Below are 57,671 nucleotides of genomic sequence, written 5' to 3'. Positions count from 1 at the left end.
GCGCTTGTGCAGTTCCTGCACGCGCCCGACCTTGCTGGCGTAGCTGTCGAAGTTGCGCAAGGTGCCACCGGGTACGCAGCCCTGGTCCAGGTAGTATTCGACGCCTGGCAAGCGTGGGACTTTTGCATATTCGATGCGGGCCGTGAGGCCGCTGCCGTCGGCCATTTCCACCAGATGTCCGAGCAAGCCGAAACCGGTGACATCGGTCATCGCCGTCACCCCGGCCAGCTTGCCGAAGCGGCTACCGGGTTTGTTGAGGGTACACATCCAGTCGCGGGCCAGGCCGATGTCGGCCTCGCGCAACTTGCCCTTCTTTTCGGCGGTAGTAAGGATGCCGATGCCCAAGGGTTTGGTCAGGTACAGCTTGCACCCTGCGGTGGCGGTGTCGTTGCGCTTCATATGGCGTTTTTGCACGATGCCGGTCACGGCCAGGCCGAAGATCGGTTCCGGCGCGTCAATGGAATGCCCACCCGCCAGCGGAATGCCCGCAGCGTCGCACACCGCACGGCCACCGCGGATCACTTCGCGGGCGATCTCCGGCGCCAGCACATTCACCGGCCAGCCAAGAATGGCAATAGCCATCAACGGGTCGCCGCCCATGGCGTAGATGTCGCTGATGGCGTTAGTGGCGGCAATGCGCCCGAAGTCGAAGGGATCGTCGACAATCGGCATGAAAAAGTCCGTGGTGGATACCACGCCGCGTTCGTCGTCGATGGCGTAAACCGCCGCATCATCGCGTGAAGCGTTGCCCACCCAGAGGTTGGGATCGAGGTTTTGTGCGCCACTGCCGGCCAGAATCACCTCCAGCACCTGAGGCGAGATCTTGCAACCGCAACCCGCACCATGGCTGTACTGCGTAAGTCGAATCTGCTCGCTCATGGGAAACCTCTGACTATCGTGTAGGAAAATTCTACCAGATAGCCAAAAGCCAACCGCGCTCTAATGAACGCGGCCGGCTTTTCAGGTCAAGCGTTACTGCCGGGCAGCAAGCAAACGCGCGTGCCGGTTACGTCGGGCAATGTTCAGGCATTCGATCGCCGCCGAGAACGCCATGGCCGCATACACGTAGCCTTTTGGTACATGGGCGCCAAAGCCTTCGGCGATCAGCGTCATGCCGATCATGATCAGGAAACCCAGGGCCAGCATCACCACGGTCGGGTTGTCGTTGATGAACTTGGCCAAGGGTTCGGCCGCCACCAGCATCACGATGACCGAGGTCACCACGGCAATGATCATGATCGGCAAGTGTTCGGTCATGCCCACTGCCGTGATGATGCTGTCGATCGAGAACACCAGGTCGAGCAGCAGGATCTGCCCGATGGCGGCAGCAAAGCCGATGGCAACCGTATTGCCAACGCTGGCTTTCTCTTCAGGCGCCGGGTCCATGCTGTGGTGGATCTCGGTGGTTGCCTTCCACACCAGGAACAGGCCACCGGCGATCAGGATCATGTCCTTCCACGAAAAGGCCTGGCCGAACACTTCGAACACCGGCGCCGTCAGCTGCACGATAAAGGCAATGGTGCTCAGCAAGCCCAGGCGCAATATCAGCGCCATGCTGATGCCAATGCGCCGCGCCTTGGCCCGATGCTGCTCGGGCAGTTTGTTGGTGAGGATCGAGATGAAGATCAGGTTATCGATGCCCAGCACGATTTCCATGACGATCAAGGTGGCCAGCGCGATCCACGCGGTGGGGCTGGCGGCCAGTTGTAAAAGATAATCCATAGGTCAGTCCTGACGTTGTGCTGGGAAATTAGGTTTCTTGGGTGTTCGATTCAGCGTCTTTTTCTGCCGGGTCGTCCTTTTTCTGCGGACTGATCAAGCCTTGGGTCGCTTCACTCAATGCCTGTTCGGCGGCCTTCTGGGTGTCATCGATGGCTTGCTTGGCCGACTCGGTGGCCTTGCCCAGCACCTGCTGCGCGCTTTTCTCGACCTGATCACAACCGCTGATCATCACCAATGAAAGCGCAAGCAGCGACGCCGCGCCCAGGGAATTGAGTTTCATGATGTATTCCTCGTTAGAACCCCTGGGGCCAAATAGTGGCCCCGCGATAGCGAGGCATTTTATGCAGATGAACAGTTCAGAAAAATTCGTATTTTTCTCAGGTATACTTCGGTTTTTACGAAGTGTAGACGGTGATGCTCAATTATCGACAGTTGCATTACTTCTGGGTGGTGGCGAAGACGGGCAGCATCGTGCGCGCCTGCGAACAACTGAACCTTACGCCCCAAACCATCAGCGGGCAGATCAGCCTGTTGGAACAGACCTTTGGCATCGCCCTGTTTCAGCGCGTAGGGCGCCAGCTGGAGCTGACCGAAGCCGGGCGCCAGGCCCTGCCCTACGCCGAGCAGATGTTCCAGACCGGCAATGAATTGGAGGCGATGCTACGCGCGCAGCCCAATGAGCAGCAGATTGTGTTTCGCGTCGGGGTGGCGGACGTGGTGCCCAAGTCCATCGTGTACCGCCTGATCGCGCCCACCATGGAGCTGAGCGAACCGATCCGCATCACGTGCCGTGAAGACAAACTCGAACGGTTATTGGCCGACCTGGCGATCCAGCGCCTGGACCTGGTGATTTCCGACAGCCCGATGCCTACTCACCTGGACATCAAGGGCTACAGCCAGAAGCTGGGGGAATGCGGCATCAGCTTTTTTGCCACCCACGCGTTGGCCGAGCAACATGGCGGCGCGTTCCCGGCGTGTTTGCACGGCGCACCGTTGTTGATCCCCGGCGCGGAGACCGTGGTGCGCAGCCGTTTGCAGCGCTGGTTCGCCGATCAGCAGATTCAGCCCAGGATCATCGGCGAGTTCGACGACAGCGCCTTGATGCAGGCATTCGGGCAATCCGGCAGCGGCATTTTTATCGCCCCCAGCGTGATCGCCGATGAGGTGGTGCGCCAGTACGGCGTGGCACTGATCGGCCAGACCGACGCGGTGACCGAATCGTTTTACGCCATCTCGGTGGAGCGCAAGGTCAAGCACCCGGGCATCGTGGCGATTACCGAAGGCGCCCGACGCGAACTGTTTACCGCCCTGCCCTGACCACACTGTGGGCGCGATTTGGCAAATCCGACGGTGGCGGTGACGCAATGACGCAGCAAACGGGACTCGTCCTACAGCATGCTAGACTTTGCGCCTGCTTCCTACAGTACTTTCTCCCTGCAATGCTGTGCCCACTAAAAAAACTAGAGACAACCGTTTATGACTGCTGCCCCTTCTCTGCTGCAACGTTTAATGCGCGTCAGCCTGGTCACCCAAATCATCATCGGCCTGATCGCCGGCATTCTGCTGGCCCTGTTGCTGCCAGAGGCCGCCAAGGCCACCGGCTTTATCGGCAAAGTGTTCGTCGCGGCCCTGAAGGCCGTCGCGCCGATCCTGGTGTTCGTGCTGGTGATGGCGTCCATCGCCAATCATAAACACGGCCAGGAAACCCATATCCGACCGATCCTGTTTCTGTATTTGCTGGGTACCTTTGCCGCTGCGGTGGTCGCGGTGGTTGCCAGCATGATGTTCCCGTCTTCCCTGGTCCTGGCTACCCATGACGCCACCGTCAGCGCCCCCGGCGGTATCGGCGAGGTGCTGCAAAGCCTGCTGCTCAGCGTGGTGGATAACCCGGTCAGCGCGCTGATGAATGCCAACTTCATTGGCATCCTGGCCTGGGCCATCGGCATGGGCATTGCCATTCGCCATGCAGGCGACACCACCCGCACCGTGCTCGACGACCTGTCCAATGGCGTAACGCTGATCGTACGGATGGTGATCCGCTTCGCCCCGCTGGGGATCTTCGGCCTGGTCGCCTCGACCCTGGCCACCTCCGGCTTCGGCGCCCTGCTCGGCTATGCCCATCTGCTGGTGGTATTGATCGGCTGCATGCTGTTTGTGGCGCTGGTGATCAACCCGGCCATCGTATTCTGGAAACTGCGTCGCAACCCTTACCCCCTGGTGCTGCTGTGCCTGCGCGAAAGCGGTATCACCGCGTTCTTTACCCGCAGCTCGGCGGCGAATATTCCGGTGAACCTGGCGTTGAGCAAACGCCTGGGCCTGCATGAAGACACGTATTCGGTGTCGATCCCCCTGGGTGCCACGATCAACATGGCCGGTGCGGCAATCACCATCACTGTACTGACGCTGGCAGCCGTGCATACGCTGGGCATCGCCGTGGACATGCCCACCGCCGTACTGCTCAGCGTGGTCGCGGCCATCTGTGCCTGCGGGGCTTCGGGCGTGGCCGGCGGCTCGCTGCTGCTGATTCCGCTGGCGTGCAGTCTGTTCGGCATTCCGAGTGAGATTGCCATGCAGGTGGTGGCTGTCGGCTTCATCATCGGCGTATTGCAGGATTCGGCGGAAACCGCGCTCAACTCGTCCACCGATGTGTTGTTCACCGCAGCGGCGTGTTTGGACAAGGATGCACAGCCGGCTTGAACACCAGCCATTGCGCAACGAGCCGGACGCGGAGCGTCCAGGGCGGCATTCCCACGCAGAGCGTGGGAACGATCATGTCACAGGCTTAGAAAGCGCCCATGTAGTCACGCTTGCCCACTTCCACGCCGTTGTGACGCAACAAGGCGTAAGCGGTGGTGACGTGGAAGAAGAACTGCGGCAGGCCGTAGGTCAGCAGGTAGGACTGGCCGCTGAAGCGCTTCTCTTTCGGGGTGCCCGGGCGAGTGACGATCTCGATGCCTTCCTTGCCGTCGATTTGCTCAGGCTTGATGGTGTCGACAAAGGCCAGCACTTTGGCGATCAACGCTTGCAGGTCGGCGAAGGTGACTTCGCTGTCTTCGTACTTGGGCACTTCAATCTCGGCCAGGCGTGCACTGACACCTTTGGCGAAGTCGACAGCAATCTGTACCTGGCGCACCAGTTGGAACATGTCCGGGAACAGGCGCGCCTGCAGCAAGGCGTTCGGCTCGATGTTTTTGGCGCTGGCGTGGGCTTCGGCCTTGTTCAGCACATCGCTCAGGGCGTTGAGCATTTGCTTGAAGACTGGGATGGAAGCGGCATACAGGGAAATAGTCATGTCAGTCTCACGGTAATGGCAGGGTTGGAACCAGCGACGATTATAGCCATGCCTGCCGCTTGTCTTTTATTTTTTCCGGCTTAGGCTAGTGGATTCACTGCATAGGGAACGCGCGATGACCGCCGAGCACGACACCGACACTTCTGAGCCGCGCCTGAACAGCACGGAAATCCGCGTCCTGGGCTGCCTGATCGAGAAGCAGGCGACCAACCCGGAAACCTATCCCCTGACCCTTAACGCCCTGATGCTGGCCTGTAACCAGAAGACCAGCCGCGAACCGGTGACCAACCTCAGCCAGGGCCAGGTTGGCCAAAGCTTGCGCGTACTGGAAGGCCAGGGTTTTACCCGGCTGGTCATGGGCAGCCGCGCCGACCGCTGGGAACACCGCGTCGACAAGGCGCTGGAACTGGTACCGGCGCAGGTCATCCTGATCGGGCTGTTGTTCCTGCGCGGGCCGCAGACCGTCAACGAGTTGCTGACGCGCAGCGGGCGCATGCATGACTTTGAAGACGCCGAGCAAGTGGTGCATCAGCTGGAACGCCTGATTGCCCGCGGCCTGGCTGTGTTGGTGCCGCGCCAGGCGGGGCAGCGCGAAGATCGGTATACCCATGCGCTGGGCGACCCGGCGGATATCGAAGCGATTATTGCCGCACGCGGGAACCCGGTGGAGCGTGGCGGCGGGGCCGTCGGCGCCGACCGCATTGAAGAGCTGGAAGCGCGGATTGCCGCCCTGGAAGAACGCCTGACACAGTTGGAACAGGCCTGACGAGATTCAATCTTGCGCTAATGCCAATTAGTTAAGCGCACACCACCGTCTGTAGGAGCGATGGGGACGCCTAGCTCTTGCTCGCGAAAAACTCACTGGCATCGCGTTCATTCAGAAAACACGCGTTATCGTTGACGTTTTTCGCGAGCAAGCTCGCTCCTACAAGGCGTCAGCTCCGGGCGAAGGCCACCGCCGCCTGGAACTGCTCCTGCGTAGGGCGCACGCCGGTATACAGCACAAACTGCTCCAGCGCCTGGATCGCAATCACTTCAAGCCCGGTAATCACCCGCTTGCCCTTGGCACGCGCACGCACGATCAACGGTGTTTCAGCAGGGATCGCGACGACATCGAACACCGTCTCGGCGTTGTCCACGGCCTCGGCCGCAAATGCCAGCTGATCCGCTTCCGCCCCGCCGCTCATGCCGATCGGTGTCACATTCACCAGCAGTTGCGGGCGTAACTCGCCCAACTCAGCCTGCCATGCGTACCCCAGGTTCTGCGACAGGGCCCTGCCCGCCGCTTCGTTGCGCGCCACGATCACACCCTTGGCGTAACCGCCATCGCGTAAGGCACTGGCTACGGCCTTGGCCATGCCGCCGCTGCCGCGCAGGGCGAAGCTCGAATCTTTGGGCACCTGATGCTTTTTCAGCAGCTGCTCGACGGCGATGTAATCGGTGTTGTAGGCCTTTAGACGGCCGTCGGTGTTGACGATGGTGTTCAACGAATCGATGGCTTGAACCGAATCGTCAAGTTCGTCCACTAAAGCGATGGCAGCTTCCTTGAACGGCATGGACACGCCACAGCCGCGAATGCCCAGCGCTCGTATGCCGCCGATCGCGCCAGGCAAGTCCTGGCTGCTGAAGGCTTTATAGTAGAAATTCAGGCCCAGTTGCTCATACAGATGGTTATGGAAACGCAGGCCGAAATTTCCGGGACGTGCCGACAGTGACATGCACAGCCGGGTGTCCTTGTTGGGGTGCATCTGCATGGGTAACTCCTTGAGGTAAGCAAATCGGTACAGACCTTACACAACCTTTACCTATTGGCTGTGCTGTTTTTTAGAAATACGTTGTCTTAAAAGTATCCCCGCGACAATCCTTGAGTCTATTGATTGCAGACCACAAGCGCAGGGGCTAACCGAGGAAAGATCATGATGCGTAAAGTCCCCAGGATTGCTTTGCTTATTGGCGCACTCGCTATGGCAGGCCAAGCTTCCGCTCACGGTGGTGGGTGGGGCGGCCCGGCCGTGTTGGGTGCGATTGTCGGTGCAGCCGTCGTCGGCTCCGTGGTTGCCAGCCAGCCTCGTGAGGTCTATGTACAGCAACAACCGGTGTACGTGCAGCCGCAGCCGGTGTATGCCGCTCCGCCGCCGGTCTACTACGCGCCGCCACCACCGGTGTACGTGCAGCAACAGGTCTATTACCGCCCGGCGCCCGTCTATTACGGCCCGCCACGGGGTTATGGCTACTATGGCCCGCCCCACGGCTACTATCGCCACGGCTGGTAACCGCCGATCGGTGCACACGCCACAGGCCTCGCCCACACGCGGGGCCTTTTTTTGCGGCAAAGTCTGGATTTATGCTGCCAAGGTCGTTGTGAGGACAATGCTTGAGCGCCGATCCCACATCATCAGGTTGGGATCGCCTCTTGATCGACTCATACAAACGCTGTCATGTTTGTGTCACCAAGCCGTCTCAGTATTGATTCTGTCCACTCAATAACAATTAAGGACGATGGACCATGCCCACGCAAAATCCGCACCGCACCGCTGGCCTCTGCACGTCCAGCAAGGTCTACAGCGCCTTGACCGAACTCAAGCACCTGGAAGGCCACCGCAGCGCAAAGTTCCTGGCATTGCTGGCCGAAAGCCTGGTGCGCAAAGGCTTGCTCAGCGAACAGGAAGTGGTGCACATGCTCGATCAGGTGGTGGACTGACGCCTGGCATTGATGTCGACTATCGAGCCAGGTGATTTTTCCTCGGCGCCGGCGCACCGTAAGGTGACCTCCATAACGTTTGGAGGTACTTATGCCCACTGTTCAGATCATGTCCGTCATCGGCAGCGCCGTTCCCGCCCCTCTTCGCAAGCGCGGCCTGCTCGCCTGCTGGTACGTGGTAAGCGATGGCGAGCCCATCAGCGGCCCGCTCACCTCATTATCCGACGCCAAGATGCAACGCCAGCTGGCAGCCGGCTACAGGCTTGAAGCCTAGGGCAGCGGCAGCTTGACGCGTGGCTTGGTTTCGACAAACAACGCCCAGCAGGATATGAACAGCGCCGCGACCAGCGGCCCGATCACGAAACCATTGAGGCCAAACACCGACAGCCCGCCCAGGGTCGAGATCAGGATCAGGTAATCCGGCATCTTGGTGTCCTTGCCCACCAGGATCGGGCGCAGCACATTGTCCACCAGGCCGATCACGAACACGCCGAACAAGGCCAGCACAACGCCCTGCCAGATCGAACCGCTCAACAGGAAGTACGCGGCCACCGGTCCCCAGACAATCCCGGCGCCCACCGCAGGCAGCAGGGACAGAAACGCCATCAATACCGCCCAGAGCAACGCGCTGGGAATATCCAGAAACCAGAAGATCAAGCCCCCCAGCGCACCCTGGGTGACAGCCACCAGCACGTTGCCCTTGACCGTAGCCCGCACCACCCGATTGAACTTGAGTTGCAGGCGACGCTTTTGCGGCTCGGCCAGCGGCACCGCCGTGCGCACCTTGCGTACCAGCTCCGGGCCGTCGCGCAGCAGGAAAAACAGCAGGTACAGCATGATGAAGAAGCTCACCAGGAAATCGAACGTGCCCTGGCCGAAGCTGAATGCCTGGGAGGCGAAGAACTGGCTGCCCTGCATCGCGCCCTTGACCACCTTCTCGCGCAGGCCTTCCAGGTTGCCCATGCCGAAACGGTCCAGCAGGTGCTGGAAATACGGCGGCAGGAAATGCTTGAACTGCTCGATATAACCGGCCACATCCAACTTGCCGCTTTCGACGTTTTTATAGAGCGTGGCGCCCTCTTGCACCAGCAAGGCGCTGGTAATGATCACCGGCAAAATCGCGATCACCAGGCACACCAGCAAGGTGGTCAGGGACGTCAGGTTGCGGTTCCAGCCAAAGCGCTGCTGCAGGCGGCGCTGCATGGGCGCAAAGATGATGCCGAGGATCACCGCCCAGAACACCGCGCCGTAGAACGGCAGCAATATCCAGATAAAGGCGACCGTGACCAGGGCCAGCAGTAACAACAAGGTTTTGAATTGCAGATTGGTTTGATTCATGTCCGATCCATGTCAGAAAAGCAGAGCGCGCATGTGCGCCCTGCTGCTTAGTCCGCTGCCAGCGCTGCGAGTGCCATCTTTGTTGCAAGGGTAGACGCAGATCAATCGTGCTGATGCGCGACCTCTGACGTCGCACCGGGTAAATAAATCCAGGCCTCCACCCTCTCTCCACACAACCTCCCACAAACATCCATGCGCGTTGTACACACTCAGCCCTTCCCCGCCTTGAACAGCAACGGCACCCCAAGGAGTTGATATGTCTTTCAATACTGGCCTTAGCGGTCTGCACGCCGCCAACAAGCAGATGGACGTGACGGGCAATAACATCGCCAACGTCGCGACCACAGGCTTCAAGTCCTCCCGTGCGGAATTCGCCGACATCTATGCCGCCTCCAAACTGGGTACCGGCCAGAACAGCATCGGCAACGGGGTGAACCTGGCGACCGTGTCTCAGCAGTTCACTCAAGGCGACGTCAACGGCAGCGGCGGCATCCTCGACATGGCGATCCAGGGCAGTGGTTTCTTCGTCCAGAAAGGCAGCGACGGTTCGCTGGCCTACACCCGCAGCGGTGCCTTCCGTGCCGACAAAGACGGCTACATCACCAACAACACGGGCACCTCGCGCCTGCAAGGCTACGCGGCGGATGCCGATGGCAAGATCATCAAGCGTGGCCTGACCGACCTGCAACTGAACCTGTCGAACCTGCCGCCGAAGGCCTCCACCAAGGTGGACTCCACCAGTAACCTGAACGCCTCGGAACGGGTGATCGACCAGGCGGCCAAGCCATTCAACCCGACCGACACCAGCACCTTTACCACTCAATACAGCACGACGTTGTACGACGCCCAGGGCAACGCGCACCCGATGGTGCAGTACCTGGTGAAAACCGACGGCAACAAGTGGAACGCCTACACCTTGATTGACGGTCGCAACCCTGATGGTTCGGCGCCAACCGGCACGCCATCGACCCCACCGGTGCCGTCGACATTGACCTTTGACGGTGCAGGCAGGCTCACCAGCGTGGTAACCGCAGGCGTATCCGATAAAATCCTGACCATTACCGGCTGGGTCCCTGGCACTGTGACGAGAGGTGTGTGGAAAGCAAACGGCGCGACTGCCAATCCGACCGGGATCGCCATCAACATCGCCAACACCACCCAATACAATTCGGCCACTTATCGCAACCCGCCGTTCACCGACGGCTATGCCACTGGCCAGATCACCGGCCTTAAAATCGACGGCAACGGGGTACTGTTCGCCACGTTCAGTAACCAGCAGAGCAAGGCTGTGGGCCAGATATCGCTGGCGAGCTTCAACAACGAACAAGGCCTGCAGCCTGGCGGCAGCACGACCTGGCGAGAGACCTTCGCTTCGGGCCAACCCGGTTACGACGCCCCGCAAACCGGTACGCTGGGTTCGATCAAGGCCAACGCCCTGGAAAACTCCAACGTCAACCTGACCAACGAGTTGGTCGACCTGATCAAGGCCCAGAGCAACTATCAGGCGAACGCAAAAACCATCTCGACCGAAAGCACCATCCTCAAGACATTGATTCAGATGAGCTGATGCCGTACAGCCTGTGAACTTCTCACGCATTGCCGCGTAAAAAAGCGGTGGAGCCAAGCCTGGAGTGATCAGATCCTGAACTGACCGACCAACTGCCCCAGGCGTTGACCCAAATCCGCCAGGCTGCGGGACGTCTGGGCGCCGAGTCGGGTTTCATCGGCCACGCTGTCCACCGCCCCCGCAATCTGGTGCACGCTGCGGTTGATTTCCTCGGCCACGGCGGTTTGCTCTTCGGCGGCGCTGGCGATCTGCGCGTTCATGGCGTTGATGGTGCCGATCAACTGCGCCATGGTGTCCAGCGATGCTCCGGCCTGGTTGGCCTGGGCCGAGGTGCCGTCACCGGCATCGCTGGAGCGGCGCATGGCGTCCACGGCGGCTTCGGTGCCTTTTTGCAGGCGGTCGATCATGCCCTGGATTTCCTGGGTGCTGGTCTGGGTGCGGCTGGCCAGGGCGCGCACTTCATCAGCGACCACGGCAAAGCCGCGCCCGGCCTCCCCGGCACGCGCAGCTTCAATCGCCGCGTTCAGCGCGAGCAGGTTGGTTTGTTCGGCAATCGAGCGGATCACACTGAGTACGCTGACAATCGACGACACATCCTGCTGCAAGCTGTCGAGGGACACCCCGCTGCTGCGGATATCGCTCACCAGCGCATGAATCTGCGCGATGCTGCCGTCCACGACGCGCTTGGCGGCCTGGCCCTCGGCATCGGTCTGCTGCGCGGCAACGGCGGCGCCCTGGGCACTGCGCGCCACTTCATGGGCGGCGGACGACATCTGATTGATCGCGGTGGCGACCTGGTCGGTTTCGTGACGCTGACGCTCCATGGCGGTTTCCGAGCGCTGGGCTTGCTCGGACACCTGGCTCACCAGGCCGGTGAGTTGCGCGGTCATTTCGGTGATCTGGCGGACCAGGCCGTGAATCTTGTCGACAAAGCGGTTGAACGCGCCGGCCAGGTCGCCGAGTTCGTCCTGGCTGGTAATGGCCAGGCGGCGTGTCAAGTCACCTTCGCCGGCGGCGATATCGTCGAGGTTGGCCTTCATCAGGCTCAGTGGGCGCAGAATGGTGTTGGCCACCAGCAGGCCGACAGCGGCGATCACCAGCAACACCACGGCGGCCACACCGAGAATGCTCAACAGCACGCCCTCCATGCGCGCGTGGACCTTGGCCTCGACCACTGCGACCTGGGCTTCGATGCCATCCAGGTTGACCGAGGTGCCGATGACCATGTCCCACTTGGGCAGGTATTCGGTGTAACCGAGCTTGGGCACCAACTCGGTCTGGCCGGGCTGGGTCGAGCTGTATTGCAGGTAGTGGGTGCCATCCTTGCCGACTTTGACCAGGTCGCGGTTGACGTAGACGCCGTTGGGGTCGCGGTTATCCTTGAAGCTCTTGCCCACGCCGTCCGGGCTGTTGCCCTTGAACAGGCGGATGGTCTCGGAATCGTAGCCGAAGAAGTAGCCGTCCTTGCCATAGCCGGTGTTGGACAGCAACTTGACCACCTGCGCCCGCGCCGCCGTATCGCCGGGGGCAGCGGCGTCGTAGAGCGGTTTGATGGTGGTCATGGCCACTTCGACATAACCCTGCAGGGTAGCCTTGGCATCGTTGAGCAGGCGCTGGCGGGTTTCATCCACCTCGTTGCGCGCCTGGCCCTGCAGCATCCACACGGTGGTCAGGCTGATGACCAGGGCGAACAGCAACACCGGCACGACGGCAAGGGACAGGACTTTGGCCTTGAGGCTCAGACGCATGGCTTTTCTCTCTTATTAGGGGCGACTTGAGAGGTTAGCGGCCAAATGCGTCATTTCTGTAGGAGCGAGCTTACTCGCGAAGGTCGTCAACGATAACGCGTGCATTCTGGATGAACGCGTTATCTGGGCGTTTTTCGCGAGCAAGCTCGCTCCTACAGTGAGGTGAGGGAGCTGATGTCAGAGCGTCATCGCCGCCAGCCAGCCAAACGCCAGCAGCGGCAGGTTGTAGTGCAGGAAAGTCGGCACCACGGTGTCCCAGATATGATGGTGCTGGCCGTCGATATTCAGGCCGGAGGTCGGGCCGAGTGTGGAATCGGAGGCCGGTGAACCGGCGTCGCCCAACGCGCCGGCGGTGCCGACGATACACACGATCGCCACCGGGCTGAAGCCCAGTTGCACACACAACGGTACGAAAATCGCGGCCAGGATCGGCACCGTGGAAAACGACGAACCGATGCCCATGGTCACCAACAGCCCCACCAGCAGCATCAACAACGCCCCGACTCCACGGCTATGGCCGATGAACGCCGCCGAGGTTTCCACCAGGGAGCGCACATCACCGGTGGCCTTGAGCACTTCGGCAAAGCCCGACGAGGCGATCATGATGAAGCCGATCATCGCCATCATCTTCATGCCTTCGGTGAACAGGTCATCGGTCTCGCGCCAGCGCACGATGCCCGACACCGAGAAAATCAGGAACCCGGCCAACGCGCCGATGATCATCGAGTCCAGCCACAGTTGAATGATGAACGCCGAGGCAATCGCCAGGCCGGCCACCAGCAGGGTCAATGGGTTGTACTGCACCGCCACCTGCTCGACACGCTCGATTTTTTCCAGGTCGTACACGCGTTTTCGGCGATAGCTGATAAACACCGCCACCAGCAGCCCGACCACCATGCCCAGCGCAGGCAGGCTCATGGCATGGGTCACGTTGACCTGGCTGATGTCCACACCGCTCTTGGCCACGTTGGCCAGCAGGATCTGGTTGAGGAAGATATTGCCGAAGCCCACCGGCAGGAACATGTACGGCGTGATCAAGCCGAACGTCATGACGCAAGCGATCAGGCGGCGATCCAGTTGCAGCTTGGTCAGCACATATAACAACGGCGGCACCAGCAGCGGGATGAACGCGATGTGGATGGGCAGGATGTTCTGTGAAGCGATCGCCACCGCCCCGAGCAGGCCGATCAGCAGCCATTTGACGTGGTTGCCGCCGCTGGCTTCCTGGCGATCGACCAGCAGCAGCGCTTTGTCCGCCAAGGCATGTGCCAGGCCGGACTTGGCAATCGCCACCGCGAAAGCGCCGAGCAAGGCGTAGGACAAAGCCACCGTCGCACCGCCGCCCAAACCGCTGTTAAACGCCTTGAGCGTGGCGTCGATCCCCAGCCCTCCGGTCAAGCCGCCCACCAGGGCGCCCACAATAATGGCGATGACCACATGCACACGGGACAGGCTGAGCACCAGCATGGTGCCGACCGCGGCGATAACAGCGTTAATCATGGTTACCTCAAGACAGAAACATAAAAGACAGGCATGCCCGCGCCGCAGCGGCCATTGAAGGCGCTGCCGGCGTACGGGCTCAAAGAGGTCTTATTAGAGGGCCCGCACTTTGCAGCAGCCGGCCGGCCATGTCAAAAAGCTGTGACCCTGGGCAGGTTTAAATTGACTGTTTGAATAAAGAAAAAACGCGCGCAGCCGATAACGGTGTCTCTATGTGTATTCATGTAAGGATGTCCCGATGTCGCTCAGGCAGCTCTCCATTCAATGGAAAATTACCCTGCTCGCGGGCCTGTGCCTGCTGGGGATCGTGACCCTGCTGGTGGGTCTGTCGCTGTACCGAATGGCGCAGAGTTCCGAGCAGGTCAAGGCGTCCAGCATGCAGATGCTCGATGAAGCCGCCCAGGCGCGTATCGAGGCGCAAGGTGAAGTGCAGGCGCTGGGCATTCGCCAGCAGTTCATGGATGCCTACCAGTACGGCCATGGGTTTTCCCGCCAGGTGCTGTTTTTGCGCGAACAGGCGGAAAAACGCTTCCTGGATGCCTTCGACACCCGCGAAGACCTGACTCGTCAGGTCCGCGCCGCGCTGCAGGCCAACCCCGACCTGCTGGGTTTGTCCCTGGTATTTGAAGCCAATGCGCTGGATGGCAAGGATGAGCTGTTCGCCAACCAGGCGGAGCTGGGCAGTAACGACAAAGGCCGCTTCGCCCTGTACTGGTCGCAGCCGACGCCCGGCAAAATCACCTCCATGGCGCTGCCCGAAAGCGACATGACCGACACGTCCATCGGCCCCAGCGGCGAAAAAGCCAACGCCTGGTTCACCTGCCCGCGCACCACCCTCAAGCCCTGCGTGATCGAACCTTACTTTTATGTGATCGACGGGCAGAACGTGCTGATGACCAGCATCGTCTTCCCGCTGATGGTCAACGGCAAGGTCATTGCCTCGTTGTCGGTGGACATCAATCTCAACAGCTTGCAGGCCGTGAGCCAACAGGCCAGCCAGAAGCTCTACGACGGCCAGGCCCACGTCAGCATTCTGAGCCCCACCGGCTTGCTCGCGGGCTACAGCCCGGACGCCAGCAAACTCAGTCAACGCCTGGACCAGGTCGACCCCGACAGCGGCGCACAGTTGATCAGTGCCCTGGCGAGCGGCACACAGATCCGCAGTCTGCGCACCGACCACCAACTCAAAGTGCTGGCGCCCTTTGCCCCGATCCCGGACGGCAAGCCATGGGGCGTGCTGCTGGACGTACCGAAAAAAGTCCTGGTGGCCCCGGCCGAGGCGCTCAAGGCCCAGTTGGATGCCGACAATACCCAGGGCACCCTGCTCGAACTTGGCCTGGGCCTGCTGGCCGCCGTGGTCGGTTTGATCCTGGTGTGGCTGATGGCGCGCAGCGTGACTCGGCCGATCCTCGGCGTGGCACATATGCTCGAGGACATCGCCAGCGGCGAAGGCGACCTGACCCGCCGCCTGGCCTACGACAAACAGGACGAACTGGGCCAACTGGCCGGCTGGTTCAACCGTTTCCTCGACAAGCTGCAGCCGATCATCGCCGAGGTCAAACAATCGGTGCAGGACGCCCGTGGCACCGCCGACCGATCCGCCGCGATCGCCAGCGAAACCAGCGCCGGCATGGAGCAGCAGTATCGTCAGGTTGACCAGGTGGCCACGGCCTCCCACGAAATGAGCGCCACCGCCCAGGACGTCGCCCGCAGCGCAGCCCAGGCAGCGCAAGCGGCCCGCGATGCCGACCAGTCCACCCGCGACGGCCTGACCGTGATCGATCAGACCACCAACAACATCGGCCTGCTGGCGGCTGACATGAGCACTGCCATGACCCAGGTTGAAGGCCTGGCGAGCAACAGCGAAAAAATCGGCTCGGTGCTGGAAGTGATTCGCGGCATCGCCGAGCAGACCAACCTGCTGGCGCTCAATGCCGCCATCGAGGCCGCCCGCGCCGGTGAGGCCGGCCGGGGTTTTGCCGTGGTGGCCGACGAAGTGCGCAACCTGGCACGACGCACCCAGGAATCGGTGGAAGAAACCCGCGTCGTGATCGAGCAATTGCAAAGCGGCACCCAGGAAGTCGTCGGTGCCATGGGCAACAGCTATCGTCAGGCTCAAGGCAGTGTCGAGCAGGTCGGCCAGGCGGTCACCGCACTGCGCCAGATCGGTGACGCCGTCACCGTGATCAGCGACATGAACCTGCAAATCGCCAGCGCCGCCGAAGAGCAAAGCGCCGTGGCCGAGGAGATCAACAACAACGTGGCGACAATTCGCGACGTGACCGAGTCGCTGTCGGAACAAGCCAATGAATCGGCGCGCGTGAGCCGGGCGTTGAACAACCTGGCGAATCAGCAGCAGGGGTTGATGGATCAGTTCCGGGTGTAACGACGCTGGTCCAATGTAGGAGCGAGCTTGCTCGCGAAAAACGTCAACGATAACGCGTGCTTTCTGAATGAACGCGGTGCCTGTAAGTTTTTCGCGAGCAAGCTCGCTCCTACAGACGGCGATGCCCCCACCCTAACCACGATGCGAAGCGAGCCGCTTTTGATCTTGATCTCAGGCGCCCCGTTAAACCACGCTGGCCGAACGCAGGCTTGAATCCGTGGGTAACCCGGCAGGACGCCGGGTTAGCCGCCCCGCGCCATGGATGGCGCGTGGCGGCGGCCCACGGATTCAAGCCTGCGTTCGGGCACACCGAGCCTAAGCGAGGTGCCGAGTGGTGGGGCAAGAGCGTTTTGCTTACTTTTGCGCTTTTCAAAAGTGAGCCGCCGTCAGGGCGGAACCCTAAGTAGCCGTGACCGCAGAAACGGATATGTACTCGGTCTGATCCAACACCCTGGTCGGCCCAGAGGCCGCCATCGGGGGCAAGCCCCCTCCCACATTGGATTGTGGAGCATCAGTAAGATAGTCATAGGCTGACAAGTAGCAACGGGGGGGCAAGTCGAATCGTCGCACCACCCCTCCCACAGTTTTAGATTGGCACTACCGCCTGGGCAATTCGATCAGCACCTTGAGCCCACCCAGCTCACTTTCCTGCAACTGCAGCACCCCGCCCCACACTTCAACAATATCGCGCACAATGCCCAGCCCCAGGCCGTGGCCATCAATCTGTTCATCCAGGCGTGCGCCACGGCTGAACACCTGCTCACGCTGGATCTCCGGAATGCCCGGGCCATCGTCTTCGACCGCCAGCCGATAGGCGTGCGGCGCCTCACTCACGCTCAGTCGAACTTCGGCATCCGCCCATTTACACGCGTTGTCCAGCAGGTTGCCGAGCAGCTCCAGCAAATCTTCCCGGTCCCAGGGCAGTTGCAGGCCCGGGGCGACGTGGTAGCTGAGGTCCAGGTGTTCGCCGTGGATCATGCGCAGGGTGGCCAATAGCCCCGGCAGTTCCTTTTCACAGTCAAACAACGCCCCCGGCAAGGTTTCACCGGCCAGGCGCGCGCGATTGAGCTCGCGGTTGAGGCGCTGCTGCACCTGTTCAAGCTGATCGCGCAATAACTTGCTCAACTGCGGCTGATCCCTGAGCGCCTCGCTTGACGCGGCACTCAGCATCACCGCCAACGGGGTCTTCAGCGCGTGCCCCAGGTTGCCCAGGGCATTGCGCGAGCGTTTGAGGCTGTCTTCGGTGTGCGCCAGCAAATGGTTGATCTGCGCCACCAGCGGCTCCAGCTCCGCCGGCACCTGGGTGTCCAGTTGCGAACGCTGGCCCTGTTGCAACTGAGCAATCTGATTGCGCGCGGTTTCCAGCGGGCGCAAGGCGCGGCGTACGGTGATGCGCTGCAATACCAACACCACCAGCAAGGCCGCCAGCCCCAGTACCAGGCCGATCTGGCGCATCAGGCGGAAACTTTCCCGCACCGGCGTGTAGTCCTGCGCCACGCTGATGGAGATCGACTGGCCGAAGCGTTTGTAGTCCGAGCGCAATACCAACAGTTTCTGGCCTTCAGGCCCCAGTTGCAGGTTGCCCTTGAGACCGGCCTCGGGAAGCGTCGGCAGTTCCTGGTCCCACAATGAGCGGGAGCGCCAGTGCGTATCGGCAAAATCAATGCGGAAATAGTGCCCCGAGAATGGCCGTTGATAGGCCGGTGACAGGCGCTGCTCGTCCAACTGCACACCGTTGGGTCCACGCACCAGCGCCACCAGCAGGTTCTCGCTGTCATTGCGCAGCCCGGCCTCCAGATAGCGCTGCAATCCGGCCTCGAACAGCCACAGGCTGGTTTGCGCCAGCACCACGCCGACGATCACCATCACGCTGATCAACCCCAGGCTCAAGCGCCGCTGGATCGACTTCATGCAGGGCTGGCGCCAAACCGGTAACCCTGGCCGCGCCGGGTTTCGATCACACTGCGTCCCAGTTTGCGGCGCAGATGGTTGACGTGGACTTCCAGCACGTTGGAATCGCGCTCGGTCTCGCCATCATAGAGATGCTCGGCCAGATGGCTTTTGGACAGGATCTGTTCGGGGTGCAGCATGAAATAGCGCAACAGGCGGAACTCGGCGGCCGTGAGCTGGATCTCGTCACCGTCGCGCAGCACGCACTGGCGGCCTTCGTCCAGGTGCAGACCGGCGGCCTGCAGGGTCGGTTGGTTGGCATGCCCGTGGGCCCGGCGCAACAACGCCTGGATGCGCAGGTGCAGCTCTTCGGGGTGAAAAGGCTTGCTCAGGTAATCATCGGCACCGGCCTTGAGCCCCTCGATGCGTTCCGCCCAGGAATCACGCGCCGTCAGCACCAGCACCGGCGTGGCCAGGCCTGCCGCGCGCCATTGCCCCAGCACCTCGAGCCCCGGCAAGCCCGGCAGGCCAAGGTCGAGGATGATAAGGTCATAGGGCTCGCTGCGGCCCTGGTACGCCGCGTCGCGTCCATCGGCCAGCCAATCGACCGCATAGCCCTGACGCTGCAGGCCGGCCAGCAGCTCATCGGCCAGCGGGACGTTGTCTTCCACCAAAAGCAGGCGCATCAGTCTTCCTTATCCTTGATCAAGGTACCGTTGGTGGCGTCGAGCTTGATTTCGCGCACGACGCCTTCGGTGGTCACCAGTTCCACTTCATAGGCGTATTGGCCATGCTTGAGCTCCAACTCCGCCTCCAGCAGCCGGCCTCCCGGGTAGCGTGACATCGCCTTATGCAACAGGAGCTCCAGCGGCAGGATCACGCCCTGCTGCCGCAGCGCCAAGGCTTCATCCTGATTGAGGTCGCGAGCGGCCAGGCTTGAGCAAAAGGCCAAGAGCGCCAGCAGCACCAGACTACCGGCGCGTCGATATAGCGTCATTACGTGTCCTGATGATTCTTGAGAACGTGCCCGGTGAGCGCGTCCAATTCAACGTCCCATTCAAGGCCGTGGGCATCTTCCAGCTCGATCTGGTAGATGTACTTGCCGTATTCCTCGTCCAGGTCGGTGCCCAGCAAGGTCGACCCCGGATGCAAGCCCAAGGCGGTGGCTTCAAGCTGATCGAAGGCGACAATTGTAACAGTGCCAGGCAATTTCAGTGGTTTGTCGGGGTCCATTGCCCAGGCCGGCGTGACCGAGAACGCAATGATACCGGCGGCGACCAGCGCTGTGAGGCGCTTCATGATAAGTCTCCGTTTCAGGATGTTTTTCCTACGAATGATCACGGTACGCGCGGCAACTTAATTGAAACTGAATTGCCACCATGGCAATTTCCCGCAGAAGTGAGCTTGCTCCTGCAATCGCTCTGACAGAGAACGGTATGACCGCTATTCACATCAAGTTCCCCGCCCTGACGCTCAGGGCCGGCAAACGCGCCTTTGCGCGCATTCGCGAGCAAGGTCTTGCACCTGCCGACGTTGGCATTCTCCCGGGTGCGGCCGGCGGCCCCAAGGCGCTGGGCATCCAGGGCCTGGACCTGGCGCTGTTCGGCGACTGGCTGGCGCGCATGCCTCGGGAGCGCGCGCTGATCGGTGCGTCCATCGGTTCCTGGCGGTTTGCCAGCGCTTGCCTGCCCGACCCGGTGCAAGGCTTGCTCGACCTGGGCCGCCTGTACAACGAACAGCGTTTCGCCAAAGGCGTGACCATGGCCGAAGTCAGCCAGAGCTGCCGGCGCATGCTCGACGACCTGCTGGCCGGCCGTGATGCACAGGTGCTGAACCACCCCGACTACCGCCTGAACATCATGGTGGTGAAAAGCCATGGCCTGCTCGCCGATGACCATCGAGGCCGGCTGGGCCTGGGCCTGTCATCGGTGATTGCCGACAACCTGCGCGGCCGCGCACGACTGTCGCGGCATTTCGAACGCCTGATCATCCACGATCCCCGCCAGGCGCCTCCGGTGCACGCGCTGGAGGATTTCCCGTCGCGCTTCCTTGAACTGCAAATGGGCAACCTGCGCCAGGCGCTGCTGGCATCCGGCTCGATTCCCATGGTGATGCAAGGCGTGCGCGACCTGCCCGGCGCAGGCGTTGGCACCTACCGCGACGGCGGCCTGCTGGACTACCACCTCGACCTGCCCTACTGCGGCGACGATATCGTGCTGTACCCGCATTTCACCGACCGCGTCATTCCGGGCTGGTTCGACAAAGGCCTGCCGTGGCGGCGCAGCAACCCACAGGGGTTGCAGGATGTCCTGCTGCTGGCACCGTCAAGGGACTACCTGGCCCGCCTGCCCCACGGTAAATTGCCGGACCGCAGCGACTTCAAGCGCTTCATGGGCGACGACGCGAGCCGCAACGCCTACTGGCAGACGGCAATGAGCGAGAGTCGACGGCTGGGCGATGAGTTCCTGCAGTTGGCGGACAACGGTGGCCTGGGCGAGCGTTTGCAAGCACTTTGACCCGGCGGTATGCGCGGCGGCGGGTCAAGCTGTTAAACTCGCCGCCTGCCAGATACCTGACCGAGCTGAAAATACCGTGGAAATCTTCAAAGAGTTTACGTTCGAATCCGCCCACCGCCTGCCCCACGTCCCGGACGGCCATAAATGCGGGCGCCTGCATGGGCATTCGTTCAAGGTGGCGATCCACTTGAGCGGCGACCTGGATCCCCATACCGGCTGGATTCGCGACTTCTCGGAAATCAAGGCGATCTTCAAGCCGCTCTACGAGCGTCTGGACCACAACTACCTCAATGACATCCCCGGCCTGGAAAACCCCACCAGCGAAGTGCTGGCCAAGTGGATCTGGGTTGAATTGAAACCCTTGCTGCCGGAACTCAGCGCGATTCGCATCCATGAGACGTGCACCAGCGGCTGCATTTATCGCGGCGAATAAGCGATCCAGCGTTGAAGAACCACCTGCGGGTGGTTTTTTTACGCCTCGCCGCAGCTGATCCAAATTGTTTCACGACTGCACTGCTTTCGCGCTTGATAGGCCACCTGGAACCCTCGCGCCGACGCCCTCCCTGCGCTTGGCTGTCGATACACCGCTGCCGAAAGCTTGGCACGCTCGGTGCAACAGGCCTGCGTCTTCATTCAGGGAGCAAGGCACATGACCCAGCAAGAATCCGGCAACGATTACCCGCTCAGTGAAGTGCCGCTGCATGCGCGCAAGGGCCTGGCATCCACCGCCATGGTGCTGCTGGGGTTCACGTTTTTTACGGCAACGATGTTTGCCGGCGGCAAGCTGGGCGTGGCCTTCAGCTTTACCGGCATGCTCGGCGTCGTGGCCCTGGGTAACCTGCTGCTGGGTATATACGCCGCAGGGCTGGGGTACATCGCCTTCAAGAGCGGTCTGAACTCGGTATTGATGGGGCGGTTCTGCTTTGGTGAAATCGGCAGCAAGCTCAGCGATCTGATCCTCGGTTTCACCCAGATTGGCTGGTACGCCTGGGGCACCGCCACCGCCGCCGTGGTGCTGGGCAAGTATTTCGCGTTGAGCCAGGGCAGCGTGCTGGCCTTGATGGTGGTATTTGGCCTGGTGTTCTGTGCGACCGCGTACGTGGGGTATCGCGGGCTGGAAATCCTATCTTATATCGCGGTGCCCGCCATGGGCCTTTTGCTGTTGCTGTCGATGTGGGTCGCCACCGTCAAGGTCGGCGGGCTGGACGGCCTGCTGGCCGTGGTGCCGACCGCCGAGCTGGACCTGTCCACGGCGATCACCCTGGTATTCGGCACCTTTGTCAGCGGCGCGACCCAGGCCACCAACTGGACGCGGTTCTCCCGCTCGGCCAGGGTTGCGGTGCTGGCCAGCCTGATCGGTTTTTTTATCGGCAACGGCCTGATGGTGCTGATCGGCGCCTACGGCGCCATCGTCTATCAGCAACCGGATGTGGTGGAAGTCCTGCTTTTGCAGGGTTTCGCCATGGCGGCGATGGCCATGTTGCTGCTCAATATCTGGAGCACCCAGGACAACACCATCTACAACTTCGCCGTCGCCGGTTGCAACCTGCTGCGCACCCGCCGGCGCAAAACCGTGACCCTGGCCGGTGCGGTAATCGGCACCCTGCTCGCCTTGCTGGGCATGTACGACATGCTCGTGCCGTACCTGATTCTGTTGGGCACGGTGATCCCGCCGATTGGCGGGGTGATCATGGCGGACTTCTTCTACCGCTATCGCGGCCAGTACCCACGCCTGGCAGATGCCCGCCTGCCCGCGTTCAACTGGCCCGGGTTGATGGCGTACGCGGTGGGTACGCTGCTGGCGTTCAACTCGCCCTGGGTTGCACCGCTGGTGGGGATCGCGGCCGCGTCGCTCACCTACATACTGATCAACGCCGTACTGCGCGTGCGCGCACCGCTGGCTGACGCCCAGGCATGAGCCTGGGCACCGCCAATGGTAATCTGACGGTCGCCTGATTGAATTTAGCCAAGAGGAACTTGACCATGCACATCATCAATGCCCGCCTGCGCGACCGTGAAGGCCTGCATGATCTGCACCTGGAACACGGCCGGATCGCCAGCATCACTGCGCAAACAGGCGTACCGATGTTAATGGCCAGCGACCTGGATGCCGCCGGCAACCTGGTGATCCCGCCCTTCGTTGAACCGCACATCCACCTGGATGCCACGCTCACCGCCGGCGAACCCCGCTGGAACATGAGCGGCACCCTGTTCGAAGGCATCGAATGCTGGGGCGAACGCAAAGCCACCATCACCGAGGAAGACACCAGGACTCGCGCGAAGAAAACCATCCAGGCCCTCGCCGCCCACGGTATCCAGCATGTGCGCACCCACGTCGACGTGACCGACCCGGACCTCACTGCGCTCAAGGCTATGCTGCAAGTGCGTGAAGAAAGCGCGCACCTGATCGACCTGCAAATCGTGGCCTTTCCCCAGGAAGGCATCGAGTCGTTCCGCAATGGCCGTGAACTGATGGAAGAAGCCATTCGCCTGGGCGCCGACGTCATCGGCGGCATCCCCCACTTCGAGTACACCCGCGATCAAGGGGTGAGTTCGGTGAAGTTCCTCATGGACCTGGCCGAACGCACCGGCTGCCTGGTAGACGTGCATTGCGACGAAACCGATGACCCGCATTCACGCTTTCTTGAGGTGCTGGCCGAAGAGGCGCGCAGCCGCGACATGGGCGCCCGCGTCACCGCCAGCCACACCACCGCCATGGGCTCCTACGACAACGCCTACTGCGCCAAACTGTTTCGTCTGCTGGGCCATTCCGGCATCAGCTTCGTCTCCTGTCCCACCGAAAGTATCCACCTGCAAGGCCGCTTTGACAGTTTCCCGAAACGCCGAGGGGTCACCCGCGTCAACGAACTGCTCGAAGCCGGCATGAACGTGTGTTTCGGCCAGGACTCCATCGTCGACCCCTGGTATCCCTTGGGTAACGGCAACATCCTGCGGGTATTGGAAGCCGGTTTGCACATCTGCCATATGCTCGGCTACCGCAACCTGCAGAGCGCCCTGGACCTGGTCACCGACAACAGCGCCAAGGCCATGGCGCTCGGCGACCGCTACGGCCTGGCACCCGGCCGACCGGCCAACCTGTTGGTGCTGTCGGCAGACAGTGACTATGAGGTGATTCGCAGCCAGGGCCTGCCGTTGTATTCGATCCGCAACGGCAAGGTGCTGATGAAGCGTCAGCCGGCCCAAGTGGAGTTTATGTAACGCTGCGCTAGACGATCGAGTCGATGTCCAGCACTTGCGCTTTGCCCAAGTCGCTGTGGATGGGTGAAGGGATACTGGCAACCTGGGACAAGACGCGGTTTTCCCGGTGCGTGAACCAGCGCTTGAGGCCCTGTTGCAGGTGGGCACCCTGGGCGTGGCTGCCATACACATCGCGCCCATCGAGACGGCGCCAGCGCAGGCTGGCCAGGCGCTCGCGACTGGTATGCAAACGGTCGATCTCTGCATTCAGGGCGTCGTTATGCTCATGGCTGCGGTCGTTGGCCGGGCGCATGCGGGCCAGTTCGCGGCGTTTGGCCCTCAGTTGTTCCCGCATGTCTTCGAGCGCGCGATCAAGCCACTCCAGCTCCCTCGCAGTGACCAGGGGACCCTGGCTATCCAGGGTTTGCTGCCAGCGGCGCAATGTCGCCCAGGCCGCAGGAATATAGCTGGCGGTCATGAAGTGCTGGTTGGCCTGGAAGAGCTGCCTCAACAGGTTGTCGCGGTCGGGCATGTCGCCGTGCAACCGCAACGCCCGATTGCAGCCCAGCTCCTGGATCGATTCACAGCCAGGTTTCCATAGCACCGAAGAATGCGTGCCATCCGGGAGCGTGATCGGCATGAAGTGCTGTTGTTCGCCATGGTGCTGGTAGGCATTCCCACCGACGCGCACCAGGCCGGCGGCGAACAGCAAACCGCCGGCGGTGGGCGCACTGAACAAGGTGACCGCCCCCGGCACCCACAGTTTGGCAGTGGTGTTCATCCACGGCGCCGGGACACTGGGAACAGGATCGTTATGGTTGACGATTCGATGGTGAACCAGGGCAGATGCGCCAGAGATAAATTCGGAATCGGCGGCGCGGGGGGCGCCGTAGGTGTAGAGGAGTGGGTTGTAATGGGCGTCCGGGATTCGGCGCAGTCCTTCAGCCAGCAGCAGGGCAATCGCGCCGCCCAGGCTGTGGCCGCAGATGATTATCCGCTGCCCTACATGGAACTGGTCAAGGTATCGCACTATGAAATCACGCATCGCTCGGTATGCCTGATAAAAGCCCTCATGCGCCTTGCCGACGCCATCAGCGAACGCCACTTGATGGGCATTGGCGTCCCGCAGCGCGTCGGCCTTGCTGAATGTGCCTCGCACGGATATCAGGACCACCTCATCGTGGTGAGTGATAAAAGCCTGGGTATCGGTACCGTCTTTTTCGTCATCGAAGAAGTGCAAGCGCGCAGGGTGTTCCTGTTCATCTTTCAGTTCTGGGCGATTTTGCGGGTACAACTCAGGATCGAAGGGCAAAATTTCGAAGCGTTTTGAATAAGCGACTTCTTCATAAAGCGGATAAAAACGCTGCACTTGCTCCGGATCAATTTGCCAGGCTTCGTGGTATCCCGACAGCTGTTCGGCGAACAGATTTCCAACGCTGAGGTGCTGCGGGAAACGGACTTCATCCACAGGATTTTTTGGCGGCACCTGGCCGAAATCGCAGTAGCTCATCGCGGCAAACAATGCCAGTTGATACAAGTTCAGGGCACAAAAGCTGTCCTGCGTCGACAGCATGGGGCGTAGCGCTCGCAGTGGCCGAACTTCGAGCGCGGTGTGGAGGTTGGGGAATAGTACGATGCCCGCCAAGGTTGATTCTGGCGGGCCAAACCCCAGTTCGGCCATCATTTTCAGAGCATGGCGTTTGGGGCGGTGTGCCCGTGATTCTATCGGCGGCAGATGGGCGACATGACGGACCAGGTCTCGGACTTCCACTTGATAGAACCGGTCGGCTTTCTGCTGTACAGGATTACTCTCGGTTCGCTGGCCATTGGCATTGGCGAATCGCGTTTGTTCGGCGCGAAACTGGAGGTCGGTAATAGGAAGTTCATAAGTACGCCGCACCATTAACTGCCGATACCACTGTTCTACGCCTGAATATAGTTCGTCTAATACGAGCACCACGGGACCGCAATAAATACTCTTTAATCTGGCAAACCCTTGACCGTCTAATCTACCTTTGTATCGTTGTCCGACACTGTCATGGACGGTGTACCGCAGGCCGCCATACATTGTTCCCACACCATTTTCATCAACCAGACAAAAACTCAACCAGTGTCCTCGTAGGGCACAGGCCGGTTTGCCGTCACTGAAAAAAGCTCGCGTCCTTGCGTCCTGTTTCATGAGTAGTCTCCTTGTTAATTACATGACGGGTACACATCACAGATGCGACCATCCGGCATCTTTATAGGTTTGAAGTTAGTTTTATCGCCGTTACAGTGACCATACATGTCTTCAAAGCTCGTTCCTCTGCAACGTTTCCATCCACCGGGTACAGCTATCCAATTATCATCAAAAGCAGGCTGTTCCTCCGCCGACACCGTCAACACCACCCTGAGTGTTTTCCCCGGTAACTGGTCGCGTTGCGCAACACCACCTGGTCTCGCGTTTTGCAGTTGTCCGACATCATCCACCGAACGGCACTGCAGAATTTTCCTGATGCCATGAACAGGACCAACCGTGCGAAACCACCACTGACACATCCCTGATATCTGCTGAACCCCCGACTCCGGCATTCCAGGCGTATCCAGACGATCTCTGATGGAAATGCGGGCATAATCTCCTCCGATATCTGCAGTGCGCGTTCCCCACTTCGCCGTGAAGTCGAACTCGACATTGGCCAATACCAACGGACACCCGTCCACCCTTTCACTCAATGCAAGCTCATAACTCACCCGGCTCGCCAAAGGCTTGTAGTCAGAAAAAAATAATTTCCGCTCGGGCCGCTTGCCTCTTCGTTGCGGCAACATACAGGTCTCGCCCGTTGCGGGTCGGTAATTAGCCGCCGTCTTAAGTTTAAACTCCGCCGGCAAATCCACCTCCAACGTAAAGCTATCCGGCGCCCTCCCCGCACATCCCGTTAGCCACACCATCCCAACGCCAAGCAACACTTTTCCCATCCACCTACGCATTCCCAAGCCCTTCTGTGCACCACTGTTCCCGCACCCGCTCAAAATGCTGTGCAGGTGTCTCGCCCTCCAGCGGCTGCCAGCGAATGACACTGCTCCGGGTCGCCTCCTCCAGCCGGCGCACCACCAGAAATTCAAGTTGCTCAGGCGACCGCCATCGCCAGGTACGGGCCTGGTCCAGTACACCGGCCAACCAGATCCTGGGATCGTGAAATTCCACCAGGGCCGCCAGGTCTTCACTGTGTTCAGCCAGCAGGTAGCGCAGGATATTGGCCTGGAGAATGGCCGACGCCCGGGGATTGGGCACCTGCAACCAGGGCGCGGGGTCGGGCACCGGGTACGCACCCGGCGCGGGGTTGTCGTGGCTGCACCAACGTCCCTCATGCCAATAGCACACGCTGGTCAGCGGGCCCAGGTAGACCGGCCATTGCTCTGCCGGCAGATACGCCAGGGCACGGGCCAGGGTGCGGTTGTCGTGAAAACGGTATAGGGCCTTTTCGCCTTCTGGCCCGACCAGCAGGCGCTCACGCCAATGTCGGACCACAATGGCCAAGTCATCGTTGGGCAAACTGCCCAACCATCCTCGATTGGTCTCGGGGCTTTGCAGAAGATCGATCAGCGCAGGCTCGCCTATCTGCTCCACCAGCAGGATAACCGGGCCCTTGCTCGCCAGTTCCGCTGCCGCGGTTTCAGCATAGAGCGGGCAATAGTGCGAGAGGTCGCGAGCCGCCATGAGCGACTGGCAGTGCTCGTTGCTGGCTTCGAGTATCAGGCACAGGTGACGCCCCGCCTGTTGCTGCTGCGCCATCCATTGATAAGACTCGTGCTGCATCACGCGGCCCTCCCGGTGCTGGCGCATTGACCTTCGCGACAGCGCTCGCACAGGGGGCAAAAATCCGCATCCAGTTGGCCGGCCATGTCCGAGATGAGGCCCTGTACCAGCGAAATCTCAGGAGTGCCCGCAGCAGACAAAGGGCTGGCCGACCTTGCAACGGCTGGCGAACCACCGACAGTGATGGGCCGGCTGCTGAAAATCCCGCCGGCCTGAATCTGCAAATGCTCGCCGCCCGCCTTGAAACTCAACTGGGCGCCCGCATCGATGACAAGGCTGGCCCCCGCCTTCAGGTGAATCTGTTGACCAGCTTCGATCACCATGACCTGGGCCACCTGGGTGTGGCTGTCGCCTTGCACGGCGAGGTGGTCGCTTGCCTTGATCACAACGCTGCGCTCGCCTGTGATGTGGCGCTGCTCTCCCCCCTCAAGACGAACCGTGCTCAAGCCTCGGATGACTTCACTGCGCTCACCGAGCACCTGCAAACGGCTGTCATGGCCCACGTGCTGCTCCAGGTCACGCTGGGCGCGCAGGTAGATCAGTTCCTCACCACGGCGGTCTTCCAGGTGCAGCTCGTTACTGCCCGCGCCACCCGGAACACTGCAACTGCGCAACACGCTGCGGGTCTTGTGCTGCGGCAGGGAAAAGGCCGGCATGTGCAGTGCATTGGGCAGGCAACCATTGATCACCGGCTGGTCCGGGTCTCCCTCAAGGAAGGTCACCAGCACCTCCATGCCCACCCGTGGAATCAGCATGGCGCCAAACCCGGAACCGGCCCAACCGGTTGCGACCCTCACCCAGCCGCTGCTTTTATCATCCGACCTGTCCAGCCGATCCCAATGAAACCGCACCTTCACGCGACCATACGCGTCGCAGTGCACCTCCTCGCCCGCAGGCCCCGTAACCGTCGCCGTCTGGCTGCCATTAATGGAGGCCTTGGGATGTTTGAGGGGTGGCCGATGCACCGCACGCCAAGGGGTCGCAGTGAAATGGTTGCTATACCTCACGAAGGTGTCCGTATCCCCTGCCGCTTGCTCCAGAACCTGGGGCTGATAGCCTTCGTGGCGCACCGAGGTGAGCAACCACAGGTCATTGCAGGTCGGGTCCGGATGATCTTGCAACTCAAGGAAATGACCACTGCGCAGCAGGGGCTGATCACTGCTACCCGACGCGCGCTGGCGCTCGGACTGATGCCGCTCCAGACTGCGACGCGTCAATTGCGCCCCCCGTGCACGACGGGTAAAACCTGCCGGGTAATGGTAGTCCTCAAGGGCTGTGTCCGGTGCATCGCCGGAGGCGTCCTGCAGCTGCAGCGACGGGTGTTCGAAGTCGTGATCACGGCGCACCGTTCGCCGAATGCGGGTTTCCAGGCGTGTATCGAAGCGCTGGACCCCGTTGGTTGCGACCATCGGATCAAGCGTCGAGCAGTACCGCTGCATCGGCAGGCGCTGAAACACAGTCTGATCATCACCAAACACCAGGAAATGACCATCGGCACGATGACGGAAGTGGTAATGGATACCCTCTTCCTCGCACAGTCGCTGAATGAAGTGCAGATCAGTCTCCCCATACTGCACGCAAAAGGGCCGCGGCGGATAAATCACCGGGCCGAGCTCGAAGGCATAGGCATCTGCGAGGATGCCGTGTTGTTCAAGCACGCTGGCGATAATCTGCGGCACGCTACGCTGCTGGAAAACCCGCTGGTCAAGGCGATGGGCCAGGCACGCCAGGCGCGGCGCGAGCGTGAGGTGGTAACGGGTGAGCCGGGCCCCCGGGCCATTACGGCCGATGGCGTAGACCAACCCGTGCAGGCCTTGATCCGTTGTGCCCAGATCCAGATAGGCCGGCTGATGCAGCAACGCCTCGAGATCCAGGTCAGGGTTTTCGCTGGTGACTTGCACATCTATGAAATACGGCTGATCAAGACACTCACTGCCTTCGAAAGCGAGTACCTGCAAATTGGCAATAACGCCTGGAATTATTAATTTGAAACGTGACGAAACAAACGCGTCAACCATCCGTTGTTACCCGCCCTCAATAACCCGCTGATTAAAAGCTCTCCTCGTTGATTGCCGGAATGCTGGCCGAGAAAAAGCGCCTGAACGCTCTGAAGCTTAGCGATTTCAGGAAAAAAACGGCCCTTTGAAAATAAAACAGAAGATTCGTACGGCGAGAATGGAAGTGTCCTTTACAAAATAAAAAACACATGCAAATAAACACATAATCAACAACAGAACTTTCTTACATCAGTACTTCTCAAGATAGATATCCGACAGGGAAAAAGCCGACACTTATTACAGTGTCAGTTGCCTATGCCTGTGGGTATGCAGTTCCGAAAAGACTGACGCTCGACAGTGTTCCATCCTCAACCTGCAAACGCACTGGCGCCGTGCCCCCCGGCATCACCACAGCCACTTCGCCGGCGCCAACCCAACCCGCCCGCCAAGCCGCGCAGGCCACTGCACTGGCGCTGGTACCAGAGGAAGCAGTGGGTCCCTCGCCGCGCTCGAATACCCGCGCGAGTACCTGATTGCCCGACGCACGGGCGGCCCATTGCAAATTGATCCCAGCGCTACAGGGACGACCACTGCCCGCAGGCGGCGCAAATGCAATTTGTTGCAAACACTCAAACAATGCCGGTTGATCCATGGCGTCATTGCCTGGCAATGCCGCTGCCTGCTCGATGAGCGTCACGCAATGGGGATTGCCTATTCGCACAAACTGGCTGCGTGTCCATTGCGGATCTATCGCCGACAGCGCGACAACGTGACTGAACCCGTCCTGCTGCGCGACAACGCTCTGAACCTCCTCGGCGCTGACGGCCGACGGGCCGAAAGCCGGCTGTCCCAAGGCCAGCCAGAATCCCCTGACCTGCTTGTAAACCGCAGGCTCCACCTGAGTGACCACCGGTGACGCGGCATCCGCCTTATCGTGATGCACCCTCAACTGGCAACCCTCGGACATAAGGCCCTGATCGGTCAATGCCTGGGCAAAGATGGTTAACCCGTTGCCGCTGCGCTCGGCGAGGCTGCCGTCGGTATTGACGATCAGCACATCAAAGGGCGGCGCTGCCTGAAAGGGTCCCACCAGCAACCCATCGCAGCGATGGGCCTTGGCATCGGCTGCCGGTGAAACCGCACCCCACCCACATTCGGCAGCGATGGCCGACACGGTCCAGGCCTGTCGCGCCTTCGCGGCGAGGTCGGCGCTGTCTGGCAGTTCCACACCCCGGCGACGCAAGTACTCCGGGCTGACAACCCCATAGATATTGCCGCGCGCATCATAGAAACGCGTCACGCTGAAAACGGCCTGAGAAATCTCATCGATCTGCTCGTCGGTTAACTGAAAAGAAGGCAACAGCGTATTACAGAACACTCACCTGCATACAGTCGACAGCCTTTGCGTGGACGTATCTCCACTCAGCGCGCCGATCCCCGGGGAACACGGCTCGCCCGACGAGGCCTGATGTGCAAGGATGTCGCGCCGGACATCGTTCGTTAAACGCAACACCAAGGATTATTCATGACTGCCATCCCCACTTCCGCCCCCGTGGTTCCCGGGCGGCTGGAGCAAATGTCCACCCGTATCGCTTTTTTCATCGCCGGCTTCGGCATCGCGGCCTGGGCGCCGCTGGTGCCGTACGCCAAGGCACGCGCGCAACTCAACGAGGGCACGCTTGGCCTGTTGTTGTTGTGCCTGGGGGTGGGGTCGATTCTCGCGATGCCCGTGGCAGGGGTGCTGGCGTCGCGCTTTGGCTGCCGGCGCGTGTTGACCGCCGGCACGATCATGATCTGCCTGGCGCTGCCGATGCTGGCCACCGTGAGTTCGATTCCGCTGTTGATGGCGGGGTTGTTCCTGTTTGGCGCAGGCCTGGGTACCGTGGATTCGACCGTCAATCTGCAAGCGGTGATTGTTGAACGCGCCAGCGGGAAAACCATGATGTCGGGCTTCCACGGCTTGTTCAGCCTGGGCGGCATCGTGGGCGCGGCGGGGGTCTCCGGCCTGCTGGGGCTGGGCTTGTCGCCGCTGCAGGCAACCCTGGTAGTGATCGTCATCATGGTAGTGGCGCTGCTCAAGGCTGCGCCGCATTTGCTGCCCTACGGCAGTGAAAGCTCTGGGCCGGCGTTTGCCATTCCCCATGGCGTGGTGCTGTTTATCGGCTGCTTGTGTTTCATCGTCTTCCTGGCCGAAGGCGCGGTACTGGACTGGAGCGCGGTGTTCCTGAGTGACGAGCGCGGGCTGGACCCAGCGTATGCCGGCCTGGGCTACGCGGCATTCGCCCTGACCATGACCGCCGGGCGCCTGACCGGTGACATTATTGTGCGGCGCCTGGGCGCTACCCGAGTGATCGTGGGCGGCGGCACGCTGGCAGCGGCGGGTGTGTTCCTGGCAACGCTCTCCCCTGCCTGGGAAATGGCGCTGCTCGGGTACGCGCTGGTGGGCGCCGGCTGCTCCAATATCGTCCCGGTGCTCTATACCGCTGTCGGCAAGCAGAGCGTGATGCCGGAACACATTGCCGTGCCCGCCATTACCACACTGGGGTACGCAGGCATTCTGGCGGGGCCGGCAGTGATCGGGTTCATTGCCCATGGCAGCAGCGTGGCAACCGCCTTCCTGCTGATCGGTGGGTTGCTGGTGGCGGTGGCAATCAGTGGGAGGATACTGCGGGTATAAACTCACAGGTATGAGCGGCTTGCTTCATGCAACCCGCTCATGCCTCTGCGGCGCCTTCAGTTGCCCTTTTCTTTCTTGTCGTTTTCCAACCATCGATCGATGCTGTAGTTCTTCAGCCAGCCATCATTGTTACGGCTTCCCGTGAGTTCGTAGCCATTGGCCTTATAGCTGTCCAGCGAGTCCAGCAAGCCGGGTCTTTCAACGATATTTTTGGCGAGATACACCAACTGTTCGCTGTATTTCTTCTTCGGGAAACCGTTGGCGGGGTCTCGCACAACATTACCTTTACTGTCCTGTTCGTCAGGGTCCTTGCTCATTTCAACAAGCGTGTCTGTTTTTACAAATCGGTGCTTATCGAAGGGCCAGACGAAATCTTCCGATTTATCCCGCAGCTGGTCGAACATCCCCCTGAATGCGGTAACGACCTGGGCATTGGACTTACTATGGAACGGGTCCGCACTTTGAGTATTGGGGCTGGTGTTACCGGTGAGCCGTTCGGAAGCGTTGGCCAAGCTTTCAGGCGTGATTTTACCGCCATCCACCAGAATCGCTTCGTTGAGCCTGGGGCGATTGAGTATCTCCCTGGCCAACATGATGGTGCGTTCGGAGACGCTGCTTTTGTGCACATCCTCACCGGCAATTTTTTGCAGCCCACTCTGGGTCAGATGGCCATCTGTCTTGAACTTATCAAGCATGGGAAAGTTACTATTGAGGTCTGTCGCCAGCAGGTGGTCATCCGAGCTGGTATAGGGGTTTCCCACATTCGACATACCGCCATACAAGCCTTGCCCGTCGAAATGCCGACTGGCGCCATTGACCATCAAGCTGTTCGAGAAAAAACCTGAGTCCGTTGCCAGCGGCTGCTGAGTACCGATCGCCTTGTCGACGACGCTGAGTCGCGTGTAACCACCGCTGGCCGACGCAGGCTCCTGATTCGGTATAAAAGGTATTCCAGAGCCTGGATTAATCCCGTTCGTCATGTTCATTCCCACCCTATTAGATTCCATCAACTGAACCTGGAGTGCTCAGCCTTCGAACGCGCGTCGACTGTCAGCACCAGACAAGCATCGGATGTGTGGCAACCTAAAAATAATGGTTCCTATCAGCCCAGGGCATGCGCCGGGTAAAACTTGAGCGTTTGTAACCGACCAGGCTGGCCCGTCACGGCCGACGTGAAAATTTGCTCCACAGCGTTTCAAGCAATGACCACGCGGACCGGGGCGCCGGCCCGTCCTCCGCGGCTCGCGAGCCCCTGTCGAAGTCTTCGGTCGTAGGCGCCTTGAAACTGAACTTCGGCGAAGACGTAAGGTTGAGCCCCTTTGCCTGAGATTTGCCTGGGCTTGGTGCCGAAGTTGCCGGAGCAGGCAGGCTTGCAACAGCGTACTGGGAGTGAGACTGGCGAGGTTCAAATGATGTCGAATTCATAGGCCATTACCTGTTCCAGTAGACGAAGGCATCCAAGGGCAGGACCCATGGATGCTCTGTTCGTGGTAAATCCTTGCAAATGGTTCCCGCATCGCCGACAGGCGATAGCGCGGCCGGGCATCCACCAGCCGATGCAATGCAGTGGGGCCAGGTCTCAGCGCAGCAGCCGATACAGATCGTCTCGGGTGATCTTGCCGTCGCGCAGGAACCCGAAAACGTTGTCCATCGAGCCCTTGAGTTCCGAACGATTCATGATTTCCCTCGACAGTTGGGTGATGCTGTCGGTTGGCCCATGACCATAAAGCGGGCGCGAGGCGTACTTTGCAAACGTATTGACATCGATGGCGTTTCTGTCGGCGCTCCACCACGGCCCTTTCAACGCGTTGAAGTTATTCAAGACATTCTGGGCAAGTTGCTTGTCGTCCTGAAGCTTCAGTGGATTGGACGAAAGAATGAATTTACTGATGTCGTCCTTGGAGAGGGACTGATCCAAAGCACCGGTTCCGCTATTTCGATCCAGGGCTTGCGTCAGGCCCGGGCGCTTGAGCACCTCCCTGGCCAGCCTGATATTCGAATCGCGCTCCGGGTTACCGGTCAGGGGCCGACCTGCCAGGTTATTGAGATGCTCAGGCGTAACGGTCGGTGCGTACCAGGGTTTGAAGGCGTTGTATTTATTCAACAGCCCCTGAGCCAGTACCTCGTTGCTCTGCTTGCCGTAGTAAGGGTCCGGCAGCGTAGGATTGGGCCGTGGAGGTGGGCCTGGATTGAAGGCGGATTTCGAAGACTGCGTTGCGCTATCGAAAACCGGGCCGGACTGACTCGCCGATGGCTCGAAACTCGGGCCGGCCGCGCCTGCTGCCTTGGCCGCCGGGCTGGCCTGCGCGCCTGCAGAGGGCTGCGCGAAGTTGTCCGTTGATGGGGTGTACGCTTGATTGGATGCGGATACCGACATGTGGTGCTCCAGTTCTGATTTAGGGCGGTGCCTTGCTGCTGCAGCCGTGCCAGCGATCAATAAACCGTGGCGCAGGTCTGCACCAGCAGGCATTTGCTGTGTGGCAAAGCCATGGCATTGGGTTCCTAGACGTGTTGAAAACTTCTGAATGCGGGTAGGAAGGAGGTCGTGACAGATGAAGAGCGAACCGCGAAATGTTCCCCATCTGAATGGGCGACGCATACGCGGCGCTGTGAGGGAATGCCTGGGAAATCAGGGGCGATTCAACGTTCGATCGCTTTACTCACCCAAGACAAAACGCTGTTCAATCACATTTCTGGAGTCCAGCCCTACCTGTACGATAAATTCACCAGACTCGGCAACGTGACGCAACTGAGCATCATAGAACTTCAACGCTTCTTCGTTCAGCCAAAAATCAACGACTTTTCGCTCACCCGCCTTGAGCATGACTTTTTCAAACCCCTTCAGCTCTTTGACCGGTCGACTGACCGAAGCCACCACATCGCGCACGTATAACTGCACCACCGTTTCACCCGATCGTGTACCGGTATTGGTCAGCGCAACGCTGACTTTCAGTGGCTGACCGCGCGGCAATACGGTGCGCGACACCTGCAGATTCGACAGGTTGAAATCGGTGTAGCTCAAACCGTAACCAAAGGGAAAGAGCGGCCCCGCCTCTTCGTCGATATATTGCGTGGTGTACTTGTAGGGCGCAGCAGGGTTGTAGGGTCGCCCGGTGCTCAAGTGGTTGTAATACACCGGGACCTGGCCGACGGAGCGAGGAAAGCTCATCGGCAGCTTGCCCGCAGGGTTGTAGTCACCGAATAACACATCAGCCACGGCATTGCCGCCCTGGGTGCCGCTGTACCAGGTTTCCAGCAGCGCATCGGCTTGCTGGTGTTCGGTTGTGAGGTCCAACGGGCGACCATTCACCAGGACAATCACCAGGGGCTTGCCCAAGGCTTTCAGCTCCAGGAGCAGTTGTTTCTGGCTGTCGGGCAAGTCGATTCGCGCGCGACTGCTTCCCTCGTCATTGAAGCTCCAGGGCTCGCCCACCACCGCCACCGTGACGTCAGCCCGACGGGCAATCGCCACGGCTTCCTCCAGCAGCGCATCCGGTGCCCGCGCATCCCTGTTCAACGGCGTGTGGTAGCGCTGCATGCGGGCGATCAACCCGCTATCGTCGCTGACATTGGCGCCCCTGGCATAGAGCAGGGTTGCCTTGCCTGCGACGGCGCGGGCTATGCCGTCATGGATACTGACCACTCGTTGCGCGCCGCAATCACCGCAATAGCTGCCCAACAGGTCCCGCTGGCTTTTCGCCAGGGGCCCCACCACGGCGAGGGTGCCGTGCTTGCTCAGCGGCAGGGTGTGTCGAGCGTTTTTCAATAGCACGAAGGTTTTGCGCGCAATGTCGCGGGCGGCCTCACGTTGCAGTCGCGATTCGATCGGTGCCGGCGGCGCGCGCCGCAACTTGCGATACGGATCGTCGAATAAGCCCAGTGCATATTTCATCTCCAGGACTCGGCGTACCGAAGCGTCCAGGTCCTCCACCTTCACGGCACCCGACCTGACGGCTGCCGGCAGTTCGTCGACGTAGGCACTGTCGCATAACGCCATGTCAACACCGGAGCGCAAAGCCAGCCCTGCAGCCTCCGCCGGCCGGGCCGCCACTCCGTGGTCGACCAATTGGCCAATCGCGGCGCAGTCGCCCAGCGTCACGCCTTCAAACCCCCACTCTTGACGCAGTACCTGCTTGATCAGCCAGGGGTTGGCCATCGCCGGGACGCCCCCTACGGCATTGAAAGCAATCATCACCCCGCCCGCGCCCGCCTCCACGGCGGCGCGATAGGGCGCGAAATAATACTGGTACATGCTGGCCGTGCTCATCTCGACACTGTTGTAATCCCGACCGCCCTCCACCGCACCATAGAGGGCGAAATGCTTGACGACCGACATCACGCTGTCGGCGCCGCGAAGGTCCGTGCCCTGATAGCTTTTCACCAGGGTTTCGGCGATGCGCGAGGCCAGGAAAGGGTCTTCGCCATAGCCCTCTGAAACCCTGCCCCACCGAGGGTCACGGGCGATGTCCACCGCAGGGCTGAACGTCAGATTGATGCCTGCTGCGCTGGCCTCCCGGGCACTGACTTTCCCCACGGTAGCGATCGCCGACATATCCCAACTCGCGGCAAGCGCCAGGCTTACCGGAAAGATCGTGTGCAGGCCATGCACGACGTCCTGCACGACGAACAACGGTATCTTCAGGCGGCTGCGCTCCACCGCCTGGCGCTGCAACGCCACGCCCACCTGCCAGGATGGCATGCCACCCAGCCCGCTGGCCGAGCCATTGGCGATCAGTTCAAGTGTCTCGGGCGCCGCTTTATCCGCATCGACACCGACGATATTCAGTTGGCCAGCTTTCTCTTCCAGCGTCATTTGCGCCAGCAGTTGATCGATGAAAACCTCTTTTCCAGCGCTGGCCTGCGCGGTCGCCAGCAGGCAACAAGCGCCTGCCAGCACCCCTACCCACCACCTTGTGTCCATGGTATCCGTCCCAGGGCAATCCAACACTCGTAGTGTTCAGCTGAGGATGGAGAGGCGTCTACTGTCAGAAATCACAGTTCCATTGGTTGTTCCCCGTCGTCCCGCGCAGTGGCATGCTGAACTTCCATTGCCCCGCATCAGTCAGCACAAAGGACTCTCATTAAACAGCGGGTGGGTGATGCAGATTTCCTTGCAGCAACAAGTGGCGCTGGTCACCGGCGCCAGTTCCGGTATCGGTGAAGGCGCCGCCAAGGCGCTGGCCGAAGCCGGAGCAGCCGTGGTGCTTAACTACAATTCCCAGGCGGCACCGGCCGAGGCGCTGGCGGCGCAGATCAATGCCAACGGCGGCCGAGCCATTGCTCTTGCTGGCGATGTGTCGAAAGAAGCCGACGTCGAACGCCTGTTCGCCCAGACCCTCGACGCCTTCGGCCATCTGGATATTCTCGTCGCCAACTCAGGCCTGCAAAAAGACGCCAACCTGGTCGACATGAGCCTTGAGGACTGGAACACCGTGATCGGCGTCAACCTCACCGGCCAATTTCTCTGCGCGCGCGCCGCCGTGCGGATTTTCAACCGCCAGGGCGTGCGTGAGGGCGTGTCCCGCGCCGCCGGCAAGATCATCCACATGAGCTCGGTGCACCAGTTGATTCCCTGGGCCGGGCACGTGAATTACGCAGCGTCCAAGGGCGGTGTGGAGATGCTGATGCGCACCCTCGCCCAGGAAGTCAGCGAGCAGCGCATTCGCATCAACGGGATTGCGCCGGGGGCGATTCGCACGGCGATCAACCGTGCAGCCACTGAAGGCGCCGCCGAACAGGAGCTGCTCAAGTTGATTCCCTATGGCCGCGTCGGCGATGTGCAAGATGTGGCGAATGCGGTGGTGTGGCTGGCCAGCGACGCGTCCGATTACGTGGTCGGCAGCACGCTGTTCATCGATGGCGGCATGAGCCTTTATCCGGAGTTTCGTGGCAATGGTTGATTTGAAAAACGAACCACAAAGTGCCATCGATGCCCACGGCATCATCGGCGACATGCGCAGCGCAGCCTTGGTGAATGACCGGGGCAGTATCGATTTTTTCTGCTGGCCGGAATTCGACAGCCCGTCGATCTTCTGCGCGTTGCTCGACAGCCCTGAAGCCGGCACCTTCCAGCTCACCCCTGACCTGCCCAATGCACGCCGCGAGCAGATCTACCTGCCCGACACCAATGTGCTGCAAACTCGTTGGCTGAGCGATGCGGCGGTGGTGGAAATCACCGATTTGCTGGCTGTCACCGAAGAGGTCGATGATCTCCCATTATTGATCCGCCGCGTGCGGGTGGTCAGCGGCACGGCGACCTTCCATCTGCGCTGCGCCGTGCGCCATGACTATGCCCGCGCCAAGACCCACGCCAAGGCGGTCGATCAAGGCGTGTTGTTCAACGCAGACGGTCAGCCCGGACTGCGGCTGGCGGGCAGTCACCCGTTGACCCTCGACGAACATGTGGCCACGGCCAGCTTCACCCTGGCCCAGGACGAGAGCGCTGAATTCGTCCTCGGCGGCCAGGACGATCCCCGCGTGACGAACGCCTGCACCGACCTCTACCTGGAACGCACTTTGAAGTTCTGGCGCAGTTGGATCAGTCAATCGAACTACCGCGGACGCTGGCGTGAAATGGTCAACCGCTCGGCCCTCGCGCTGAAGTTGCTGACCTCGCGCAAACACGGCGCAATCATCGCCGCCGCGACCTTCGGCCTGCCCGAGACGCCCGGCGGCGAGCGCAATTGGGACTACCGCTATACCTGGATCCGCGACGCTTCGTTTACCGTCTACGCGTTCATGCGCCTGGGTTTTGTCGAGGAAGCCAACGCCTACATGCGTTGGCTCAAGGGGCGGGTCAGCGACTGCTGCGGCCAGCCGACCAAGATCAACATCCTGTACGGCATCGATGGCCGCCAGGAGTTGCCGGAAACCACCCTGGATCACCTCAGCGGCCATGGTGGCGCGCAGCCGGTGCGCGTGGGCAATGAAGCGTTCGACCAGGTGCAACTGGATATCTACGGCGAACTGATGGACGCGGTGTACCTGGTCAATAAATACGGCGAGGCCATCTCCCACGAAGGCTGGAAGCACACCGTTGAAGTGGTCGATCAAGTCTGCGAAATCTGGAATCAGCAAGACGTCGGCATCTGGGAAATGCGTGGCGAGCAGCATCACTTCCTGCACTCGCGCCTGATGTGCTGGGTGGCCGTGGACCGCGCGATCCGCCTGGCCTCCAAGCGCTCGTTACCGGCACCCTTCGCGCGTTGGGACCAGACCCGCCAGGCGATCTATGCCGATATCTGGAGCAACTTCTGGAACGAAGAACGTGGGCATTTCGTGCAACACATCGGCAGTACCGCCCTCGACGGCTCGATGCTGTTGATGCCGCTGGTGCGCTTTGTTGCCGCCACCGATCCACGCTGGCTGTCGACCCTGGAGGCGATCCAGAAAAGCCTGGTGCGCGATGGCATGGTCTATCGTTACCGCAACGACGACAGCCAGATCGATGGGTTGCAAGGCACTGAAGGCGCGTTTGCCGCGTGTTCGTTCTGGTACGTCGAATGCCTGGCACGCGCCGGCCAGGTGGAAAAAGCCCACCTGGAGTTCGAGCAACTGCTGCGCTATGCCAACCCGCTCGGGCTTTACGCTGAAGAGTTCGACAGCCAGGCCCGGCACCTGGGGAACACGCCCCAGGCATTGAGCCATTTGGCGCTGATCAGTGCGGCGACGTTTCTGGACCGTAAACTCAGTGGTGCGAAAACGGTATGGCAACCCTGATTCTCCCCCTGCTTAGGAGCCGATCATGACCACCCTCGCCCCGTTGCTCTACGTGCGCACGTCCATGCTCGATGTTGCCTATGAAACCCACGGCCCGCTCGACGGTGAGCCGGTGATCCTGCTGCACGGTTTCCCCTACGACCCTCGCGGCTACGACGAGATCGCGCCGGGCCTGGCCGAACAGGGTTACCGCGTGTTGGTGCCCTACCTGCGCGGTTATGGCCCGACGCGGTTTATCAACGAACAGGTCATGCGTTCCGGTCAGCAGGCGGCGCTGGGCAAGGACTTGCTGGACTTCATGGATGCGCTGTCCATCCCCTGCGCCACCCTGGCCGGTTATGACTGGGGCGGGCGTGCCGCGTGTATCGTCGCGGCGCTGTGGCCGATTCGGGTTCGCGGGTTGGTGACCGGCGATGGCTACAACATCCAGGACATCGCCCAGTCACTCAAGCCGCGAGCACCAGAGACAGAACATCGCTTGTGGTACCAGTATTACTTTCACACCCAGCGCGGCGTGGATGGTCTGACCGCCAACCGGCGGGAACTGTGCGAGCTGTTGTGGTCGTTGTGGTCGCCGTCCTGGACGCGCGGGCCGAGCCTGTACGGGCAGACCGCGCCATCGTTCGACAACCCGGACTTTGTCGAGGTGGTGATCCATTCCTACCGCCATCGCTTCCAGTACGCGCCGGGCGACCCGGCGCTGGCGTTCATCGAGCAGGCACTGGCGCAACAACCGCCGATTTCGGTGCCGAGCATTTCCCTGTGCGGTGCCGATGACGGCGTGGGGCCGCCACCGGCAGAGGACGACGATATCGAGCATTTCAGCGGTTTTTATCGACGGCACGTGTTGCCCGGCGTGGGCCACAATATTCCCCAGGAAGCGCCACAGGCCACCCTGGCAGCGCTGCTGGAATTGCTACAGCGGTGAAAATCGCTCGCGGTAGGCCTGGGGCGTCACCGACAGGGCCCGCAGGAAACTGCGCCGCAGGGTCTCTTCACAGCCGAACCCGCACTGCACGGCGATGCGCTTGATCGAGGTGCTGCTGTCGGCCAATTGCCGGCGCGCACTTTCAACACGCAGCAGCTCCACCGCCCGCGCCGGGGTCTGGCCGGTTTCGGCGCGGTAGTGGCGCACAAAGCTGCGCTCGCTCATGCCGGCCTGGGCGGCCAGGGTGGAAATACTCAAATCCAGCGTGAGATTTTCGCCGATCCAGGCGTGCAACTCGGCAAAGCGGCTGTCGCGCTGTTGCAGGGATAACGTCACGCTGAATTGCGACTGCCCGCCGGGACGTTTGAGGAACACCACCAGGTGCCGCGCCACTTCCAGGGCGACCGCGCGCCCCAGGTCCTCCTCCACCAGGGCCAGGCACAGATCGATACCGGCGGTCACGCCGGCCGAGGTCCACAGCGCGCCTTGCCGGATAAAAATTGGATTGGACTCCACCGTCAGCGCGGGAAACTTGCGCGCCAGTTCTTCACAGCGCGTCCAGTGAGTGGCCACGCGGCAACCGTCGAGCAAGCCACTGGCGGCCAGCAGAAAAGCGCCGGTGCAGACCGAGGCCATGCGCCGGGTGTGCCGCGACTTTTCCCGCACCCAGTGCACCAGCGCCGGGTCTTCGGCGGCGCCGTACACGCCCCAGCCGCCGGCGATCACCAGCGTGTCGCACGCCTGATCGACGGCGGGCAGCGGATCGGCCAACAGCGCCAGGCCCGCAGACGTCACCACCGGTTTGGCCTGGTCAGCGATCACATTTACCGCATAGGGCAACGGCAGACCGCGCTGGCGGGCCAGGTCATTGGCCGACGCAAACACCTGCAAAGGCCCGGTGACGTCGAGTACCTGGGCATTATCGAAAGCGAGGACATGAATAACTCTGGGCATAGTTTGGCGAGATCTGTGGGCTTAATGGCGTGTGCGCCAAAGCCTAGGCCTCTACAGTGAAGTCGTCCACCCTCTTTATCGGAGCGTCATCCATGACCTTGCACATCGGCTTTCTGCTATTTCCCGGCATCCAGCAACTGGACCTGACCGGCCCCTACGACGTGCTCGGCTCACTGCCGGACGTGAAGCTGCATTTGGTGTGGCAGGACCTGGCACCGGTCACCTCCAGCACCGGCCTGGTGTTTACGCCGACCATGACCTACGCCGACTGCCCGAAACTCGACGTACTGTGCGTGCCCGGCGGCTCGGGTGTGGGCGCACTGATGGAAGACCCCGGCACCCTGGACTTCCTCAAGGCCCAGGCACAAACCGTGCGCTATATAACCTCGGTGTGCACCGGCTCGCTGGTACTGGGCGCGGCGGGTTTGCTGCGCGGCCGCAAGGCCACCACCCACTGGGCCTACCACGACCTGCTTGCGCCACTGGGCGCCATCCCCGTGCAAGCGCGCGTGGTGCGTGACGGCAACCTGTTTACCGGGGGCGGAATCACCGCCGGCATCGACTTTGCGCTGACCCTGGCGGCGGAGTTGTACAGCGAAGCGGCGGCGCAACTGGTGCAATTGCAAATCGAATACGCACCGGCCCCACCGTTCGACTCGGGCCGCCCGGATACAGCGCCCACGCACGTACTGGAAGAAGCCAACAAGCGCACGGCAGAATCGCGCAGAGTGCGTGCAGAGATTGTCGCGCGGGCGGCCGCGCGCCTGGGTTGAGCTGGCAGCTGAGTTCCCACTGGCCCATGAAGGACCCAATGTGAGAGAGGGCTTGCCCCCGGGCGGTGGGTCAGCTGAGACATCCGCTGCTGACACCCCGTCATCGGGGGCAAGCCCCTCCCACAGTGTCCGCGTTTCAATGCCTGGATTCGGCGGCGGTGGTTGAGATGCATGGCTGACGGCGCTCAATGGTGGCGACGGCAGCGCCGTTAAATGTGGGAGGGGGCTTGCTCCCGATGGCGGTGGGTCAGTTGATACATCCGCTGCTGACACTCCGTCATCGGGGGCAAGCCCCCTCCCACAGTGTCCGCATTCCAATGCCTGGATTCGGCGGCGGTGGTTGAGATGCATGGCTGACGGCGCTCAATGGTGGCGACGGCAGCGCCGTGAAATGTGGGAGGGGGCTTGCCCCCAATGGCGGTGGGTCAGCTGAGACATCCGGTGCTGACACTCCGTCATCGGGGGCAAGCCCCCTCCCACAGTGTCCGCGTTTCAATGCCTGGATTCGGCGGCGGTGGCTGAGATGCATGGCTGACGGCGTTCGATAGTGGGGCAGGCAACACCGTTAAATGTGGGAGGGGGCTTGCCCCAGATGGTGGTGGGTCAGTTGATACATCCGGTGCTGACACTCCGTCATCGGGGGCAAGCCCCCTCCCACAGTGTCCGCGTTCCAGTGCCTGGATTCGGCGGTGGGTGAAATGCTCACTGCATTCAAGGCACCTTCTGACTCCTCCCTTTCTCCGAGGGTGACTGCCTGATGCAGCCGCCCCTCGGCGTCCCCATTTCCCCCTCCCGTCAAAAAAAAGCTTTCCTGACGGACAGGAAAATTCTGACATTTGTTCCTACACTCAAAATCACAGTGCTATCCCGAGTACTAAGCACAAGGAACGTCAAAGTAATGTCATACAAAGGACCAATCAGGATGCATAAAATACCATCCTCGCCTTATGGTCAATTTATTGACTACGCCAGAATAGAAACTCTTTCAGCCACTTCCTCCGCCAAATTACATTCATTTGGATGTCTCCACGTGAATGAACGGTTGTGTTTTAACCAGATGTAGCTCGCGGGCGACTGGGTCCATCAGTCGCGCAAAGAACCTGGTATGCAATGAGGGATGTTGGTATGCGCGAGAAGTCATCTGTCGTCAGCTTGTTCCTGACCCGGGCCGGGTTCGTTGAGTTTTTTATTGTTTTTGTCAAGTTGGGCCACGGACTGAGCGCCATTTTTCCACCGTTGTTCCTGGCGTTTGTCCTCGACCCGATGGACCCCGAGATGCGCTCGCACTTCCTCGGGCTGTTGCTGTTTTTCGCGGTGTTGACGATCATTCTGTTCCAGGCCTTGGGGATCTATTCCGAAGAGCTGTTCAGCAACCGCTTGCGCCTGCGCGCGAAAATCGTGGCATGGTCGGCGGCGTTCTGCATCCTGCTGTTCATGTACCAGATCCTGCAATTCTTCCCACAGTTGACCCCACGCAACCTGGTGGCCTGGTATTTCGCCAGCCTCGCGCTGTTCTGCCTGGAGCGTCTGCTGATGCTGCGCCTGTACCGCAGCCTGATGCGCAAGGGCAAATTCCTGCAGCGCACGGTGATTCTGGGCTTCACCGATACCGCCATACATGTCGCCGACCACCTGCAACGCAATGGCGATATCCGCTCCGGCCTGATCGGCTTTATCGACGACCGCACCGAACGCATTCCCAAGGAACTCAGCAGTCTGCCTTTGCTGGGCAATACCCGCGATCTGGAAAAGCTGATCCGCGCCGAGCAAGTCAACCAAGTGATGATCTGCCTGCCGTGGGCCGCCGAGCAGCGTATTCACGGGTTGGTCAACCGCCTGCGGCAGATGTCGGTGAACGTCATGCTGGTGCCGGACATGGCCGCCCTGCGCTACGGCCACAGCCGCATTACCGATGTGGGCGGCATCCTGATGTTCAATACTTCGCAGTTACCGCTGCGCGGCTGGTCGCCCGTTATCAAGCGCTGCGAAGACTTGCTGCTGGCCAGCGTCGCCCTGGTGGTGCTGTCGCCGGTGATGCTGCTGACGGCGATCGCCATCAAGCTCGATTCCAAGGGTCCGATTCTTTTTCGCCAGAACCGCTACGGCTACAACGATAATGAAATCCGTGTGTTCAAGTTCCGCTCGATGTTCACCGACCAAAGCGACTTTACCGCCGAACGCCAGACCACCCGCCAGGACCCGCGCATCACCCGGGTCGGGCGCATCATCCGCAAAACCAGCATCGACGAGCTGCCGCAATTGTTCAACGTACTGCTGGGCAACATGTCCATGGTCGGCCCGCGCCCCCACGCCACCGCAACCAAGGCGGCAGGCGTTGCCTTTGAGGTGGCGGTCAGCGAATACAGCTCGCGGCACCGGGTCAAGCCGGGCATTACCGGCTGGGCGCAGATCAACGGCTACCGGGGCGAAACCGATACCCTGTTCAAAATCCAGAAACGCGTCGAGTACGACCTGGAGTACATCTCCAAATGGTCGGTGTGGTTTGACTTGTACATCGTTTTCATGACGGTCCCGGCCGTCCTTTCCACCAAGGAAGTCTATTGATGAATACACTCAACGGATTGATTCCCTGCATCATTTCCGGTGGTTCGGGCACCCGCTTGTGGCCGGTGTCCCGGCAGAACATGCCCAAGCCGTTCATGCGCATGCGCGACGGCCAGAGCCTGCTGCAGAAAACCTTCCAGCGCGCCGCCCGCCTGCCCGGTGTGGATAGCGTGCTCACGGTGACCAACCGCGACCTGCTGTTTCGCACCCTGGACGACTACCGCAGCGTCAACAAGGCCCACCTGCCCCTGGACCTGCTGCTCGAACCGTTCGGGCGCAATACCGCTGCGGCCATCGCCGTGGCGGCGCTGCATGTGCAGGAACATTTCGGTGGCGAGGCGCAACTGCTGGTGATGCCCGCCGACCACCTGGTGCTGGATGAAAGCGCGTTCGCCGAGGCGGTGACCCAGGCCCGCGAACTGGCCGAAGCCGGCTATCTGGTGACCTTCGGCATCCAGCCCGACCACCCGGAAACCGGCTTCGGCTATATCGAACAAGGCGAAGCGCTGAGCCTGGGCAACCGGGTCAAGCGCTTTGTCGAAAAACCCGACCTGGCCACCGCCCAAGCCTACCTCGACGGCGGCAAGCACCTGTGGAATGCCGGCATGTTCTGCTTCAAGGCCAGCACCCTGGTGGATGAACTGAACACCCACGCGCCCGACGTGCTGAGCGCCGCACGTGCCGCCCTCGAGCACAGTCAGCACCTGCAAAACAAAACCTCGCGCCAGCGCGAACTGGACAGCGATGCCTTCGCCAGTGCGCCGGACATCTCCATTGATGTGGCGCTGATGGAAAAGTCCCAGCAAGTGGCCGTGGTGCCGTGCGACATCGGCTGGAGCGATATCGGTTCCTGGGAAGCCCTGCGCCAGCTCACCCCCAGCGATGCCCAGGGCAACCAGGTCAATGGCGAAGCGATCCTGCACGACGTGCACAACTGCTACATCGACTCGCCCAAGCGCGTACTCGGTGCGGTTGGCGTGCGTGACCTGATCATCGTCGACACCCCCGACGCCCTGCTGATCGCCGACGCCAACCGCAGCCAGGACGTGCGCTACATCGTGGCCGAGCTCAAGCGCCAGAACCATCCGGCCTTCAGCCTGCACCGCACCGTCACACGGCCGTGGGGCACCTACACGGTGCTGGAGGAAAGCAGCCGCTTCAAGATCAAGCGCATCGTGGTCAAGCCCCAGGCGTCGTTGTCGCTGCAAATGCACCACCACCGCAGCGAGCACTGGGTGGTGGTCAGCGGCGCGGCGCAGATCACCAATGGCGAACGCGAATTCCTGATCAACGCCAACGAATCCACCTACATACCGGCCGGGCACAAACACCGCCTGACCAACCCCGGCATCATCGACCTGGTGATGATCGAGGTGCAGAGCGGCGAGTACCTGGGCGAAGACGACATCGTGCGGTTCGATGACATCTACGGGCGTGCGCCTGCCGACGTGAAGAAATGACATGCGCACTTCGTTGATCATCCCGACCCGTAACGCCTCCAGCCACCTGGCGCGGCTGCTGCCTGCACTGAAGATGCAAACCCTGCAGCCGGACGACATGCTGGTGGTCGACAGCGCCTCCAGCGATGACACCGTGGCGCGCTTTCGCGACTACGGTGCGCGGGTCGAGGTGATCGACGCGCGCACCTTCAATCACGGCGGCACACGGCGCTGGGCCAGCGAGCAAGTCAGCGGTGACGCCCTGATCGTGATGACCCAGGACGCCATCCCCGCCACCCCGGAAACCTTCGCCAACCTGCTCGCGGAATTGCAGCAGGACCCGCTCAACGGCGTGGCCTACGGGCGCCAGTTGCCGCATCCGGATGCCGGTGTGCTGGGCGCGCAGTCGCGTCACTTCAATTATCCGGCTCAAAGCCGCAGCAAGCGCCTGGCCGATGCGCCGGAACTGGGGATCAAGACCTGTTTCAGCTCCGATTCGTTTTCCGTCTACCGGCGCAGCGCCCTGCAGGCCGTGGGCGGCTTCCCCGCCGATGTGATCGGCAGCGAAGACGCCTACGTCGCGGCACGCCTGCTGATCGAAGGTTACACCGTGCGCTACGCGGCCTCCGCGCAGGTGTACCACTCCCACGATTACCGACTCATGGACGAGTTTCACCGCTACTTCGACATTGGCGTGTTCTACGGTCGCGAACCGTGGATACGCCAGGCCTTTGGCGATGCCGGCGGTGAAGGTAAACGCTATGTACTGGCTGAACTCGCGGCATTGCGCGCAGCCGGTGCCTGGCACCGCGTACCCGAAGTGCTGGTGCGCAGCGCGTTCAAGTTGCTCGGCTATCGGCTGGGCCAGCAGGAGCGCCGGCTACCCCTCGCCCTCAAGCGGCGCATCAGCATGTTCCCCGGTTATTGGAGGTGAGCATCATGACCTACAGGAAGTCCTATTTGATGAAACGAACCCTGCTCGTCCTGGCCATGATGGCCCTGGCCGCCTGCAATACGCCCGCGCGCATCGTTGCGCCCGACGACAAGACGGTCGAGGACGGCAAGCGCGCGCTCGACCAGCTTGCCCAACTGCCGCCTGCGGTGGAACGCATCCGCATCGGCGATCAGTTGCGTATCGTGCGCGATGCCGGGGAAATGCCGACGCTGTCGGCGTTCAACGTCAGTACGATCTACGAGCTGACGCTGTACACGGTGCAAAGCGACGGCAAGATCAACTACCCGTTCCTGGGTCCGATCCAGGTGGCCCGACGCACGCCGACGGAAGTGGCGAACGAGCTGACCAACAAGCTCACGCCGGTGTATCGCGAGCCGCGGGTGACGGTAAACATCAACCAGGCGCCGGCCAATTCGATCATTGTCGGCGGCGCGGTGAACAACCCGACCTCGGTGTCGATCGCAGTGGCCAACACCCTGGAGCAAGCCATTATCGGCGCGGGCGGGGTGAACCCGGCGGGCAATGCGAGCATGGTCGCGCTGCTGCGCGAAGATACCCAGGGCGTCTATCGCGCCTACTTCCTGGACTTCAGCCAATACCTCAAGACCGGCCCCAACGGACGCAAACAAGTGCCCCTGCAACGCGGTGACGTGGTGTTCGTGCCCAAATCCAATGTGGGCGAGCGCATCCAGGGCGTGGATACCTACCTGAACCAACTGATCCCATTCACCAAGTCGATCGGGGTTGGCTACAACTACACCCGAACCAGCGGCGGCAGTAACTAAAGGAGCGACATCCCATGATCGAGATCCGTTCTTTTCGCGATCTTCTGCGCCTGTTCTTCATCTTCCGGCATGAGTTCAAGCTGGCGGCCATCGCGGCGCTGGTGATCATCCTGCTGGGGGCGTTCCTGCTGCCGGCCAAGTTCGAATCCACCGCGCGCCTGCTGGTCAAGCCGGGGCGTGATTCGACGCTGCCGATCGAGATCAGCAATCGCCAGGCGCTGGTGATGCCCAGCACCCAGCGCGACCCGATCGTCGATGAGGAACGCCTGCTCACCGGGCGCCCGATCGTACGGGCGGTGGCCGAGCATTACCTGGAAGTCATCGACAAAATGCCGCCGCCCGAAGGCGTCTGGCAACGCACCAAGTACTACGTCAAAAACGGCATCGGCGCAGTGTTCGATGGGGTGCGCGTGGTGTTGGAAACCGTGGGCGTGATTGAACGGACCACGCCGGTGGAGCGCCTCGCCGCGGGCCTGGAGAAGAACTTCGAAGTCAGCCACGCGGCCGGCTCCACGGTGATGGACATCAGCTTCAAGTGGAGCGACCCGCAAATCGCCCAGGCGGTGGTCAAGAGTTGGGTCGAGATCTACATCAACGAACGCACCCAGGCCCTGGGGCGCAAGAGCCTGTACGTCTTCTATGAAGGCCAGGTGTCCAACAGCGCCACCGAGATCAAGAGCTACAAGGAGCAGATCCTTGCCCAATTGAACCGCATTGGCGCGGCGAGCATCACCGATCGCCTGGAGGATTTGTCCGAGCGCATCAACGTGTTGCGCGGTGAAACCTTCAACACCACGCGCTTGATCGCTTCGTCCGACAGCGCCATTGCGAGCACGCGCACCCAGCTCAAGACCCAACCCAAGGAAGTGACCACGGTTCGCCAGATTGCGCTGAACCCGCAGCAGCAGGATTTGCGTCGTCTGCTCAACCAGAAGCTGCTGGAAAAAGCCGACATGATGCGCACCTACACCGATAACGCGCCGCCGGTCAAAGCCCTGGATGCGTCGATTCAGGCGATGCGGGTCCAGGTCGCGAGTGAAAGCAACACCGTGCAAAGTTCGGAAAACCGCGCACCGAACACCCTGGAAATCCACTTGCAGCGTGTGCTGCTCGACGAGTCCAGCAACAACCTGGCGCTGCGTACCCAGCTGGTGCAACAGCAGAAGCAACTGGTCAACCTCGAGGCGCAACGCAAGGAAGCGCTGGAGATTGAACCGGAACTGGCGCGCCTGTCCCGTGAGCTGGGCGCCACCGAGCGCAACTACGCGCTGTACGTGGACAACCTGGAGAAGTCGCGCATCGACCGTGAGTTGGATAACAGCCAGATCAGCAACATCGCGGTGATCGAAGAAGCCACCCTGAACCCGGGCCGCATCTTCCCCAAAACCCTGCTGATGCTGTTGCTGGCGATCCCGTTCGCCATCGTCGTCGGCCTGCTGGTGGTCTACCTGTGCTACCTGCTCGACCAGCGCATTCACGATGGCGGCCTGGTGGAACGCAAGTTCGGCCTGCCGCTGTGGACCACGTTGCCGGAGCTGGACACCAGCACCGCGCAAGGCACCAATGCGTTCAATGCGAGCATTTACCGGTTGTACGGCCTGCTGCAGCTGGACCGCGTGGCCGAACGCGGCCTGACCCTTGGGCTGACCTCGGCGCGCCACGGTGAAGGGGTGACCTTCGTGGTGGAGCAACTGCGTCAACTGCTCCTGGAAAACGGCATCACCGTGCGCATCGGCGGCGCTGATCCTGCGGCGCCAGGCGAAGTGGTGCTGCTGGACGCCTCGGCGCTGCTGGACAACCGCGATGCCTTCGTCAACCTGCTGCGCGCCGACCTGATCGCGCTGGTGGTCGAAGCCCGCAAGAGCACGGTGCCGGTGGTGGAGCATGCGCTGTCGATCCTCAACACGGCGTTCGGCAAAGTCGATGGCATCATCATCAACCGCCGCAAGTTCGAAGTGCCAGCCAAGGTGCTGCGCACCATCGGCAAATACCGGGGGGCGTTCTGATGCGCATCGCCCTGCTTGCCCCCTTGCCGCCGGAAAAAAACGGGATCGCCGACTATGCGAACCATTTCAAGACGGCATTGGAGCAACTGGGCGTGACGGTGCTGACACCGTTGAGCGGCGTGGAAGGCTCAAGCGCGGCGATCAGGCAGGCGGTTGCCGCGTTCGACTGGCGCAGCGTGGACCTGGTCCACGCCGAGCTGGGCGGCGGGCGCCTGGGAGAGTTCCTGGCCTTGCGCGAGTTGCGCAAGGCCTACCCGGACCTGCCGCTGACGGCCACCGTGCATGACCCCGAGCGCATCGTGTGGCGGCGCGAGCACCTGCCCTTCCCGCTCAACCTGCTGGAGCGCCTGCCCAGCCCGTTGCCGCAGGCGGCAGTGGTGCTGGCAGACCCGCTGACCCTGCGTGAAGAACGCCAGGTCGCGCGGGGCCTGACGCGGCTGATCACCCTGACGCGCCTGGGCGCCGATTGCCTCAGCCAGCGCATGCAACTGCCAGCCGGTAAGGTGGCGGTTATCCATCACGCCAACCTGTTGATTCCAGCCGTGGCCCTGCCGCCGCTGGACACGCTGCACCTGCTGTATTTCGGCTTTATCTACCGTGGCAAAGGCATTGAAGACTTGTTGCAGGCCCTGGCCGCCGTCTTCAAGCAAGCCCCACAATTGCGTGACCGTGTGCGCCTGACCCTGGCCGGTGGCACTGCCGCCGAAATGGCGTTTGGCGCGGGCGGTAATTACCTGGAGCAGTTGAACCGCCAGATCGCCGACCTCGGCCTGGCAGGCGTCATCGATTGGCGGCTGAACCTGCCGGCTGACGACATTGCCCAGACGATCCAGGCCCACCATGTGATGGTGCTGCCGTATCGCGAATCGAAAAAACTCGGCCTGCTCGGCCGCCAGCGCGGCACCAGTGGCGCGCTGTCCTGGGCCGCCGCGTGTGGGCGTGGAGCGATTACCTCCGATGCGCGGGCGTTTGCCGAGGAAGTCGCCAGCGGTAACGGCGCGATCTATCCCGAAGGCGATGTGGCCGCGCTGGGCGAGCAGTTGTTGCGCCTGGCCCGTACACCGACCCTGGCCCGGGACTGGGCCGAACGCGCCGGGGCCATCGGCCGCGAACGCTTATGGCCGCTGACGGCGCAGCACTTCAAGCAGCTTTTCGAACAGGCAATTGCGGGAGCCCCGTATGGCGCGTAAACGGACGTATTTCGCCACCCTTGCGCTGGTCGCCGTCCTGGGTCTGACCGCCTTTATCTGGGGGCGCCCGGCCGACGCCGAGAACCACGTGCTCAAAGGCAACAAGGTGGTGGTGTGGAAGGACTTCCTCGGCGTGAACGCGCAGTTCCTGTGGTTCAGCCCCGAGCGCTACCAGTTGCAGATCGACCGCCTCAAGGACCTGGGCCTGGAATGGGTGCGCCTGGACCTGCATTGGGACCAGCTGGAACCCGTCGCCGACCAATACCAGGTGGCGACCCTGGACCAGTTGGTGACCAAGCTTAAAGACAACCAGCTCAAGTCGGTGTTTTACCTGGTCGGCTCGGCGCCGTTTATCACCTCCGCGCCGGCGGGTGCGCCGTATCAGGACCAGTACCCGCCGCGAGACCCGAATGTGTTTGCGCTGCGCATGGCGCTGTTGGCCCAGCGCTACCCCAGCGTCGACGCCTGGCAGGTGTGGAACGAGCCGAACCTGCTGGGCTTCTGGCGCCCGGCGGCGGACCCGGACGGTTATGCCCAGCTGCTGCGCACCACCGCCGCCGCACTGCGCGCCGTCGCCCCGAACAAACCGGTGGTGGCCGCCGGCATGGCGTTTTTCAGCGAAATGCCCAACGGCCAGACCATGCTCGATGCCCTCGATGCCCTCGGCGTGCCGAGCCTGAACACCGTCATGTCCTACCACCCGTACACGCAACTGCCCGAGGGCAACGACCCGGCCAACCTCGACTTCGTGGCCAAGACCACCGCGCTCAACCAGAAGCTGAGGAACAGCGGCGTGAAAACCCTGTGGAGCACCGAGTGGGGCTGGTCGAACTACCTCGGGCCCAAGGAAGCCCAGGACATCATCAGCCAACAGGGCCAGGCCGATTATGTGATACGCCGCCTGGCGCTGATGAGCGCGCTGGATTTCGACAAGATTTTCCTGTTTACCCTGAACGACCTGGATCAGCGCGCCAGCGTGCGCGACCGCGCCTACGGCTTGCTCGATATCGACGCCAAGCCCAAGCCGGTCTACACCGCGTTGAAAAATTTCCTCGACGTCAGTGGCCCGCAATTGACCCCCGGCGACCCGCCCACCGCCGACCAACTGCCCGACGGCCTGTTCAGCATCGGCTGGACCCGCGCCGATGGGCGCAAGTTGTGGTTTTTCTGGTCGGCCGGTGGCGGCAACGCGCACTTGCCGAACCTCGCCAGCGCGACGCTGTATGACCCGTTGCGCGGCACCCAGACACCAGTGAGCGGCACCGACGGGTTGACTGTCCCGGTCAAGTCGAACCTGCAAATTCTGTTATGGGATTGAAGTCCGCCATGCGCATTTTATGGATCCTGCCCTACTCGCCCTGGCCCGCCACCAGCGGCGGCAAGACGCGCCAGTTCCACTTGCTGCGCAGCCTGGCCGCACGTGGGCACCGAATCACCTTGCTGCTGCACGACAAGCAGCCGGTGTCGCTGACCGATCGCCAGGTGCTGGAGGCGTTTCTCGAGCAATTGATCATCCTGCCGCGCCGCCCGCTGCGCAGCGTGAAAACCCTGGCGGCCGGGCTGTTTGCGCCTTACCCGTTGCTGGCCAGCGTCAACGGCCTGTCGGGAGCGCTGCAGGACCGGTTCAACCAACTGCTCAACGAACATTGGGACGTGGTGCAGGTCGAGCACACTTATACCTTCCAACCTTACGAAGATGCGCTGGTGCGTAAATCCCAACCCTTCGTGCTGACCGAACACAACGTCGAGTCGGCCCTTGGCGCGGCCACCTACGACCGCCTGCCACGTTGGGCGCTGCCATTTATTCGCTATGACCAATGGCGCTACACGCGCTGGGAGCGTCGTGTGATGCGCCAGGCCACCCAGGTGGTGGCGGTCACCGACAGCGATGCGCAGGTACTGGAAAAAATCGCCGGCAAACCGGTGCCGGTGGTGGTCAATGGCGTGGACTGCGATCACTTCGCCGCTGCCCGCCCTGACCCGTCGACCCGCCGCGTGCTGTTCCTGGGCAACTATGAGTACGCGCCCAATGTAGATGCCATCGAATGGGCTCTGGATGAAATCCTGCCCAAAGTCTGGGAACACTGCCCCGACGCGCGCATGAGTGTGTGCGGCTTCGGCATGCCCGCCAGTTGGCGCGAACGCTGGCAGGACCCGCGCATCGAATGGCAAGGCTTTGTGCCAGACCTGTTGAGCCTGCAATCGACCTGTTCGGTGTTTCTCGCGCCGTTGCGCCATGGCGGTGGTTCCAAGCTCAAGGTGCTCGAAGCGCTGGCCGCCGGCCTGCCCCTGGCCAGCACCGAACAGGGGGTGTCGGGCCTGGACCTGGTGGACGGCCTGGATTACCTCGGCGGGCAAACCGCTGCCGGCCTGGCGGACGCCGTGGTGCGTCTGTTGCAGTCGCCCGAAACCGCCGCGCCCATGGGTGAAGCCGGTCGCGCCTATGTGCGGCGGGCCCACGACTGGAGCGTTGCCGCCAGCCAACTGGAGCAGGTGTACGCCACCCTGTCGCCGCTCAATCAAAAGGAGCCCGTATGCGTGTAGGCCTGGATTACCGCACCGTCGGCACCTCCCCGCAATCGGGCATCAGCCGCCAGGTGTATGCGCTGGAAAGCGCCCTGCGCAGCGTGCCGGACCTGGAACTGGAGCGCTTTACCGTGGCGCCCCTGGGCGATGAAACACGCTTGCAGGCGCACTGCCCGGCCTGGGGCTGCGCGAAAACGGCGATGCACCAGCCGCACAATCGCCTGCGCTTCGAAGCCGGTTTTTTACCCCGCGCCCTGCGCGAACAGCACATCGACCTGTACATCAGCACCTTCAATATGGGCCTGCCGCTGCCGCCCAGGCCCAATGGACTGCGTACCGTGGTGCTGCTGCACGACCTGTTCCAGATCACCCTGGACAACTACCACGCCAATCGCCTGAAGGCATTGGTGTACAAGACCACCGATCGCCTGTCGATTGCCTATGCGGTACGCAGCGCCGACCGGGTGTGGACACCCTCCCAGTACAGCGCCGACGAAACTGCGCGGTTGTTTCCCCAGGCGGCGGGCAAGATTCGCGTGCTGCCCAATCAGGTGAACGGTTTCAACGAACCGGCGGCGGACCTGTCGGCGCGCCCATTGCCCAAGGGCTTCTGGCTGCTGGTGGGCACCCGTGAATTGCGCAAGAACGTGCCGTTCCTGGTGGACGCCTGGCAACAGGCGCGGCGCTTGTCCGTCAACGTGCCGGAACTGGTACTGGTGGGCAGCCTGGAGCATTTGCCCGAAGCCCAGCGCACGCTGGCGGGCATTCATGCGCTGAGTGGCGTCTCTGACGCCGAGTTGCACGGGCTGTACCGCCAGGCGTCACGTGTGTGGCAACCGTCCTACGCCGAGGGTTTCGGTTTACCGGTGATTGAAGCGCTGAGCGTCGGCACCCCCGTGGCCGTGGCCAGCGGCACCTCGCTCGACGAAATCACCCCGCCGGCGGCACCGCGCTTTTCGCCCACCGACGGCCCTGCCCTGGTGCAACTGATGCTGAGCCTGGGTGAGCGCGGCGATGAAGGCACACCCGAAGACCATCGCCAATGGGCCGCACGTTTCAATCAACACGCCTATCGTCAGCGCCTGGCCGAACTGATCGAGGAACTGAAATGAGACTCTCCCTGGCAAGCCTCGTCGCTATCCTCCTCGGCGTGCTGTTTGGCGTAATCGCCCTGGCGCTGTCACCGGCCAAGGCGTTTCTCGCCGTGATTGGCCTGGCGGCGGCCGTGACCATCCTGCGCTTTCCCTTCTGGGGCTTGTTGCTGTTCGCCCTGGTGGCGACCTTCATGCCCTACTCCACGCTTAACCTGGGCATCCGCAGTACGGTGTGCGAAGCGATTCTTGCGCTGACCTGGGGCGCGGTGCTGTGGCACAGTTTTCTGTCACGCCTGCCGGATGCGCCGCGCCTGGCCCGCCGCCCCACCGACCAGGCGCTGTTGTGGCTGATGCTGTTCAGTGTGTTCCCGTTCATTGTCGGCCAGGTCAGCATCCACGCCGAAAGCAGCGGCGTGGCCAACTGGCTGCGCTGGTTGCTGAATTTGTCGGGGGTGTTTCTCACGGCCAAGTTGCTGGTGGACTACAAGCGCCGCGAAAGCCTGGTGATCGCCCTGCTGCTGGGCACTCTGGCGATGCTGGTGATGTCGATCGCGGTGTTCGTGCGCACGCGCTCCGGGGCGGGGATTGCGCCGATCCTGGCGCTGCTCAATTACGGCAACTTCGACATGTTGAAATTCGGCCTGGAAGCCATGTCGTCGCGCATGGGCTCGCCGTGGATGCACCCGAATGCCATCGGCGGGATCATGGCGCTGCTGCTGCCCCTGGCCTTCTGCTTCGGCATGACCGAACAGGGTTGGAAACGCGCGCTGGGCCTGGCCGTGGCGTGCCTGGGGGCGGCGGCGCTGCTGCTGGCCAGCAGCCGGGGGGCGATGGTCAGCCTGGCGCTGGTGCTCATATGGCTGGCCGGCCGGCGCGTGCCTTACACCGGACGCTTGCTGATGATCGGCGCGGCACTGACCGTGGCGCTGGTCATGGCGTATCCGCCGTTGCAGGAGCGCCTGGCGACGATTTTCTCGTCGAGCAACGCCAGTACCGAAGTGCGCTTCGACGAGTACCGCATGTTCCCGCAGGCCGTGGCGGCGTACCCGTTCGGCATCGGTTTCAAAGTCGACCCGCCGGTACCGGACACGCACTTGCTGGGCATCTCCAACCTGTGGCTGAACTTCATCTACAAGACCGGCGTGGTCGGCATGCTGTTGTTTATCGCGGTCACCGTGCGCTGGTGGCGTGAGGCCCGGCCGGAAAAAGGCCCGATCCGCCTGACCAAGGACAATGCGCTGTGGCTGGGCAGCACGGCCGGGATTCTGTCGGCGCTGGTCAGCGGTTTGTTTGACCACTACTTCAGCTTTGCCGTGGTGATGGTGGCGCTGTTCTGGCTGATGGTGGGGATTAACGTGCTGGAAGCGCGCCGCTTGTTCCCGGCGCGCCTGCCCCAGGTCAAGGCGGTGCTGTATCAAAAGCCGATGCTTGATGGCGCGCGGCCCTGATGCTCGGCTCCGCCGTATGGCTGACCGTGGCGACCCTGTTGGGTCTGTGCCTGGGGTTTGCGCGCGAGTGGTTGCTGGTGGCTGCCTGGGGCGCGGGCGAGCGCAGTGATGCGTTCCTGATCGCCTTGTTCCTGCCCGAGGCGCTGCGCATGTCGCTGGCCGGTGGCGTATTGAGTGCCGCCGCGTTGCCGCTGTATCTGCAACGCCGGGACAGCGAACGCCTGGACTGGCTGGCGGTGCTGTTCCCGGCATTGATGCTGATCGCCCTGCTCACGAGCCTGTTGCTGATGCTGTTGGCGCCCTGGCTGGTGCAGGTGCTCGGCCCTGGGCTGGCCGCCGGCGCCACGAACCTGGCCGCGAGCAATCTGCAGATCGTGGCCTGGTGTGTACCGGGCCTGATGCTGCATGCACTGTTCAGCGTGCCGTTGCAGGCCAGCGAGCGGTTTGTGCTGGCGGGGTTGGGCTCGCTGCTGTTCAACCTGCCGCCGGTGACATACCTCGCGTTGGCAGGCACCGCCAGCCAGCCCCACAGCCTCGCGCTGGCGTGCCTGGTCGGCAGCGCGTTGATGCCATTGGCGTTGCTGCCGTCGATCTGGCGCCAGGGCTGGCGACCCTGGCGCATGCAGCTGTCGCTCGCGCCCTTGCGCGAGCTGGGCCAGCGCATCGGCCCCCTGTTGCTGAGCAACGGTGCCAGTCAGGGCCTGGCGTTGATCGAGCGTCTGGTGGCATCGCTGCTGGGGGAAGGCGCGGTGACCTGGGTCAACCTGGCACGCAAGCTGATGAACCTGCCGCTGATTGCGCTGATGAGCCTCAATCAAGTGCTTCTGGGCATGATGAGCCGGCGTCAGGGCGATGAACGCCTGGCCCTGCTCAAGCGTGGCCTGGAAACCGCCAGCGTGCTGACCTTGCCGGCCGGCGTCGGCCTGGTGGCGGCGGCGCCGAGCCTGGTGGCGCTGCTGCT

At 61.7% G+C, this 57,671-nt stretch carries 49 protein-coding genes and 2 pseudogenes (1 of these 51 running past the window's edge); 29 read left to right on the top strand and 22 right to left on the bottom strand.

The features are described from left to right. The 3 genes from selD to BFP93_RS02485 form a co-directional block, all read right to left on the bottom strand. Window positions 1-879, bottom strand: partial view of a selenide, water dikinase SelD gene (gene selD / locus BFP93_RS02495; RefSeq protein WP_065891831.1) — the 5' portion only. The gene continues 156 nt to the left of window position 1, outside the view; the window shows 879 of its 1,035 coding nt (coding positions 1-879); it begins with the start codon at window positions 877-879; its stop codon lies beyond the left edge, outside the window. Window positions 880-972: 93 nt separating this feature from the next. Further along, window positions 973-1,722, bottom strand: a complete 750-nt coding sequence (locus BFP93_RS02490; protein ID WP_065884069.1) for a TerC family protein — start codon at window positions 1,720-1,722, stop codon at window positions 973-975. 28 nt (window positions 1,723-1,750) lie between these two features. Then, entirely contained in the window at window positions 1,751-2,002 is a 252-nt protein-coding gene (locus BFP93_RS02485; protein ID WP_065891830.1) for a hypothetical protein, read from the bottom strand. A 134-nt stretch (window positions 2,003-2,136) separates the two neighbouring features. Here BFP93_RS02485 and nhaR point away from each other — a divergent pair, with 134 nt between their 5' ends. Both nhaR and sstT read left to right on the top strand, forming a co-directional pair. Continuing rightward, window positions 2,137-3,039: a transcriptional activator NhaR gene (gene nhaR, locus BFP93_RS02480; RefSeq protein ID WP_065884067.1), complete on the top strand. Its 903-nt coding sequence runs from the start codon at window positions 2,137-2,139 to the stop codon at window positions 3,037-3,039. Between the two features lie 159 nt (window positions 3,040-3,198). Continuing rightward, window positions 3,199-4,419 carry a serine/threonine transporter SstT gene (gene sstT / locus BFP93_RS02475; protein ID WP_065891829.1) on the top strand — a complete coding sequence of 407 codons (1,221 nt, stop codon included), beginning with the start codon at window positions 3,199-3,201 and terminating at the stop codon, window positions 4,417-4,419. An 85-nt stretch (window positions 4,420-4,504) separates the two neighbouring features. Here the strand turns inward: sstT and BFP93_RS02470 are convergent, their stop codons facing one another. Next, window positions 4,505-5,014, bottom strand: a complete 510-nt coding sequence (locus tag BFP93_RS02470; protein ID WP_057726249.1) for a DUF1993 domain-containing protein — start codon at window positions 5,012-5,014, stop codon at window positions 4,505-4,507. 115 nt (window positions 5,015-5,129) lie between these two features. On the opposite strand from BFP93_RS02470, the gene BFP93_RS02465 reads away from it, so the two are divergent. Continuing rightward, window positions 5,130-5,780: a YceH family protein gene (locus BFP93_RS02465; protein ID WP_065891828.1), complete on the top strand. Its 651-nt coding sequence runs from the start codon at window positions 5,130-5,132 to the stop codon at window positions 5,778-5,780. A gap of 169 nt (window positions 5,781-5,949) precedes the next feature. On the opposite strand, the gene BFP93_RS02460 is transcribed toward BFP93_RS02465, so the two are convergent. Next, window positions 5,950-6,768 (bottom strand): shikimate 5-dehydrogenase, encoded by an 819-nt coding sequence (locus tag BFP93_RS02460; protein ID WP_065891827.1) that lies wholly within the window; start codon window positions 6,766-6,768, stop codon window positions 5,950-5,952. Window positions 6,769-6,933: 165 nt separating this feature from the next. Between BFP93_RS02460 and BFP93_RS02455 the strand changes: the two genes are divergently transcribed. The 3 genes from BFP93_RS02455 to BFP93_RS02445 all read left to right on the top strand — a co-directional run bounded on the left by BFP93_RS02455 (window position 6,934) and on the right by BFP93_RS02445 (window position 7,989). Then, window positions 6,934-7,287, top strand: coding sequence for a hypothetical protein (locus BFP93_RS02455; protein WP_065884089.1), 354 nt, complete (start codon window positions 6,934-6,936; stop codon window positions 7,285-7,287). 233 nt (window positions 7,288-7,520) lie between these two features. Continuing rightward, complete coding sequence (locus BFP93_RS02450) at window positions 7,521-7,715, top strand: hypothetical protein (RefSeq protein ID WP_057726255.1); 195 nt, start codon at window positions 7,521-7,523, stop codon at window positions 7,713-7,715. A 91-nt stretch (window positions 7,716-7,806) separates the two neighbouring features. After that, window positions 7,807-7,989 (top strand): hypothetical protein, encoded by a 183-nt coding sequence (locus tag BFP93_RS02445; protein WP_065891826.1) that lies wholly within the window; start codon window positions 7,807-7,809, stop codon window positions 7,987-7,989. On the opposite strand, the gene BFP93_RS02440 is transcribed toward BFP93_RS02445, so the two are convergent. Beyond that, window positions 7,986-9,053 carry an AI-2E family transporter gene (locus tag BFP93_RS02440; protein WP_065891825.1) on the bottom strand — a complete coding sequence of 356 codons (1,068 nt, stop codon included), beginning with the start codon at window positions 9,051-9,053 and terminating at the stop codon, window positions 7,986-7,988. The genes BFP93_RS02445 and BFP93_RS02440 overlap by 4 nt on opposite strands. A 256-nt stretch (window positions 9,054-9,309) precedes the next feature. On the opposite strand from BFP93_RS02440, the gene flgE reads away from it, so the two are divergent. Then, entirely contained in the window at window positions 9,310-10,620 is a 1,311-nt protein-coding gene (gene flgE / locus BFP93_RS02435) for a flagellar hook protein FlgE (protein WP_065891824.1), read from the top strand. A 68-nt stretch (window positions 10,621-10,688) separates the two neighbouring features. Here flgE and BFP93_RS29540 read toward each other — a convergent pair whose 3' ends face one another. The 3 genes and pseudogenes from BFP93_RS29540 to BFP93_RS02425 all read right to left on the bottom strand — a co-directional run bounded on the left by BFP93_RS29540 (window position 10,689) and on the right by BFP93_RS02425 (window position 13,865). Continuing rightward, complete coding sequence (locus BFP93_RS29540; RefSeq protein ID WP_370737768.1) at window positions 10,689-11,444, bottom strand: methyl-accepting chemotaxis protein; 756 nt, start codon at window positions 11,442-11,444, stop codon at window positions 10,689-10,691. A 102-nt stretch (window positions 11,445-11,546) separates the two neighbouring features. Then, a pseudogene (locus BFP93_RS29535) lies at window positions 11,547-12,278 on the bottom strand (cache domain-containing protein); the annotation flags it as partial. Between the two features lie 267 nt (window positions 12,279-12,545). Then, a complete protein-coding gene (locus BFP93_RS02425) occupies window positions 12,546-13,865 on the bottom strand; it encodes a Na+/H+ antiporter family protein (RefSeq protein WP_163001645.1) in 1,320 nt (439 codons plus the stop codon). 241 nt (window positions 13,866-14,106) lie between these two features. Between BFP93_RS02425 and BFP93_RS29530 the strand changes: the two are divergent. Then, window positions 14,107-15,396, top strand: a pseudogene (locus BFP93_RS29530) (HAMP domain-containing protein); the annotation flags it as partial. Between the two features lie 102 nt (window positions 15,397-15,498). Further along, window positions 15,499-16,254, top strand: a complete 756-nt coding sequence (locus BFP93_RS29525; RefSeq protein WP_370737767.1) for a methyl-accepting chemotaxis protein — start codon at window positions 15,499-15,501, stop codon at window positions 16,252-16,254. Between the two features lie 597 nt (window positions 16,255-16,851). On the opposite strand, the gene BFP93_RS02410 is transcribed toward BFP93_RS29525, so the two are convergent. Genes BFP93_RS02410 through BFP93_RS02395 form a run of 4 tightly spaced genes read right to left on the bottom strand, consistent with a single transcriptional unit; the run spans window position 16,852 to window position 19,443 of the window. Further along, entirely contained in the window at window positions 16,852-18,165 is a 1,314-nt protein-coding gene (locus tag BFP93_RS02410) for a sensor histidine kinase (RefSeq protein WP_065891819.1), read from the bottom strand. Further along, on the bottom strand, window positions 18,162-18,830 hold the full coding sequence (locus BFP93_RS02405; protein WP_065884046.1) for a response regulator transcription factor: 669 nt from the start codon (window positions 18,828-18,830) through the stop codon (window positions 18,162-18,164). The genes BFP93_RS02410 and BFP93_RS02405 overlap by 4 nt, the downstream gene beginning before the upstream one ends. Continuing rightward, window positions 18,830-19,141, bottom strand: a complete 312-nt coding sequence (locus BFP93_RS02400) for a PepSY domain-containing protein (protein WP_057726271.1) — start codon at window positions 19,139-19,141, stop codon at window positions 18,830-18,832. The genes BFP93_RS02405 and BFP93_RS02400 overlap by 1 nt, the downstream gene beginning before the upstream one ends. Next, window positions 19,141-19,443: a PepSY domain-containing protein gene (locus tag BFP93_RS02395; RefSeq protein WP_065891818.1), complete on the bottom strand. Its 303-nt coding sequence runs from the start codon at window positions 19,441-19,443 to the stop codon at window positions 19,141-19,143. Before BFP93_RS02395 ends, BFP93_RS02400 begins: the two co-directional genes overlap by 1 nt. A gap of 137 nt (window positions 19,444-19,580) precedes the next feature. On the opposite strand from BFP93_RS02395, the gene BFP93_RS02390 reads away from it, so the two are divergent. The 4 genes from BFP93_RS02390 (at window position 19,581) to codA (ending at window position 23,879) form a co-directional block, all read left to right on the top strand. Continuing rightward, a complete protein-coding gene (locus BFP93_RS02390; RefSeq protein WP_065891817.1) occupies window positions 19,581-20,660 on the top strand; it encodes a patatin-like phospholipase family protein in 1,080 nt (359 codons plus the stop codon). A gap of 76 nt (window positions 20,661-20,736) precedes the next feature. Next, window positions 20,737-21,093: a 6-carboxytetrahydropterin synthase QueD gene (gene queD / locus BFP93_RS02385; RefSeq protein ID WP_065884039.1), complete on the top strand. Its 357-nt coding sequence runs from the start codon at window positions 20,737-20,739 to the stop codon at window positions 21,091-21,093. A 216-nt stretch (window positions 21,094-21,309) separates the two neighbouring features. Then, window positions 21,310-22,578, top strand: coding sequence for a cytosine permease (gene codB, locus BFP93_RS02380; protein WP_065891816.1), 1,269 nt, complete (start codon window positions 21,310-21,312; stop codon window positions 22,576-22,578). A gap of 65 nt (window positions 22,579-22,643) precedes the next feature. Continuing rightward, window positions 22,644-23,879: a cytosine deaminase gene (codA, locus tag BFP93_RS02375; protein ID WP_065891815.1), complete on the top strand. Its 1,236-nt coding sequence runs from the start codon at window positions 22,644-22,646 to the stop codon at window positions 23,877-23,879. A gap of 7 nt (window positions 23,880-23,886) precedes the next feature. Here the strand turns inward: codA and BFP93_RS02370 are convergent, their stop codons facing one another. The 5 genes from BFP93_RS02370 to BFP93_RS02350 all read right to left on the bottom strand — a co-directional run bounded on the left by BFP93_RS02370 (window position 23,887) and on the right by BFP93_RS02350 (window position 30,951). Then, a complete protein-coding gene (locus tag BFP93_RS02370) occupies window positions 23,887-26,037 on the bottom strand; it encodes a lipase family protein (protein ID WP_065891814.1) in 2,151 nt (716 codons plus the stop codon). Window positions 26,038-26,051: 14 nt separating this feature from the next. Further along, on the bottom strand, window positions 26,052-26,825 hold the full coding sequence (locus BFP93_RS02365; RefSeq protein WP_065891813.1) for a hypothetical protein: 774 nt from the start codon (window positions 26,823-26,825) through the stop codon (window positions 26,052-26,054). Further along, window positions 26,818-27,654, bottom strand: a complete 837-nt coding sequence (locus tag BFP93_RS02360; protein ID WP_065891812.1) for a DUF4123 domain-containing protein — start codon at window positions 27,652-27,654, stop codon at window positions 26,818-26,820. Before BFP93_RS02360 ends, BFP93_RS02365 begins: the two co-directional genes overlap by 8 nt. Continuing rightward, the gene (tssI, locus tag BFP93_RS02355; RefSeq protein WP_065891811.1) at window positions 27,654-29,672 is read right to left on the bottom strand and encodes a type VI secretion system tip protein TssI/VgrG; all 2,019 of its coding nucleotides are present in this window, start codon (window positions 29,670-29,672) and stop codon (window positions 27,654-27,656) included. The genes BFP93_RS02360 and tssI overlap by 1 nt, the downstream gene beginning before the upstream one ends. Before the next feature lie 292 nt (window positions 29,673-29,964). Continuing rightward, window positions 29,965-30,951, bottom strand: a complete 987-nt coding sequence (locus BFP93_RS02350; RefSeq protein WP_065891839.1) for a diaminopimelate epimerase — start codon at window positions 30,949-30,951, stop codon at window positions 29,965-29,967. Window positions 30,952-31,176: 225 nt separating this feature from the next. On the opposite strand from BFP93_RS02350, the gene BFP93_RS02345 reads away from it, so the two are divergent. After that, a complete protein-coding gene (locus BFP93_RS02345) occupies window positions 31,177-32,328 on the top strand; it encodes an MFS transporter (protein WP_065891810.1) in 1,152 nt (383 codons plus the stop codon). Between the two features lie 56 nt (window positions 32,329-32,384). On the opposite strand, the gene BFP93_RS02340 is transcribed toward BFP93_RS02345, so the two are convergent. The 3 genes from BFP93_RS02340 to bglX all read right to left on the bottom strand — a co-directional run bounded on the left by BFP93_RS02340 (window position 32,385) and on the right by bglX (window position 37,249). After that, complete coding sequence (locus tag BFP93_RS02340) at window positions 32,385-33,308, bottom strand: hypothetical protein (protein ID WP_256095150.1); 924 nt, start codon at window positions 33,306-33,308, stop codon at window positions 32,385-32,387. 599 nt (window positions 33,309-33,907) lie between these two features. Further along, the gene (locus BFP93_RS29065; protein WP_242522259.1) at window positions 33,908-34,705 is read right to left on the bottom strand and encodes a hypothetical protein; all 798 of its coding nucleotides are present in this window, start codon (window positions 34,703-34,705) and stop codon (window positions 33,908-33,910) included. A gap of 279 nt (window positions 34,706-34,984) precedes the next feature. After that, on the bottom strand, window positions 34,985-37,249 hold the full coding sequence (bglX, locus tag BFP93_RS02330; RefSeq protein ID WP_065891809.1) for a beta-glucosidase BglX: 2,265 nt from the start codon (window positions 37,247-37,249) through the stop codon (window positions 34,985-34,987). Between the two features lie 178 nt (window positions 37,250-37,427). On the opposite strand from bglX, the gene BFP93_RS02325 reads away from it, so the two are divergent. The 3 genes from BFP93_RS02325 to BFP93_RS02315 are packed head-to-tail and all read left to right on the top strand — an operon-like array spanning window position 37,428 to window position 40,975. After that, window positions 37,428-38,228, top strand: a complete 801-nt coding sequence (locus BFP93_RS02325) for a glucose 1-dehydrogenase (RefSeq protein WP_065891808.1) — start codon at window positions 37,428-37,430, stop codon at window positions 38,226-38,228. Beyond that, window positions 38,221-40,047, top strand: coding sequence for a glycoside hydrolase family 15 protein (locus BFP93_RS02320; RefSeq protein ID WP_065891807.1), 1,827 nt, complete (start codon window positions 38,221-38,223; stop codon window positions 40,045-40,047). Before BFP93_RS02325 ends, BFP93_RS02320 begins: the two co-directional genes overlap by 8 nt. 25 nt (window positions 40,048-40,072) lie before the next feature. Beyond that, a complete protein-coding gene (locus BFP93_RS02315) occupies window positions 40,073-40,975 on the top strand; it encodes an alpha/beta fold hydrolase (RefSeq protein WP_065891806.1) in 903 nt (300 codons plus the stop codon). On the opposite strand, the gene BFP93_RS02310 is transcribed toward BFP93_RS02315, so the two are convergent. Continuing rightward, window positions 40,964-41,929 carry a GlxA family transcriptional regulator gene (locus BFP93_RS02310; protein WP_065891805.1) on the bottom strand — a complete coding sequence of 322 codons (966 nt, stop codon included), beginning with the start codon at window positions 41,927-41,929 and terminating at the stop codon, window positions 40,964-40,966. The genes BFP93_RS02315 and BFP93_RS02310 overlap by 12 nt on opposite strands. Window positions 41,930-42,021: 92 nt before the next feature. Between BFP93_RS02310 and BFP93_RS02305 the strand changes: the two genes are divergently transcribed. From BFP93_RS02305 to BFP93_RS02245, 12 genes are all read left to right on the top strand, one after another. Then, complete coding sequence (locus tag BFP93_RS02305; protein ID WP_065891804.1) at window positions 42,022-42,702, top strand: DJ-1/PfpI family protein; 681 nt, start codon at window positions 42,022-42,024, stop codon at window positions 42,700-42,702. 1,125 nt (window positions 42,703-43,827) lie between these two features. Next, window positions 43,828-45,267 (top strand): undecaprenyl-phosphate glucose phosphotransferase, encoded by a 1,440-nt coding sequence (locus BFP93_RS02295; protein ID WP_065891802.1) that lies wholly within the window; start codon window positions 43,828-43,830, stop codon window positions 45,265-45,267. Then, a complete protein-coding gene (locus BFP93_RS02290; protein ID WP_065891801.1) occupies window positions 45,267-46,727 on the top strand; it encodes a mannose-1-phosphate guanylyltransferase/mannose-6-phosphate isomerase in 1,461 nt (486 codons plus the stop codon). The genes BFP93_RS02295 and BFP93_RS02290 overlap by 1 nt, the downstream gene beginning before the upstream one ends. Window position 46,728: 1 nt before the next feature. Beyond that, a complete protein-coding gene (locus BFP93_RS02285) occupies window positions 46,729-47,640 on the top strand; it encodes a glycosyltransferase family 2 protein (protein WP_065891800.1) in 912 nt (303 codons plus the stop codon). 29 nt (window positions 47,641-47,669) lie between these two features. Then, window positions 47,670-48,446, top strand: a complete 777-nt coding sequence (locus BFP93_RS02280) for a polysaccharide biosynthesis/export family protein (RefSeq protein ID WP_065883162.1) — start codon at window positions 47,670-47,672, stop codon at window positions 48,444-48,446. A gap of 14 nt (window positions 48,447-48,460) precedes the next feature. Further along, entirely contained in the window at window positions 48,461-50,452 is a 1,992-nt protein-coding gene (locus tag BFP93_RS02275) for a GumC family protein (protein WP_065891799.1), read from the top strand. Further along, a complete protein-coding gene (locus tag BFP93_RS02270) occupies window positions 50,452-51,642 on the top strand; it encodes a glycosyltransferase (RefSeq protein WP_065891798.1) in 1,191 nt (396 codons plus the stop codon). Before BFP93_RS02275 ends, BFP93_RS02270 begins: the two co-directional genes overlap by 1 nt. Further along, complete coding sequence (locus tag BFP93_RS02265) at window positions 51,632-52,960, top strand: cellulase family glycosylhydrolase (RefSeq protein WP_065891797.1); 1,329 nt, start codon at window positions 51,632-51,634, stop codon at window positions 52,958-52,960. Before BFP93_RS02270 ends, BFP93_RS02265 begins: the two co-directional genes overlap by 11 nt. Window positions 52,961-52,968: 8 nt before the next feature. Beyond that, window positions 52,969-54,186, top strand: coding sequence for a glycosyltransferase family 4 protein (locus tag BFP93_RS02260; RefSeq protein ID WP_065891796.1), 1,218 nt, complete (start codon window positions 52,969-52,971; stop codon window positions 54,184-54,186). Continuing rightward, on the top strand, window positions 54,177-55,280 hold the full coding sequence (locus tag BFP93_RS02255) for a glycosyltransferase family 4 protein (protein ID WP_065891795.1): 1,104 nt from the start codon (window positions 54,177-54,179) through the stop codon (window positions 55,278-55,280). Before BFP93_RS02260 ends, BFP93_RS02255 begins: the two co-directional genes overlap by 10 nt. Then, on the top strand, window positions 55,277-56,710 hold the full coding sequence (locus tag BFP93_RS02250; RefSeq protein ID WP_065891794.1) for an O-antigen ligase family protein: 1,434 nt from the start codon (window positions 55,277-55,279) through the stop codon (window positions 56,708-56,710). The genes BFP93_RS02255 and BFP93_RS02250 overlap by 4 nt, the downstream gene beginning before the upstream one ends. Continuing rightward, the coding region (locus BFP93_RS02245; protein ID WP_065891793.1) for a lipid II flippase MurJ at window positions 56,710-57,671 on the top strand (962 nt) is incomplete at its 3' end. The genes BFP93_RS02250 and BFP93_RS02245, both read left to right, overlap by 1 nt.

Origin of the sequence: Pseudomonas sp. 44 R 15, assembly GCF_900004965.1 — a bacterium.
Lineage (GTDB): Bacteria > Pseudomonadota > Gammaproteobacteria > Pseudomonadales > Pseudomonadaceae > Aquipseudomonas > Aquipseudomonas orientalis_A.
The sequence above is the reverse complement of the archived record's forward strand: the minus strand, read 5'-3'. Positions and strand labels throughout refer to the sequence as shown.

Bases quoted from the DNA above. Each gene is read 5' to 3' on its own strand.
- BFP93_RS02290 (WP_065891801.1), top strand. From the start codon at position 45,267: ATGAATACACTCAACGGATTGATTCCCTGCATCATTTCCGGTGGTTCG.
- BFP93_RS02340 (WP_256095150.1), bottom strand. From the start codon at position 33,308: ATGACGAACGGGATTAATCCAGGCTCTGGAATACCTTTTATACCGAAT.
- BFP93_RS02280 (WP_065883162.1), top strand. From the start codon at position 47,670: ATGAAACGAACCCTGCTCGTCCTGGCCATGATGGCCCTGGCCGCCTGC.
- flgE (WP_065891824.1), top strand. From the start codon at position 9,310: ATGTCTTTCAATACTGGCCTTAGCGGTCTGCACGCCGCCAACAAGCAG.
- BFP93_RS02450 (WP_057726255.1), top strand. From the start codon at position 7,521: ATGCCCACGCAAAATCCGCACCGCACCGCTGGCCTCTGCACGTCCAGC.
- BFP93_RS02255 (WP_065891795.1), top strand. From the start codon at position 54,177: ATGCGTGTAGGCCTGGATTACCGCACCGTCGGCACCTCCCCGCAATCG.
- BFP93_RS02315 (WP_065891806.1), top strand. From the start codon at position 40,073: ATGACCACCCTCGCCCCGTTGCTCTACGTGCGCACGTCCATGCTCGAT.
- BFP93_RS02310 (WP_065891805.1), bottom strand. From the start codon at position 41,929: ATGCCCAGAGTTATTCATGTCCTCGCTTTCGATAATGCCCAGGTACTC.
- BFP93_RS02465 (WP_065891828.1), top strand. From the start codon at position 5,130: ATGACCGCCGAGCACGACACCGACACTTCTGAGCCGCGCCTGAACAGC.
- BFP93_RS02365 (WP_065891813.1), bottom strand. From the start codon at position 26,825: ATGCGTAGGTGGATGGGAAAAGTGTTGCTTGGCGTTGGGATGGTGTGG.
- BFP93_RS02490 (WP_065884069.1), bottom strand. From the start codon at position 1,722: ATGGATTATCTTTTACAACTGGCCGCCAGCCCCACCGCGTGGATCGCG.
- BFP93_RS29540 (WP_370737768.1), bottom strand. From the start codon at position 11,444: ATGGAGCGTCAGCGTCACGAAACCGACCAGGTCGCCACCGCGATCAAT.
- BFP93_RS02275 (WP_065891799.1), top strand. From the start codon at position 48,461: ATGATCGAGATCCGTTCTTTTCGCGATCTTCTGCGCCTGTTCTTCATC.
- BFP93_RS02285 (WP_065891800.1), top strand. From the start codon at position 46,729: ATGCGCACTTCGTTGATCATCCCGACCCGTAACGCCTCCAGCCACCTG.
- BFP93_RS02360 (WP_065891812.1), bottom strand. From the start codon at position 27,654: ATGCAGCACGAGTCTTATCAATGGATGGCGCAGCAGCAACAGGCGGGG.
- BFP93_RS02390 (WP_065891817.1), top strand. From the start codon at position 19,581: ATGACCGCTATTCACATCAAGTTCCCCGCCCTGACGCTCAGGGCCGGC.
- tssI (WP_065891811.1), bottom strand. From the start codon at position 29,672: ATGGTTGACGCGTTTGTTTCGTCACGTTTCAAATTAATAATTCCAGGC.
- BFP93_RS02400 (WP_057726271.1), bottom strand. From the start codon at position 19,141: ATGACGCTATATCGACGCGCCGGTAGTCTGGTGCTGCTGGCGCTCTTG.
- BFP93_RS02445 (WP_065891826.1), top strand. From the start codon at position 7,807: ATGCCCACTGTTCAGATCATGTCCGTCATCGGCAGCGCCGTTCCCGCC.
- BFP93_RS02440 (WP_065891825.1), bottom strand. From the start codon at position 9,053: ATGAATCAAACCAATCTGCAATTCAAAACCTTGTTGTTACTGCTGGCC.
- sstT (WP_065891829.1), top strand. From the start codon at position 3,199: ATGACTGCTGCCCCTTCTCTGCTGCAACGTTTAATGCGCGTCAGCCTG.
- BFP93_RS02320 (WP_065891807.1), top strand. From the start codon at position 38,221: ATGGTTGATTTGAAAAACGAACCACAAAGTGCCATCGATGCCCACGGC.
- BFP93_RS29525 (WP_370737767.1), top strand. From the start codon at position 15,499: ATGGAGCAGCAGTATCGTCAGGTTGACCAGGTGGCCACGGCCTCCCAC.
- bglX (WP_065891809.1), bottom strand. From the start codon at position 37,249: ATGGACACAAGGTGGTGGGTAGGGGTGCTGGCAGGCGCTTGTTGCCTG.
- BFP93_RS02295 (WP_065891802.1), top strand. From the start codon at position 43,828: ATGCGCGAGAAGTCATCTGTCGTCAGCTTGTTCCTGACCCGGGCCGGG.
- BFP93_RS02250 (WP_065891794.1), top strand. From the start codon at position 55,277: ATGAGACTCTCCCTGGCAAGCCTCGTCGCTATCCTCCTCGGCGTGCTG.
- BFP93_RS02370 (WP_065891814.1), bottom strand. From the start codon at position 26,037: ATGAAACAGGACGCAAGGACGCGAGCTTTTTTCAGTGACGGCAAACCG.
- BFP93_RS02270 (WP_065891798.1), top strand. From the start codon at position 50,452: ATGCGCATCGCCCTGCTTGCCCCCTTGCCGCCGGAAAAAAACGGGATC.
- BFP93_RS02455 (WP_065884089.1), top strand. From the start codon at position 6,934: ATGCGTAAAGTCCCCAGGATTGCTTTGCTTATTGGCGCACTCGCTATG.
- codB (WP_065891816.1), top strand. From the start codon at position 21,310: ATGACCCAGCAAGAATCCGGCAACGATTACCCGCTCAGTGAAGTGCCG.
- BFP93_RS02470 (WP_057726249.1), bottom strand. From the start codon at position 5,014: ATGACTATTTCCCTGTATGCCGCTTCCATCCCAGTCTTCAAGCAAATG.
- BFP93_RS02410 (WP_065891819.1), bottom strand. From the start codon at position 18,165: ATGAAGTCGATCCAGCGGCGCTTGAGCCTGGGGTTGATCAGCGTGATG.
- nhaR (WP_065884067.1), top strand. From the start codon at position 2,137: ATGCTCAATTATCGACAGTTGCATTACTTCTGGGTGGTGGCGAAGACG.
- BFP93_RS02395 (WP_065891818.1), bottom strand. From the start codon at position 19,443: ATGAAGCGCCTCACAGCGCTGGTCGCCGCCGGTATCATTGCGTTCTCG.
- BFP93_RS02345 (WP_065891810.1), top strand. From the start codon at position 31,177: ATGACTGCCATCCCCACTTCCGCCCCCGTGGTTCCCGGGCGGCTGGAG.
- BFP93_RS02260 (WP_065891796.1), top strand. From the start codon at position 52,969: ATGCGCATTTTATGGATCCTGCCCTACTCGCCCTGGCCCGCCACCAGC.
- BFP93_RS29065 (WP_242522259.1), bottom strand. From the start codon at position 34,705: ATGTCGGTATCCGCATCCAATCAAGCGTACACCCCATCAACGGACAAC.
- BFP93_RS02405 (WP_065884046.1), bottom strand. From the start codon at position 18,830: ATGCGCCTGCTTTTGGTGGAAGACAACGTCCCGCTGGCCGATGAGCTG.
- BFP93_RS02325 (WP_065891808.1), top strand. From the start codon at position 37,428: ATGCAGATTTCCTTGCAGCAACAAGTGGCGCTGGTCACCGGCGCCAGT.
- BFP93_RS02485 (WP_065891830.1), bottom strand. From the start codon at position 2,002: ATGAAACTCAATTCCCTGGGCGCGGCGTCGCTGCTTGCGCTTTCATTG.
- BFP93_RS02265 (WP_065891797.1), top strand. From the start codon at position 51,632: ATGGCGCGTAAACGGACGTATTTCGCCACCCTTGCGCTGGTCGCCGTC.
- BFP93_RS02460 (WP_065891827.1), bottom strand. From the start codon at position 6,768: ATGCAGATGCACCCCAACAAGGACACCCGGCTGTGCATGTCACTGTCG.
- BFP93_RS02305 (WP_065891804.1), top strand. From the start codon at position 42,022: ATGACCTTGCACATCGGCTTTCTGCTATTTCCCGGCATCCAGCAACTG.
- codA (WP_065891815.1), top strand. From the start codon at position 22,644: ATGCACATCATCAATGCCCGCCTGCGCGACCGTGAAGGCCTGCATGAT.